A 42,157-nucleotide genomic window follows, 5' to 3' on the forward strand; every position below is an offset into this window, starting at 1 on the left:
GCCGCCGGCGCTGCCACGCTCACCGTCTCCTACACCATCGTCACCGACTACGGCCTCGGTGGAAACATCACCCCTCATGGCCGCCACGCTCATCACCAACCAGCCGCCGGTGCTCGCCCCGATCAGCAACCCAGCGCGTCGTCGCGGACACCCCGCTCAGCTTCGGCATCAGCGCCACCGACACGGACGGACCCGCGCCCCTGACCCTGTCCGCCGCGGACCTGCCAACCGGCGCGACGTTTACCGACCACCTCAATGGCACCGGCACCTTCAGCTGGACTCCGACCAGGCGGAGGTCGCCGGCAGTCCCTACGCGGTCACCTTCACCGCCGCCGCCGGCAACGGGCTCATCGCCAGCCAGACGGTCAGCCTCACCGTCACGGCCAATCAACCGCCGGTGCTCGCTCCGATCGGCAACCGGACGGTGCTTGCGAACACGTCCCTCGCCTTCGGCATCAGCGCCACCGACAGCGACGGACCGGCACCGCTGACGCTGGCCGCCGCCGGCCTGCCCGGCAGTGCGACCTTCACCGATCACCTCAACGGCACCGGCACCTTCAACTGGACCCCGAGCGAGGCGGACGTCGCCGGCAGTCCCTATACGGTCACCTTCACGGCCACCGGCGGCCGCGGGCTCGTGGGCAGTGAGACCATCGCCATTACGGTCACCGCCCGGCGATCAATCAGCCTCCGGTGCTCGCCCCGGTCAGCAACCAGAGCATCGTGGCGGACACGCTGCTCAGTTTCGCCATCAGCGCCACGGACAGCGACGGACCCGCCCCGCTGACGCTGTCCGCCTCCGGCCTGCCCGGCGGCGCCAGCTTCACCGACAATCTCAACGGCACCGGCACCTTCGGCTGGACGCCCACCAACGCCAGTGTCGGCGGCAGTCCGTATTCGGTCACCTTCACCGCAACGGATGGCGGCAATCTCACCGCCAGCCAGACGATCAGCCTCACCGTCACGGCCAATCAGCCTCCGGTGCTCGCTCCGATCAGCAACCAGAGCATCGTCGCAGGGACAGCGCTCAGCTTCGGCGTCAGCGCCACCGACAGCGACGGACCCGCCCCGCTGACGCTGTCCGCCTCCGGCCTGCCCGGCGGCGCCGGCTTCACCGATAACCTCAATGGCACCGGCACCTTCAACTGGACACCCACCGGCGCGGACGTCGCCGGCAGCCCTTACACCGTCACCTTTACCGCCACCGGCGGCAACGCCTCACCGCCAGCCAGGCCATCACCCTTACAGTGACACCGGCGGCGGGACATCTGCTGGGCACGAACAACACCTCGCCGGCGAGCGTAAACCTGAGCACCGAGGGCAGCGCGGACTGGGCGCACTGGGCCCTGACCAACGCCGCGAGCTTCAATCACAAGTCCGGCATCACCCAGCAGATCAGCAACTACACCCGTATCGGCCCGGTCAATCCCGGCCGCTTCGTCTCCGCCAACCAATTCACCTCCACCTGGACCGGCGGCACACCCACCGCCACTGCGACCAACACCGGCGCCGGCCTCTACATCACCGGCAACAACAACGGCTTCAGCGTCACCGTCCCGGCCAGTACCACCGCCAAGACCCTGCGCCTCTACCTCGGCGGCTGGAAGGCGCGCGGCCAGCTCCAGGCGACCCTGAGCGACGGCAGCGCCGCGCCCTACGTCACCACCATTGATAATCCGTCCGGATCGATCAACCGGGTCGTCACCCTCGACTTCAGTGCCGCCGGCGCTGCCACGCTCACCGTCTCCTACACCATCGTCACCGACTACGGCCTCGGTGGAAACATCACCCTCATGGCCGCCACGCTCATCACCAACCAGCCGCCGGTGCTCGCCCCGATCAGCAACCAGAGCGTCGTCGCGGACACCCCGCTCAGCTTCGGCGTCAGCGCCACCGACACGGACGGACCTGCGCCCCTGACCCTGTCCGCCGCGGACCTGCCAACCGGCGCGACGTTTACCGACCACCTCAACGGCACCGGCACCTTCAGCTGGACTCCGACCGGGGCGGAGGTCGCCGGCAGTCCCTACGCGGTCACCTTCACCGCCGCCGCCGGCAACGGGCTCATCGCCAGCCAGACGGTCAGCCTCACCGTCACGGCCAATCAACCGCCGGTGCTCGCTCCGATCGGCAACCGGACGGTGCTTGCGAACACGTCCCTCGCCTTCGGCATCAGCGCCACCGACAGCGACGGACCGGCACCGCTGACGCTGGCCGCCGCCGGCCTGCCCGGCAGTGCGACCTTCACCGATCACCTCAACGGCACCGGCACCTTCAACTGGACCCCGAGCGAGGCGGACGTCGCCGGCAGTCCCTATACGGTCACCTTCACGGCCACCGGCGGCAACGGGCTCGTGGGCAGTGAGACCATCGCCATTACGGTCACCGCCCCGGCGATCAATCAGCCTCCGGTGCTCGCCCCGGTCAGCAACCAGAGCATCGTGGCGGACACGCTGCTCAGTTTCGCCATCAGCGCCACGGACAGCGACGGACCCGCCCCGCTGACGCTGTCCGCCTCCGGCCTGCCCGGCGGCGCCAGCTTCACCGACAATCTCAACGGCACCGGCACCTTCGGCTGGACGCCCACCAACGCCAGTGTCGGCGGCAGTCCGTATTCGGTCACCTTCACCGCAACGGATGGCGGCAATCTCACCGCCAGCCAGACGATCAGCCTCACCGTCACGGCCAATCAGCCTCCGGTGCTCGCTCCGATCAGCAACCAGGCATCGTCGCAGGGACAGCGCTCAGCTTCGGCGTCAGCGCCACCGACAGCGACGGACCCGCCCCGCTGACGCTGTCCGCCTCCGGCCTGCCCGGCGGCGCCGGCTTCACCGATAACCTCAATGGCACCGGCACCTTCAACTGGACACCCACCGGCGCGGACGTCGCCGGCAGCCCCTACACCGTCACCTTTACCGCCACCGGCGGCAACGGGCTCACCGCCAGCCAGGCAATCACCCTTACAGTGACACCGGCGGCGGGACATCTGCTGGGCACGAACAACACCTCGCCGGCGAGCGTAAACCTGAGCACCGAGGGCAGCGCGGACTGGGCGCACTGGGCCCTGACCAACGCCGCGAGCTTCAATCACAAGTCCGGCATCACCCAGCAGATCAGCAACTACACCCGTATCGGCCCGGTCAATCCCGGCCGCTTCGTCTCCGCCAACCAATTCACCTCCACCTGGACCGGCGGCACCCACCGCCACTGCGACCAACACCGGCGCCGGCCTCTACATCACCGGCAACAACAACGGCTTCAGCGTCACCGTCCCGGCCAGTACCACCGCCAAGACCCTGCGCCTCTACCTCGGCGGCTGGAAGGCGCGCGGCCAGCTCCAGGCGACCCTGAGCGACGGCAGCGCCGCGCCCTACGTCACCACCATTGATAATCCGTCCGGATCGATCAACCGGGTCGTCACCCTCGACTTCAGTGCCGCCGGTGCTGCCACGCTCACTGTCTCCTACACCATCGTCACCGACTACGGCCTCGGCGGAAACATCACCCTCATGGCCGCCACGCTGGTGACGCACCCGGACCCCGGACCGCTCCCGCTGACGGAAAACTTCAATAACGGCGCCGGCAACTGGACGATCGTGGACGACAGCACGAAAACCTCCTCATGGGCGATCATCGGCGGCGCGCTGCAGGAACAAAACGGCGTCGAGACGCGTCCCGGCGCGTTCGACCAGAGTTATCACAAGGGCACCTACGCCTTCTATACGCCCGGGACGGGCCTCTACAACTATCGCTTCAGTGTCGATGCCCTCTATCTCTCAGCCGGGCAGGCCGACGATATCGGCATCATGTTCCGCTACCAGAACAACAACAATTACTATCGCCTGTCGATGAATTCACGCTATGGATTCACGCGCCTGGAGAAAAAGGTATCCGGGACGTTCAGTCCGCTCGCCGTAAACGCACGCGGTTATCTTTTCGGCGAGCTGTTGAGTTTTACCATCGAGGTCAACGGCAGCCAGATCCAGGTTTGGCTCAACAATGAACCGCTCTTCGCGGTCCAGGACACCAGCCTTGCCTCCGGTACCGTCGCACTCTATGCCCAGGATAAATCCTCGTTCGACAACATGAGCATCGGCTCGCCCTCCACAGTACCCGCGGTCGTGCTTAACACTCCGGCCACGGCGAGCGTCACGCCTACTGGAGTGCTTGTCACTTCCGCCATCGCCACCAGCGTGCCGGCGGGCGGCGGTGTCGAGTTCCTGCTGGACGGCACGAGCTCCATCCTGGATACAGCAGCGCCCTATCTCGCGACCTTCGCCGGCGTACCCCAAGGCGGCGAGCACACTGTCGAGGCAATCCTGCGCGACGCCGCCACTACAGAGCTGACGCGGGATACCAACACCCTGATCGGAACACAGGGTCGATATATCCTCGCCCTCGGCGACAGCATAACCAACGGCGAGGGTGACAAATACGATGCCGACAATGAAACTGCCCGGATCGTCGGTTTCCAGGGTTATGTAAGCGAGCTGGCCGAGATGCTGGAAAACTCGTTGCCGATGCCGGTTCTCATCTACAACGAGGGCATCGGCGGCGACGAATCCGCCGACACCGCCTTCACCCGCATCAACTCGATCCTGGCCCGGCACCCGGGCGCCAATCAGGTGCTGCTGCAGTTGGGCACCAACGACGCCCTTGCCAGCATCCCGAGCGGCCTCGGCTGCACGGGAACCGCATGCAACGGTACCTATAAGGGAAATATGCAATCCCTCATCGATACCCTGACCACGGCCGGTTACACGGTCTATGTCGCCCTGCCGCCACCGATCTTCGGTACCTCGGCCCCGTTTACCGACCCTGCCACGGCCAGCAGGAACACAAGCTACATTCTGCCGTATCATTCCGTGATCAACAGCGAACTGAGCAACCGCCAGCCCGGCCCCAACTTCTACAATTATTTCCTCGGCTCGGGCTCGAACCGCTTCAGTCTCTTCTATGACGTCTGGCACCCCAATTCCCTAGGACACAAGGTGATGAGCTACCTGTGGCACAACGCCTTGAATCCCGGCTCGGCGTTACCCTTGCCTTTCGTGCTCGACAACCTTTCCACATCGACCACGGCACCCTACTTAAAGCAGAATCTGCTGGAAAACGGTGACTTCTATTACGTCGACAAGGCCTATACCCTGACGAGCATCCCGTCGATCCTCAACAACGGCCGCTGGATCATGACTGCCGATGCCGATGTCGGTAACGCCTCGACCGGTTATCTCAGTTTCACCGTCGATCGCCCGGTCACGGTTTATATCGCATACGACGCAGGAGCGACAAGTCTTCCGAACTGGATGAGCGCCTATACGATGACCGGCCTGACAGTGGGCACCAGTGACTTGCTCGCGCCGACGCTGAACCTGTACAGCCGCGTTTATACAGCGGGCACAGTGACGCTCGGCGGCAACATGGCGACCGGGAGCAACGGCGCCTTGGCTAATTACGTAGTGATCGTGGTCGAAAACTAGGAGATAACGTCCATGCACCGCATCCGAACTATCATTCTTTCACTCACTGCATGCCTGTTTCTTCCGACCATATTGGCTGCCCCGGCTGCCAGCATGAGCGCAATAGAGTCCGAAGCCGGAACCGTGTTGCTCAGGTACTTCAGTGCCCTGACCCAAGGAGACACAGCGGCCTTGCGGTCTTTGATGGGCGGAGAGCTGCTCGCGAAGCGGTCCAGACTGCTGGACAACCCTGCCTACCCCGGGCACCTCATCCAAACCTACGGGCAGGCCCATTACACGATTACGAAATACAGCGCGCTGGATGACACTACGGTCTCGATTGACGCCATTATTACGATGTCACCGGAGGAATCGATCAACAAGCGCTTCCTGCTGAAAAGGAAGCCGGATCGGATATGATCTCTCCGCAGTTTCTGATCTACGACGAGACCGCCGAGCAATAAGTACCACCCAGCGAAGAGCCGAAGATAGACGCCCCGGCGCGGATCTATTCCGCGGCGCAGTGCACAGGAATGGACCTCCCGGCCGACATGACCAGCGCCACCACCTCCATCCACGCCCCTTCAATCCTCATTGTCGCCCACCCCGACGATGAAGCACTTTGGCTGAGTTCGGTCCTCGAGCGTGTTGACCGGATCGTCTTCTGCTTCCAGGACTGCGCGGCAGCGCCCCGGCTGGGTCCGGGCCGGGCCCTGCTGTTGAGGGAGTATCCGCTACGCAATGTCATCAATCTGGGCCTGGAGGAGGCGTTGTCGTTCAACACTGCAAACTGGGAGCGGCCACAGCTCGACCACCACGGCATTCACATCGCGCGGGACAGCGAGGTGCGCGCAAGATACGAAGACAACTTTCACAAACTGACGAAATTGCTGGCACCGATGCTGACGGGTTACCGCACCGTCTTCACCCACAATCCCTGGGGCGAGTACGGCCACGAGGATCATATCCAGGTTTATCGGGTCCTGAAGACGCTACAGGAACAGCTCGGCTTCGAGCTCTGGTTTTCCAATTATTGCAGCCAGAAATCCGTGCTCTTGATGCTTGAGCATGTTTCCGGATTTACCAGCGACTACACCACTCTGCCAACGAACGTCGAGCTGGCGCACACTTTGCGTGATCTCTACAAGAAGCACGGATGCTGGACCTGGTATAACGATTATCAATGGTTCAGTGAGGAATCTCTCATGCCTGATTCCGCACTCGGCACCGGCGGCCTCGCACACGGCCATATCTTTCCCGTCAACATGCTCAAGACGGATTTCCCCAATGCATACGCTGCAGGCGGTGGAATTGCACGCTCGTTGCGCAGGCTGCTTGCGCGACACTAATCTATTGCATCGGAGCATACAATGCTGCGCCGGATCACCCACAGGATAAAGACTGCCTTGGGCAGGCAGCCGCAGGCCGCCAACCGGGCCGTGGTTTCACTCCTCCCGGCCGGGAAACCGCTCGGCAACGTCCTGCTCTCCTATGTGATCGACCCGTTTCTGCGCGGGCCGGCGGTGCCGATCTCTGACAGCCACACCCATCACTGGGAATCATTCCAGATCGCGCAGACGTTTCTGAACCACGGCTACGCGGTCGATGTCGTCAGCTACATGAACTCCACGTTTGTCCCGCAGAAGCGCTACAACTACTTCATCGCCGCGCGCACCCAGCTCGAGCGGATCGCCCGCAGCCTGAACCGGGACTGCGTCATCGTCGCCCACCTGGACACGGCCCACTGGATCACCAGCAACTGTTCCGCCTATGCGCGCCTGCTGGATCTGAAAAACAGGCGCCACACGGGCCTGAAGAACAGCATCAAGCTGATCGAGGCCAATCTTGCCATCGAGCACGCCCATCTGGCAACCGTGCTGGGCAACGACTACACGATAGATACTTACCACTACGCCGGCACGCCGATTTTCCGCATCCCCATCTCCACCACCGCCGTCTACGACTGGGATCCTGCCAAGGATTTCGAACAATGCAGAAAGAACTATCTCTGGTTCGGCAGCAGCGGGTTCGTCCACAAGGGCCTGGATCTGGTGCTGGAGGCCTTCGCGCGCATGCCGGACCACCATCTGACGGTCTGCGGCCCGCTCGATGAGGAGAAGGAATTCGTCGCCATCTATCGCCGGGAGCTGTACGAGACCCGGAACATCCATGCCGAGGGATGGGTCGACGTAAACGGCCACCGGTTCCGCGAGATCACCGCGCAGTGCGCCGGGCTCGTCTACCCGAGCTGCGCGGAAGGCGGCGGCGGCAGCGCCATCACGTGCATGCACGCCGGCATCGTGCCTCTGCTCAGTCGCGAGGCGAGCGTGGACCTGGACGATGAGTGCGGTGTTCTGCTGCGAGATACCAGCGTGGCAGGCATCATGGATGCGGTCAAAGGATTCTCGAATCTACCCGCAGACAAACTGCAGCAGATGGCAAGAAACGCCTGGACGCGCGCGCGCGCGACGCACACCCGGGAGCGTTTTGCGGTGGATTACGACCGGTTTGTTTCCGAGGTATTACTGCCGAAATCGTTCGGCCGGCAACCTTGATAGTTATCAGGCCCGGCTAAGCAGGCCTTTCTCCTCCAGCAGCCTCGCCGTTTCAAGAATGCTGGCGAACGGGATATTTGCCCGTTCTGCAATGTCGAGCATTGAATGCGCGCCGTCGGACTGGTTCAGGATCCAGAGCATCGCCATCTGCTTGCGGGCGGCGTCCTTGTCGCCACCGATCGCGCTGTATAATCCCCGCTTGCCCAGCTGCGGCTCGCACTTCGGCAGGATATTGAGGAAAGATCCATCGTTCTCCAGGATCTCCAGCACCCCGGCCACCATACGATACGACTCCTCGAGGTACTCGGCGCGAACGAAGTCGAGATTGTCGGCCGAGTTGTGGTATTCGGGGAACTTGCCGTACTGACTGCGCTCGAACAGGCCGACCGGCAGGTCGAATGCCGGGGAACAGTACTGCCGCTCGTCGTAGCCGTAAGGGGAGAAATCCTCGATCACGGCCTGCCGTCCGCAGTGTTTCAGCACGTGCTCCACCGCACGATCAACCGCGGCGTTTCCACGCCTGCTGCGCTTGTAGGTCGGTCCGCCGGCGTCGCCGACGCAGGACAGGACCAGGCCATGTCTGATGTGATTGGCCCTGTCTTCGTTGTGCGCAAGCCAGGTAATGGAGCCGATCGTCCCCGGGATGAACAGGAAGCGGTAGGTGTATCGATGTTCCGTGGTGGCGAGGTGCCGGGCGAGGAATGTCGCCAGCGCGATGCCGGACAGGTTGTCGTTGGCGAGCGAGGGATGGCAGATGTGGCAGGAAATCAGGATCTCGTCGTCGCTCATGCCCGGAACAACGTACTCCCCGTACGTCAGATGACCCTGCGAGAAGCCGGAGTCGATGCACACCTTGTACTGCCCGTCGGGCAGTGCGTCGAGCTGTCGCTGACTCAGGCAGAACCCCCAGGTACGGTTGTAATAGGAGGTCCGGTAAGGCACCAGATCGGGCTGGTCGGGCAGCGTGATGAGGTGCGGGCGCAACTCGGCCAGCGACATCGTCCGCTGGACCGGTTCGCTGTAACTTACGACATGGAGATTACACGCCCTGAAGTCGACGAGGCGCTCGCCAGCTTCATTCTTGATGTACGCATCACGTATATTCCACTCCTCCGGTACCGTCCAGTCGAATACACGGGTTCCCGACGGCACTTCGCGCACCTCGAGGGCGATATGATCGCGCACCCGTGCGAGCGTCCGGCGCACGCCCTCTCCGGTGATGCTGCGGCAGATCGGATACAACTCGCGGACCAGCCCATGCATGAGCTCGCCCAGCCCGGGGCTCAGGAGATTCCCGCTTGTCACTCCGCCTGTCATCATCAACTCTTCATCTCGGTATGCCGGACGTGCAGAAGAACGACCTGTTGTCGGGTTCAATCCCTGTAATCCGGCCAGCTTCGGTCGCGTTCGGACAGTATGCGTTGTCCCACGGGCGGCCAGGTTATCCCGAATGCCGGATCGTCCCATCTGACGCCGCGCGCCGCCGCGGGATGGTAGAACTCTGACATCTGGTAGAACACCTCGCTGTCGTCTTCCAGGGTCTGGAATCCGTGGGCGAAGCCCTCCGGTACATACAGCAGATTGCCATCCTGTGCGGACAGCCTGACTGCAACATGATGCCTGTGTGTGGGCGAATCCGGCCGCAGATCGATCACCACATCGTGTATGGCGCCGCGCGTGCAACGAATCAGCTTGACCTCCTGATGCGGTTCCGCCTGATAATGCATCCCGCGCAGAGTACCTCTGTGCCGGTTGAAGGAGGTACCGCACTGGACGAGCGCAGGGCTCAGACCATGCGCCTCGAACTCCCGCCGGCACCAGGTGCGGGCGAAATACCCGCGCTCGTCCTCACTCCTTTCGGGCAGGATGACGAACACCCCGGCGAGTGCGGCCTCTCGGAACTTCACGGATAGACCCTGATCTCCGGGATCGGCACCAGAAACTGCCCGCCCCACATACGGATTTGCGCCATCTGATTCATGACCTCCTCACGGAGATTCCACGGCAGGATCAGCACATAATCGGGCCGCGTCTCGCTGATCTTGTCCGGGGCGAAGATCGGGATGCGGGTACCGGGCAGGTATAGCCCCTGCTTGTGCGGACTGATGTCCACCGTGTAGTCGAGAAAGTCAGTGCGGATGCCACAGTAATTCAACAGGGTGCTGCCCTGGGCCGGCGCGCCGTAGCCAACGATCCGTTTCCCGTCGCGTTTGGCGCGGATCAGGAATTCCAGCAGCTTGCGCTTGGTCTCGCGGACCTGTTCGCCGAAGGCGGTATAGGTCTCCATGCGATCCAGGCCGTACCCCTGCTCCTGCCGTCGCAGCGCCTCCACGGCGGCTGTCTGGGGCAGATTTCCATTCCCGGAATGGCAGGCGTAGATCCGCAGCGACCCGCCGTGGGTAGGCAGCTGCGCGACGTCGAAGATCCTCAGGCCGTGGTGCGCGAAGACCTTCTCGACAGTGAGCAGGGAGAGATAGGAAAAGTGTTCGTGATAAATGGTATCAAACTGGTTCTCGCTCATCAGGCGCATCAGGTGCGGAAACTCCATGGTAATGACGCCGCGTGCACTGAGGAGGGTCTTCATCCCGGCGACAAAATCATTCAGGGCGGGGACGTGCGCGAGGACATTGTTGCCTACCAGAAGGTCGGCCTGCACACCGTCCGCCACCAGGCCCATGGCCGTCTGGGCCCCGAAAAATTTGACCACCGTAGGGATGCCGGCCTGCTGCGCTACCTTGGCGACGTTCTCTGCCGGCTCGATTCCCAGCACCGGGATACCGGCCTGCTTGAAATCACGCAGCAGGTAACCGTCGTTGCTGGCGATCTCCACCACCTGCCAGGTCGCGTCCATCGCGAATCGATTGACCATCTCGCGGGCATACCGCCTCGCATGGTCGAGCCAGCTGGCCGAATACGAGGAAAAATATGCGTAGTCTGTGAAGATCTCGGAGGGGCTCTGGAACTCCTCCAGTTGCACCAGAAAACAGGACCCGCAGACATGGGCATGCAGGGGAAAGAACGGCTCCATCCTGCGCAGCTTGTCCGCAGTCAGGTAGGCATTCGACAGAGGCGACATACCCAGGTCGACAAACGTATGGATCAGTGCTGCATCACAGAACCGGCATGTCGGCACCGCATTGTTATTTTTTTTCATAGACCGCAATCTCGTTCATGGTGTAATCACGCATATCCTGCCCGTTCTGAAAGGCGCGGTACCAGTCAACAACCCGCGCCAGCCCCTCGGCCAGGGTCATCTTCGGCCGCCAGCCGAGCACGCTCTGTGCCTTGCTGCAATCCAGTTTCAGATGGCGTGCCTCGTGCGGTTGCTCCGATGGATCAAGCTTCCAAGTTGAATCCCCGCCCCACATCTGGGCCATCCTCTCCACAATCCAGGCGACCGGCTGCACATCGGCACTCTCCGGACCGAAGTTCCATCCTTCGCCCATGGCAACCCCACGCTCGTAACTCGCCTCCACCAGCGTCAGGTAGCCGTTGAGCGGTTCCAGCACGTGCTGCCACGGACGAATGGCGACGGGATTGCGGATGATTGCGGGCCGGCCCTGCATGAAGGCCTGCACGATATCGGGTATCAGTCGGTCCTTGGCCCAGTCGCCGCCACCGATGACGTTACCTGCACGCGCGCTCGCCAGCACGACCCGCTGATTGCTCGCGGAGAAATAGGAATTGCGGTAAGCGGCGGTAACCAGTTCAGCGCAGCCCTTGCTGCTCGAATACGGGTCGTAGCCACCCATCGGTTCGTTCTCGCGGTATCCCCAGTGCCACTCGCGGTTTTCGTAGCACTTGTCGCTGGTGATATTGAGTACCGTGCGGACGCCGGGCATCGCGCGCACCGCCTCGAACACGTTGACCGTGCCAATGACGTTCGTCATGTAGGTTTCCACGGGGTGCTCGTAGGAATAGCGCACCAGCGATTGTGCTGCCATATGAATGACAATCTCCGGCTCGTGCTGGCGCAGCACGGCGGCAAGATGCGGCAGGTCGCGGATATCTCCTTCCACGGAGGTCATGCCGCCCGCGACCCGGGCGACCTCGAACAGACTCGGAACTGTCGGGGCCGGCAAGGAATAGCCGACCAGCCGGGCACCGGCCTTCTGCAGCCAGAGCGACAGCCAGCTACCCTTGAAGCCGGTATGGCCCGTAAGCAGGACTCTTTTTCCCTCCCAGAATCCGGGGTTCATTTACCATACCTTCCACGGCGCTCGCCCCGAGGCCCACAGCGCCTCGAGGTCGTTCTTGTCCTTCAGTGAATCCATAGGATGCCAGTATCCCTCATGCAGGAAGGCCGCCAGCTGGCAGTCGCTGGCGAGCCGCTCCATCGGCTCCTTCTCCCAAAAGATATGGTCACCGTCGATATAATCGAGCACCTTGGGCGACAACACAAAATATCCGCCGTTGATCCAGCCGCGATCGCCCTTGGGTTTTTCCTCGAATTTGTGCACGCGCGGGCCGTCCAGGTTCAGCGCACCGAAGCGCCCCGGCATCTGCGTCGCCGTCAGGGTCGCGAGCCGGCCCTGCTGCCGATGGAACTGAATCAGGCTAGTGATATTGACACTACAGACACCGTCCCCGTAGGTGAAGCAGAAATCCTCATCGTCCAGATATGACCTGACACGCCGGAGCCGGCCCCCAGTGCCGGTATTCTCGCCCGTGTCGACCAGCGTGACCCGCCAGGGATCGGTACCGTTCTGGTGCATTTCCATCCGGTTGTTTTTTAGATCGAAAGTGACATCGGACATATGGAGGACATAGTTGGAGAAATACTCCTTGATCACGTATCCCTTGTACCCGCAGCATATAATGAAGTCATTGATCCCATATGCGGAATAAATCTTCATGATGTGCCAGAGAATGGGTTTGCCGCCGACCTCAACCATCGGTTTCGGCTTCAGCTGAGTCTCTTCGCTGATGCGCGTACCCAGACCTCCGGCCAGTATGACAACCTTCATAAACAAGACTCCATAACTACAAGTTGCTTCTAGTCACGATGATTTGGTCCGGGTGAGGCGTCTGGATGCGTCTGATTGCACGCACACAGTCTCACGAGACGCGGACAGTGCCCGAGGCGACAGGGCACGCGCCGACGTCGTAAGACTGCGGCTATTCAGCTCCGCTATGGCCGCTGTTCTTTACAGCGTGCATGTCGAGCACCTTCCCGTGATCGTCCGTTTCCGCGCCCCAGACCGGGAAGATGCCCCCGATGTTGCGGTCACGCACCACGTCATGGATCAGATCGGCGTCGATACGGGGTTTCTGGTCGGCAAAGCCGCATACCAGCGCCGTATCGCACAGCACATTGATCAGCCGGGGCACGCCGCGCGTGTAATAGAACACGGTGACGCATGCCGCCGCCTCGAACAGGTTGGGATCCCCCCCCGCGACCACAAGCCGATGGCGGATGTACTCGCACGTCGCCTGGAGATCAAGGGGCCGCAGGTGGAAATCCACCGCGATCCTCTGGGCAAACTGCTCCAGATGGGGGTGGCGCAGCATGTCGCGCAGGCCAGGCTGGCCGATCAGCATCAACTGGAGGATCTGGTCCTTGTTTGCGTTGATGTTGGACAGCATCCGCAGCTGTTCGAGAGATTCAATATCGAGATTCTGCGCCTCGTCGATGATCAGGATCGTGCGATGGCCCATTTCATGCTCGCGCATGAGGAATTCCGCCAGGGTCTGGTACAGCTCAACCTTTTCCTTGCCGCGAAATTCCAGCTTGAACGCGAGCAGGATCCATTGCAGCAATTCGCCGAAGGAACGATGGGTGTTGGAAACCAGGCCCACCGTGATATTTTCATCGCTTTCGATCTGGTTCAGCAGCTTGCGTATCAACGTCGTCTTGCCAGAACCGATCTCGCCGGTGATCACCGTGAATCCGGCCTGGTTCAACAGGCCGTACTCCAGCATGGCCAACGCCATTCGATGGTTCTTGCTGAGAAAGAGAAAACCCGGATCGGGCAGCAGGGAAAACGGTTTTTCTTTGAATTTATAATATGACTCGTACATGATCTCGACCTCTAATCCGCCGCGCGTAATCCGGGCTTATGTTCAGTAGCCATAGTACTGGCTGGTAGCTTCCGGCGTCTTGTTCAACACCGTCCCCAACAAATTCGCGTCCTTCAGCAGGTCGACCGATTTGCGGATATCCCGCGCATGGGTGCGACCCTCTTCGACGACCATGAGAAAGGCATTCATATGCGGCGCCAGCACCAGCACGTCATCCGTCACCAGCACTGGCGGAAGGTCGACGATGACGAGGCGCGACGGAAAGCATTTCTTGATCTCGTTCAGCAGATGCACGATCCTCGCGGAAGACAGGATCTCGGATGAATTCGCGAACGACGCGCACCCCGGCAGCACGGTGAGGCGTTCCACGCCGATATCGACCATGATCTTTTGCAGCGGCATGCCAGTCAGCAAGAAGTCACTGACGCCAAACTCCGGACGGAATCCCAGATACCGGTGGACCGAGGGGCGGCGCATGTCCAGATCAACCAGCACGACTGTCCGCCCGGTCTCCATCATGGCCAGTCCAATCGCCAGGTTGATGGCCGTCAGGGTCTTGCCTTCCCCTGGATTGGCGCTGGTTACCGCCAGGGATTGCCATCCGTTCGCCCGCATCTGGTGCCACACGCGCGTGCGCAGCACTTTGTAGGCCTGGCCATAGTCGCTGTTATCATCCCCGAGGATGACCCGGTTCTTTTTAAGAATTTCTTTTGATACCTGCGCCTTGCGAACATCAACAGATTCGTCAGCCGCCAGCGGGCGCTCTCCCTGGACAGCACCCGTCCGTTGCTGGTCCTGCAGCGTCTTTTCTACAGCCTTGGTAATCCGGTCTATGGACATCGCTTGTCACTAGCCCAATTATTCATCCGGCGGGAGCGCCCGCTCCGCCTAGTTATCGACCGTAGCTGAAAAATTTCCATCCTGTCCACCAGTTATGTCAGGCCGGCGCGGACCAGAAGAACTGCATCAACAGCAGACCCAGTACCAGCACAGTCAGCACAGCCAGACCAATCACCATGATCCTGTTCTGGGAAAGGGCGGCCGTACCCTCTCCATCGATATTGATATAAGGTATGGCCACGATCGGCGGCGACCCGAACAGCTGGGTGATTCCCCGGGTGCCGCGCACTGATTCATCCAGATATTCAGTACCCGCCGCGAACCCCAGCCCGGCCACCAGAGACAGAACTGTCCCCAGCAGAAGGATCCCGGGCCGGTTTGGCTTGTCCGGCGACGACGGAACATAGGCCGGCTCGATCAGGGAAAACCTTTCACCACGCTGCTCCTGTTCCAGCTGCTCGGATACCTGGGCCTCGAGCAGGTTCTGTTTCAGCTCATGATACTTGCGCACCGCGTTGTCGTATTCCCGCGAGATTGCAAGTCCTTCCTGCTCTACCTTCGGCGTCTGGACGATACGATTTTCATAATCGGCCAGCTTGGCCTTCAATCTGTCGCGTCGCTCCAGCGTCGAGCTGAGGCTGATCTTCAATGATTCGAGTTGTGTCTTGGTTGAAACATAGGCCGGGTTGTCCGGTTGAAACCCGCTGGTGACAACCCCGTTGCCGGTGTCGCGAGCAACCTCCAGTTCGTTACCGAGGGTCGCGAGGGATCTTTTCAACGCGACGACATCAGGATGGTCCTCGGAGTATTTCTCGCGTGCCGCCGCCAGATCTGCCTGCACCTTCAGGAACTGCTGTTCAAGGCTGCTTGTACTGTCGGTATGCCCGACCTGGGCCTTGAGCGTGTCGATCTCGCGACGCATGTTCTGGATGTCTGGATGATCGGGCGAATAGATGGAGGATGCGCGCAGATACGCCATTTGCAATGCACGCAAGCGGCCCTCCGGGCTATCTCCGGTGTTGGGCTCGAGCTGAGTCAACTGCGATTCCAGGTAAACCTTGCGCTCTTCCAGGTCGGAAATACTGCGTTGCACCTCCTCCAACTCCCGCTCCGTGCGCTCCATCAGGTTCATGTTCATCGCCATCAACTGGGGCAACTGTCCAACGTTCTTCTCCTTGTGCACCGCCAGCTGCGCCTCGAGATCGGCGATATGGATACTCAGGCGATTCGCCTCTTCCGCCAGGAATGCGGAGGTGTCCGCGGCCATTTGCGACCGCATCCTGGCATTCTCCTCGAGGTACAGCGACACCATCTCGTCGACGACCTGCTTTGCCGCCTCCGGATTGCTGCTCTCGAACGAAAGATCGAAGGCTATCGCCGCCTTGCCGGCCCTGCCACTCTTGGGATCCACCACCTCGGCACTCACCATGCGCACGCTGACGTTCGAGCGCATCATCGTGATGATCTCGCCGATGTCAGTGGATCGCTGTTCTTCGGGATAAAGATCGTACTTCTCGATGATCGTGCGCAGATTATCGCGCGTCATCACACGCTGGCTGATAACCTGGATGCGCTCGGTGGCATAGCTCGTCACCGTGGTTCTGACCAGATCCTGCGGAATATCCTGTTGCTCGATCAGGATCGTCGCGGTCGAGATGTACACTGGAGGGAGACCAAAGGCGATGCCAAGGGTAGCAACGAACACCAGCGCTGTCGGCACGATCAGCTGCAGCTTCCGGCGCTTCAATACCGCCAGATAATCGCTCAGATTCAAGCCATGTCTATCCATGTAACACCACCCAGATCATCTTCCGCAGCAGTCCAGGTTCATGCGCGATTCCGCCAACACGTTGATTTCCCGATATCATATACCTATCCGCCCCTCATCGTGACACCGCCAGGCGCGGCCAGGCATAGTTGATCGCGACGAATACCGCGTTGCTGTCTGCAGAATCCGCCCTATCTTCATACTCCTGCCATCGATATCGGTAGGAACCGTCGATACTCCACAAGCGGGTCAACAAATAACGAAACCCCGGCTCAATGTCGTAATAGAGCCGATCGACCGACCCGCTGAAGAAATCCGGTGAACTATTCTTCTGAACATTGGCGAACAGCGAGAAGGACAGCACGGGCGAGATCTGGTGTAAAACCCTCGCCTGCAGATGGTCGCTGAGCACAAGCGTCCCCGCGCCACTTGGATACAGATTGCGCCCCGCCTGGAAGCGGTACGTGGTCAATTCCGTGGATTTTTTCACTAGGCTGGCCGTGAGCGACCCACCGGTGGAATCGTCCTCGACATCGTTGAACGTCGTTGTCGATGATCGCACGCCTACGGTCACATTCCCGCGCAACAAGGGGGAGTAGTTATGGCTCAAGCCGACGCTCAGACTGTAATCATCAGTCTCAGAACCCCTGTCAGGCGACTTGTATGTCCCAGCGCCCACGTTCACGCTCAACTGGTCCCCCTGCGTCAATCGGTGCGTTATGGCTGCACTGATGCGGTAACGCCGATAGTCCTCCAACGAGGTGCCGGCATCGTCGGAATAGTTTGTGCTGTTAAGGGAATATGACAGCCTCAGCGAGGTCAGCCGTGCCAGGGAGTATGTCCAGGACGGGCGCAGAGACAGTCTGTTCCGCCTGACCTGGGTCTCCACCAGGCCGGCGTCCACATCAGGCGCGTCTACTGCCTGGCCGTCCTCTTCATCGTCATCTTCAGGCGCGGCGGAAACTGTCGCGATCGTCGTATCACGCCGGTACGATCCGGTCAGATTGTATCGACTGAGTTGCGTAGCACTGCGACCGCTGATGGTCAGCAACTGGATGTTGGTGTCTCTGATCTCGTCTGTGGCATAGCGATTGAAAATCAAACGCGCGCCGATACCCAGGAAGCCGGTTGTCGTGCGTTTTCGCAGATCAATCAGCGGGGAAAGGCTTCCACCCCATGTGGAAACAGGGTCATCCACGCTCAGGAAGATATTGTCATCATACTGATTTCGTAACTGCACCGATGGGGTAAGGGACCACTCATCCGCCCCCGATACACCGGTTTGCAATACGAGGATAAGGACTGCACACATCGCTGTCGTGGCAATCCGCACAAGATTCGCAGCGCAAATGCTGAATCTGCAACGACCGCATTGAACTAAATCGTCCTTCTCACCCATCGCACAACCATTCATTCCTAGGCGTTGTTTCTGCAAATTTCACGTACCAAAGTGCAGCAGGCCTCAATCAAGGCACGATCACGACGTCGCCGCGCTTCAGTATGATGTTCTGCTTGAGTTCGATTCCCGCCTCGACTTTCGCGTATTCGAACGGGATAACCGTTACCAAATTATTCTCCCGCCGCAGGATCTTTATCTTGTTTTCTGCGGCATACGGCGTAAGTCCTCCCGCCAGGGCCAGCGCCTGAACGACATCGAGGTAATGGCCCACCTGGTACTGGCCGGAATTCTTCACCTCCCCGATCACGTAGATCTTGTAGGCGGAAACCTTATCGATCACCACGGTAACAACAGGATCCGGGATATATTTCTTCAATCTTTGTGCGATCTCATTCTGAATCTCCTCAGCCGAATGCGATGCTGCCCGAATCTCACCGATCAATGGGAACGATATTTTGCCGTCCGGCCTCACCACTACCTTGCGCTGAAGCGTCTCTTCCTTCCAGACACTGATGTCCAGCACATCATCAGGGCCGATCATATAATCCAGTTCTGGCATGCCCTTGTCCTGGGCAAATACTGCGCCGGAACCGATGATCATGAGGAGGATCACGTAGCCGCGGCAAACGCCGAACAACCCCCGCGGTGAAGCGTGTGCCTGATCATTGAGCATAATCATTTACCTGTAATATGTCGGTGACCGCGTTTACAATGCAACCAATAAGCCAGCTAGACCGCCAGGATAGAGCAGATAGCGTTGGTAGCACTGCCGCCGGGATCAAACATCATTTGCGGATGATAGGTTGATAGGCAGGAATTTGCCACGGGATGGGGGATAAAGGTTGCGGATAATGCGCTAAAGCGGAGCAAACCACCCTACCAAAGCATCGTGACAACCCCCTCTGGAAGGATGGACAAGGCAATTTTCAAGCCTTGCAGACTATGCCGATGCTCCAGTAGCCACTGTCAATAGACATTCTTCCCCGAAAAGCCTTTGAACAGCGTCAAGAATATGATCTTCAGATCCAATAACAAGGACCAGTTCTTGATATAGTCCAAATCATATTCGATACGCTTTTGCATTTTATCCAAGGTATCCGTCTCGCCCCGCCAGCCATTGACCTGGGCCAGCCCGGTGATACCAGGTTTCACCTTGTGTCGCAGCATATATCCGTTGATCAGCTTGCGATATTCCTCGTTATGAACCACCGCATGGGGACGCGGCCCGACGATGGACATGCTGCCTTGGAGTACATTGATGAACTGCGGCAGCTCGTCAAGCGAGGTGCGGCGGAGAAAAGCGCCGAATGCGGTGACACGCGCGTCGGACACCTGAGCCTGCCTGACTTCGCCTTCATTTTCACAGACTGTCATGGTGCGAAATTTCCACACCTCGATCTTGTTGCCGCGCAGGCCGTATCGATTCTGCTTGTAGAGCGCCGGACCGGGCGACGACAGCTTGACGCCCAGGGCAATGAGCAGCATGGGGGCACTGATCACCAGCAGGATCAGACTCGTCAACACGATGTCTTCCAGACGCTTGATCCAACCATCCACACCGTTGAAAGGCGTATCGTGAATGCTGACGATGGGGAATTGTCCAATGTTGCTCACTCCGGCATTCATCAGGTTGTAGACAAAAAAATCAGGCACAAGATGCACTGAAACCGTCGTGTCCGAGAGCTGATCTAGCAGCTTTTTAATCCGTTCCTCCGCCCGCATGGGCAAGGTGATATAAATAGCGTCTATCTTCCCCTCGCGGGCGTGCTTGACCAATGTCTCGAGATTCCCGATCACCTTGATCGGCTCTGTAACGAGTGGCCGGCTACCCGCCGGTTTTCTGTCATCATAAAACCCGACCGGCATTAGCCCCATCCATTTAGAATCAAGCACCGTCCTGGCGAATTCCGCGCCAAGATCACGCGCGCCAACAATGGCGACCTTGCAGGTGTTAAAACCGTTCCTACGCAATACTCCCAAGGCATAATGTATAAAGCTTCGCCAGGCGATGAGTACAATCGGGGCCAAGATGATCCAGGATAGAATTACTCGCCGCGAATATGCTTCCGAACTTTTTGTGGCGTACCCGACAAGCAGAAGGACCAGCAACACACCCATCCACACCAGGCAGAGCTGCAGCATCTCATGGAACAGCGATGCACCGCGTCGGACGCGATAGATGTCCATGAATTGGCCGATGACAAAGAACAGACCCATCGAGAGGATGGCAATAAGAGTGTAACGGTAGTCTCCGATCTCGCCAGATAACCAGATCATCGCCCACAGTGTCGCGCCGACCAATACGGCGTCGATGAAGCGCAAAAGGGTGGAGATATCGTAATGATGACTGCGGATCACCCCCCTGAAGGATCGGACGTTTCCTTCCGATGCCTTTTTCAACACAGGAAACATTTCGGCCCTATTCATAACATGCTCCTAACACGTGATGAGGGCAAAATACAACGCGGGGATGTGATACAGATTAGAGCACATATGGTTTGGATATTCATTCGTTCTATATGTCTATATCGGGATGTTTGGCAACATCCGTTGCGATATTTACAACAACAGCATATCTGGACGAAGTTACATAATGATGGCATCCCTGATAATATAGCGTCAGTTCCTTGACTCGCGAATTATAGCAACAACTATTCCAGACTGCTAATTTATTATATCTATATGTTTAAAATGAATTATTCATAACTATAAATTTCTCCTACATGGTTGATCCGGGTGCGAAATTGATTTGCGCGATCCATTAATGTGCAAGATTACGAGTATTACTAGTTATTAACCATGCAATACTTCGTCGCCCAAGATAGGATGGGGTTTGGATTAACTGACTTATCTGCCACGTCGCCGAATAACGACATAGAAGATAAAACCACAAGTCACTGAAATCTTCAAGCGTGATGCCTTTGGAATAAAACAAAGAGTTTCCGGTGGTGGCAAGTAAGATAACCGGGTTCAGGCACGCTGCAGTATCGACTGGTGCCGCCGCTAAATCCTGGTCACTTCAAGATCCATGTCGGGTGGTACAGGCAAACATGTCAAGTTATCATAGCGCCCATCAATGAATTAACACCCATCGTTCTCAACACTCCAAGGTAGTCACTCATAATCACATGAAAATCACCATATTCGGTTCCGGTTACGTCGGCCTGGTTACCGGCGCCTGTCTTGCCGAGGTCGGCAACGAGGTGCTGTGTGTCGACATCGACCATGACAAGATCGCCAGGCTCAAACAAGGACAGATCCCCATCTTCGAACCCGGGCTTGAGGACCTTGTCGTCCACAACCTGAAGTCTGGCCGGATCAAATTCACGACCGATGTCGCAGAAGGCGTCGCGCACGGCCTGTTCCAGTTCATCGCGGTCGGCACGCCTCCCGGCGAAGACGGTTCGGCGGACCTGCAGTACGTCCTCGAGGTCGCCCGCAGCATCGGGCGGCACATATCCGACTACCGGATCATCGTCAATAAATCCACGGTGCCGGTGGGCACCGCGGACAAGGTGAAAAACGCGGTACAGCAGGAATTGACTGTACGCGGAACCGCCGTCGAGTTCGACGTCGTTTCCAATCCCGAATTCCTCAAGGAAGGGGCCGCCATCGACGACTTTATGCGGCCAGACCGCATCATCATCGGCACCGACAATCCCCGCACCACCGAACTGCTCCGTGCGCTGTACGCCCCCTTCAACCGCAATCATGAGCGCATCATACGCATGGACATACGGTCAGCCGAGCTCACCAAGTATGCTGCCAATGCCATGCTCGCGACCAAGATCAGTTTCATGAACGAGCTTTCGAACATGGCGGAACGGCTGGGGGCGGACATCGAGCAGGTGCGCATCGGTATCGGCTCCGACCCGCGCATCGGTTACCACTTCATCTATCCCGGCGTCGGCTACGGCGGCTCCTGCTTTCCCAAGGACGTCAAGGCGCTGGAGCACATTGCCCAGCAGATCGGATATACGGCCGAACTGTTGCACGCGGTCGAATCCGTGAACAACCGCCAGAAACAGACACTGTTCCACAAGATCGACAGGCACTTCAAGGGAAAGCTGGACGGCAAGGTCTTCGCAGTGTGGGGCCTGGCGTTCAAACCGAATACCGACGACATGCGAGAGGCGCCGAGCCGCGTCCTGCTGGAGGCCCTGTGGAACGCCGGCGCCCGCGTGCGCGCCTATGATCCCGAGGCGATGCAGGAAACCCGGCGCATCTACGGCGACGACGCAAGGCTGGTCCTGTGCGAATCTCCGGACGACGCACTCATCGGCGCCGATGCCCTGGCGATCGTCACCGAATGGAATGCATTCCGCAGCCCCGATTTCAATCGCATGAAAGACGCCCTCAAGTCCCCAGTCATCTTCGACGGACGAAATCTCTATAATCCGGACATCGTTGAGAAGGCGGGGCTGATCTATTACTCAATCGGCCGAGGCAAACAACCGTAGCACGGGGCATGGATATCATGGACAGTACAGCGTCGATCGGGAACTAGAAACTCCTGGATATCCGCGACTGATCGCACGCCGACTGTGCATTCAATGGGGCGCGCTGAAAGACCTGATCAATGCCATTACTTTAGGAATAGATATGCTGAATCTCAACGACATCCGCATCGGCGTCATCGGTCTCGGCTATGTAGGCCTCCCGCTGGCCGTGGCCCTGGGCGGACATTTCCCGACCACAGGGTTCGACATCAACCGCCGCCGCATCAACGAACTCCGCGAAGGACGCGACAGCACGCTCGAGGTGCCGGCGGCGGAGCTTGCAGAAGTAGCGAATCTGAAATTCAGCGACAGCACGGATGATCTGGCTCAGTGCAATTTCTTCATCATAACGGTCCCGACTCCGATCGATGCCTACAAACGCCCGGACCTGAGCCCATTGATCTCGGCAAGCAGCACGGTCGGGAATGCGCTCAAGAAAGGGGACATAGTCGTATATGAATCCACCGTGTACCCCGGTTGCACCGAAGAGATCTGCGTACCCATCCTGGAAAAGAATTCCGGCCTGGTATTCAACCGTGACTTCTTCGCCGGCTACAGCCCTGAACGTATCAATCCGGGCGACAAGCGGCATCGGCTCGCCACCATAGCCAAGGTTACATCGGGCTCAACGCCCGCGGCTGCCGATCTGATAAACGCCGTATACGCGCGCATCATCACGGCCGGTACGCACAAGGCTAGCAGCATCCGCGTCGCGGAAGCCGCCAAGGTGATCGAAAACACGCAGCGGGACGTCAATATCGCCCTGATCAACGAGCTTGCACTGATCTTCAACCGGCTCGGCATCGACACCATCGAAGTCCTGGAGGCCGCCGGCACCAAGTGGAACTTTCTTCCCTTCCGCCCCGGCCTGGTCGGCGGCCACTGCATCGGCGTCGACCCCTACTACCTGACGCACAAGGCCCAGGAGATCGGCTACCATCCCGAAGTCATCCTCGCCGGCCGCCGGATCAATGACAGCATGGGCGCCTATGTTGCCGAGCGCGTACTGAAGCTGATGACCCAGCGCCGAATCCCGGTGGCCGACTCGCGCATATTGATTCTTGGGCTTGCTTTCAAGGAAAACTGCCCCGATCTGCGCAACACCCGCGTGGTGGACATCGCCGCCGAACTCAAGGGTTACCATGCCAACGTCGACGTCTATGACCCATGGGTCAACCCCGAAGAGGCGGAACATGAATACCGTATCCGCCCCGTCGCCCACCCGGAACCGGCAGTCTACGATGCCGTGATCCTGGCCGTTGCTCACGATCAGTTCCGCGACCTCGGCATCGAGGGCGTACGGCGGCTGTGCAAACCCAATGCGGTCCTTTACGATGTGAAGTCATTGTTTCCGCCGGACGCAGTGGATGGCAGGCTCTGACGGTCAGGAGCAAGGTGTCAGGCGTGGCGCGTAAAAAACAGAAACGCCCGCGATTGCTTTCCGCCTCACGCCTTACGCTTCACCGAAGGCTATGCCATAGAGCATGCGTAGCCATGCCCCTATTACGGAATATCATCAGGACACTACAATCATGAAGGTACTCATCACCGGCACCGCCGGCTTCATCGGCTCCACCCTTGCCCACCGGCTCCTTGAGCGCGGCGACGAGGTCATTGGCGTCGACAACCTCAACGACTACTACGACGTGAATCTCAAGCAGGCGCGGCTGGCCCGCCTGAAACACTACGATCGATTCACCGACGTGCGCGCGAGCCTGGAAGACCCGGAAGCGATGGCACACACCTTCAGGACTCATGAACCTCAGCGCGTGGTCAACCTGGCCGCGCAGGCCGGTGTGCGCTATTCACTGGTGAATCCGCGCGCCTACATCGACAGCAATCTGGTCGGCTTCACGAACATCCTCGAGGGCTGTCGCCACCACCGCGTGGAGCATCTGGTGTACGCCTCCAGCAGCTCGGTGTACGGGGCGAACACCAAGATGCCGTTCTCGGTCCATGACAACGTGGACCATCCGGTCAGCCTCTATGCCGCCAGCAAGAAGGCGAACGAGCTGATGGCGCACACCTACAGCCATCTGTTCCGCATACCCACCACCGGGCTGCGCTTCTTCACCGTCTACGGCCCGTGGGGTCGGCCCGACATGGCGCTGTTCCTGTTTACCCGCAACATCCTCGCCGGCAAACCCATCGACGTGTACAACTACGGCAAATGCCAGCGCGACTTCACCTACATCGACGACATCGTCGAGGGCGTCGTCAGGACACTGGACAAAGTCCCCGAGGCCAATTCCGGCTGGAGCGGCAAAGATCCCGACCCGGGTACCAGTCTGGCCCCGTACCGGCTCTACAACATCGGCAACAACAATCCGGTCGAATTGATGGACTTCATCGAGACCATCGAACGCTGCCTGGGCCGCACGGCGGTGAAAAACCTGCTGCCGCTTCAGCCCGGGGATGTGCCGGCGACCTACGCCGACGTCGACGACCTGATGCGGGATGTCGGATTCAAGCCGGCGACACCGATCGGGCAGGGTATCGAGCGGTTTATCGAGTGGTACCGGGAGTACTACAAGAGCTAGGCGTGAGGCGTGAGGCGTGAGGCGTGAGGCGTGAGGCGTGAGGCGTGAGGCGTGAGGCGTGAGGCGTGAGGCGTGAGGCGTGAGGCGACAAGAGCATGACCGCCTTGGTTTTCATGTCAATGTCATTACGACAGTTATTTTGATCTTCCTCCTGACGCTTTACGCCTGACTCCTAACAGAAAGGGCGGGTTACCCCGCCCTTTTTCTTTTCGAGATTGGGGACAGATTTTAAATCTGTCCCCTGCCTCTCATGATTACTTCACCTGCGGTTCCAGCTCACCCTTGTCGTAACGCTTGACCATCGCCTCCAGCGAGAGCGGCTTGATCTTGGAGGCGTTGCCGGCGGTGCCGAAGGCCTCGTAACGCGCCTTGCAGATCTCCTTCATCGCCTTGATGGTTGCGGCGAAGAACTTGCGCGGATCGAATTCCTTGGGGTTCTCCGCCATGGTCTTGCGCATCGCACCGGTGGAGGCCATGCGCAGATCGGTGTCGATATTGACCTTGCGCACCCCGTGCTTGATGCCTTCCACGATTTCTTCGACCGGCACGCCGTAGGTCTCGCCCATGGCGCCGCCGTAGCTGTTGATGATCTTCAGCCACTCCTGCGGCACCGAGCTCGAACCGTGCATCACCAGATGCGTATTCGGGATACGCGCGTGGATCTCCTTGATGCGCTCGATGGCGAGGATATCGCCGGTGGGCGGGCGGCTGAATTTGTAGGCACCGTGCGAGGTGCCGATCGCAATCGCCAGGGCGTCCACCTTGGTTTTTTTGACAAAGTCGGCGGCCTCTTCGGGATCGGTCAGCAGCATGGAGTGATCCAGCTTCCCTTCCGCACCGATGCCGTCCTCTTCGCCGGCCATTCCGGTCTCCAGCGATCCCAGGCAGCCCAGTTCGCCCTCGACGGACACACCACAGGCATGGGACAGCTCCACCGTGCGGCGGGTCACATCTATGTTGTATTCATAGGAGGCCGGGGTCTTGCCGTCTTCCTTCAAGGAACCGTCCATCATCACCGAGGAGAAACCCAGCTGAATGGAACGCTGGCACACCGCCGGGCTGACGCCATGATCCTGGTGCATGACGACCGGAATATTGGGCCACTCCTCGATGGCGGCCAGGATCAGGTGGCGCAGGAAAGGCGCGCCCGCGTATTTACGCGCGCCTGCGGAGGCCTGCACGATCACCGGGCTGTCGGTCTCGGCAGCCGCCTCCATGATGGCGCGCATCTGTTCCAGGTTGTTGACGTTGAACGCCGGTACGCCGTAATTGCGTTCGGCGGCGTGATCCAGTAACTGACGAAGTGATATCAAGGCCATGGCTTTTCTCCTTACCTGTATAACCGTTAGTGTGTATCTATTCTAAATCCTTCCACGAAAAAATCATCGGACGAACCGTAGTGGAATCGCTCCCGCCTGCGTCAATAATCGCCCACCCGGATGATCTTCATGGTGTTGGTAGCCCCGTGCATGCCCATCAGGTCGCCCTTGGTGATGATCACCAGATCCCCTTCCTGCACGGTGCCGCGCTTCAGCAATTCGTCGATCACCTCGCGGTTGGCCTCGACGTGCTGCGTGGATGAGGCATCGAAGGCCACCGGGTAGACCCCGCGGAACAGGCTGACCTTGCGCCGCGTCGCCTCATGTTTGGTCAGGGCATAGATCGGTATCCCGGAGCTGATGCGCGACATCCACTGCACCGTCGAACCGGATTCGGTCAGGGCCGCGATCGCCCGCACGCGAAGGTGGTTGGCGGTATACATGGAGGCCATCGCGATCGCCTCGTCGATATGACGGAACTCCGAATCCACGCGGTGGCGCGACAGCACCGCCACCTTCTGGCTTTCCGCCCCGCGGCAGATCCGGTCCATGGCCTCGATCACCTTGAGCGGGTAACGCCCGGTGGCGGTTTCCTCTGACAGCATGACGGCGTCCGTGCCGTCGAGCACCGCATTGGCGACGTCGAACACCTCGGCCCGGGTCGGAATGGAGCTGTCCACCATGGATCGCATCATCTGCGTCGCGGTGATGACCACGCGATTCATGCTGCGCGCGAGCTGGATGAGGTGCTTCTGCACACCCGGCAGCTCGGCATCGCCGATCTCTACGCCGAGGTCTCCGCGCGCGATCATCACGACGTCGGTCGCGGCGATGATGTCCTCCACGCTGGCGAGCGATTCGGCGCGCTCGATCTTCGCCACGATGGCGCCGTGTCCGCCGGCGGCGCGCAGCAGTTCACGCGCCTCGTTGATATCCGCTGCATTGCGCGGGAACGATACCGCCACGTAATCCGCCGCAATGGACGCGGCCACCTTGATGTCGGCGCGGTCCTTGTCGGTGATCGCGGCGGCGGAGAGGCCGCCGCCCAGGCGGTTGATGCCCTTGTTATTGGACAGCTCGCCACCGACCAGTACGCGACAGACGATCTCGCCGGCGGCGATCTCCACCACCTCCAGCACGATCTTGCCGTCATCGAGCAGCAGGTTGTCGCCCACGACGACGTCGTTCGGCAGTTCCTTGTAAGTGATGCCGACGCGCTCCTGGTTACCGGCATTCGCCGGCCATGCCGCATCGAGCACGAAGCGAGCGCCTTCCTCCAGCACCACCTTGCCGTCGGCAAAGCGGTCGGTGCGGATCTTGGGCCCCTGCAGGTCGGCGAGCACCGCGACCTCGCGTCCGGCCTCGCGCGCCGCGTGGCGCACCGCCTCGACGCGGCGCACATGATCGGCGGCCTCACCGTGGGAGAAATTCACGCGCACCACGTCCATCCCGGCGCGCACCATGCGGTCAAGCACCCCCGGATTGTCCGTGGCCGGTCCCAGTGTGGCGACGATCTTCGTGCGCCTCAAACGATTTCTTTCTTGCGTCATAATAAGCTTCGGTTCAACTCCCTAAACGCCAGTTATACGCGCCGCGAACGGGCGCGTTCTTCCAGGATGGCGACGGCGGGCAGCGTCTTGCCCTCGAGGAACTCGAGGAACGCCCCGCCCGCCGTCGAAATATAAGAAACCTTGTCATAGATATCGTACTTCTGGATCGCCGCGATGGTGTCGCCGCCTCCCGCGAGCGTGAAGGCGGGGGTGTTGGCGATCGCCTCGGCGATCTTCCTGGTGCCGGCGCCGAACTGGTCGAACTCGAACACGCCCACCGGGCCGTTCCACACCACGGTGCCGGCCTTCATGATGATGTCGGCGAGCTGCTGCGCGCTTTTCGGGCCGATGTCGAAGATCATGTCGTCGTCGGCCGTCGCCGCGGCGTCCTTCAGCACGGCGGGTTCGTTGGCATCGAATTTTTTGCCGACGACGACATCGACCGCGATCGGGATCGAGGCGCCGCGCTTCTGCATCTTCTCCATCAGCGCCTTGGCGATCGGAATGAGGTCTGTCTCGGCCAACGACTTGCCGATCTTCTTGCCGGCCGCGGCCAGGAAGGTGTTGGCAATGCCGCCGCCGACCACGAGCTGGTCGACCTTGTCGGACAGCGATTCGAGCACCGTCAGCTTGGTCGAGACCTTGGAGCCGCCGACGATGGCGACCATCGGGCGCTTCGGGCTGAGCAATGCCTTGGTCAGCGCCTCCAGCTCCTCGGTCAGCAGGATGCCTGCCGCCGCCACCGGGGCGTAGCGGGCAACGCCGTGCGTCGAGGCCTCGGCGCGGTGCGCGGTGCCGAAGGCATCCATCACGAACACGTCGCACAGCGCGGCATACTTCTTCGCGGTTTCGTCGGCATTCTTCTTTTCGCCCTTGTTGATGCGGCAATTCTCCAGCACGACGAGCTCGCCCGCGGCAACGTCGAAGCCGCCGTCGACCCAATCCTTGATGAGGCGCACCGGCTTGCCGAGGCGCGCGCCGATGTTGTCGGCGACGGGCTTCAGCGAATTCTCCTCCGACCACTCGCCTTCGGTCGGGCGGCCAAGGTGGGAGGTCACCATCACCTTTGCGCCCTGCTTGAGGCAGTGGTTGATGGTGGCCATGGACGCCGTGATGCGCGCGTCCGAGGTCACCTTGCCGTCCTTCACCGGCACGTTCAGGTCGGCGCGGATCAACACGCGCTTGCCCTTGAGATCGAGATCGGTCAGCTTGATGACAGACATGCTTGCTCCTTGAGAACCACGGTGAGGAGTGAGGTGTTAGGCGTGAGGAATTGATCCCTCACGCTTCACGCCTCACGCCTCACCCGTATTTACTTGGCCACGTGCTGCACGAAGCGCAGCATGTTGCAGGTGTAGCCGTATTCATTGTCGTACCACGACACGACCTTGACGAAGGTCGGGTCGAGGGCGATGCCGGCCTCGGCGTCGAAGATCGACGGCAGCGAGCAACCGCGGAAATCGGTCGACACCACCTTCTCGTCGGTGTAACCGAGCACGCCCTTCAGCGAGCCTTGCGAGGCCTTCTTCATGGCCGCGCAGACCTGCTCGTAGCTGGCTTCCTTCGCGAGTTCAACGGTGAGATCCACCACGGACACGTCCGAGGTCGGCACGCGGAACGCCATGCCGGTGAGCTTCTTGTTGAGTTCGGGGATCACCTTGCCAACGGCCTTGGCGGCGCCGGTGGACGACGGGATGATGTTCTCCAGGATGCCGCGGCCGCCGCGCCAGTCCTTGCTGGACGGCCCGTCGACGGTCTTCTGGGTCGCCGTGGCGGCATGCACCGTGCTCATCAGCCCGCGCTTGATGCCGAAGCTGTCGTGCAGCACCTTGGCGACCGGCGCCAGGCAGTTGGTGGTGCAGGAGGCGGCGGAGACGATCTTCTCGCCGGCATACTTCGCGTGGTTCACGCCGTAGACGAACATCGGGGTGTCATCCTTGGAGGGCGCCGACTGCACGACCTTCCGGGCGCCCGCGGTGATGTGTTTCTGGCAGGTATCCAGCGTGAGGAACAGGCCGGTGGACTCCACCACGACGTCGGCGCCGACTTCGCCCCACTTGAGTTCCGCCGGATCCTTCACGGCGGTAAGACGGATCTTCCGCCCATTGACGATCAGCGTGTCGTTGTCCACCTTGATGTCGCCGCTGAAGCGGCCGTGCACCGAGTCGTACTGGAGCATGTAGGCCAGGTAGCTGGGCTCGAGCAGGTCGTTGATGCCGACGATCTCGATGTCCTTGAACTCCGCTTCCTTGACCGCCGCACGGAACACCATGCGGCCGATGCGGCCGAACCCGTTGATACCGACTTTGATTGTCATAGTCTCTCTCCTCGCAAGGCTGATTTGAAATCTGTCAGAGCACGGCCTCGACGGCCTTCACGACGTTCTCCACTGTGAAGCCGAACTCCTTGAAGAGCGCGCCGGCGGGGGCCGATTCACCGAAGCGGTCGAGACCGACGACGGCGCCGTCCAGGCCGACATATTTGCGCCAGTAATCGGTGACGCCGGCCTCGACCGCAACGCGCGCGCGGCAGGCACCGGGCAGCACGGACTCGCGATAGGCCTTGTCCTGCCTGTCGAAGGCGTCGGCGGACGGCATCGACACCACACGCACCCGGCGGCCCTTGGCGTTCAGCTGTTCGGCGGCCTTCACCGCCAGATCGATCTCGGAACCGGTGGCGATGATGATCGCCTCGGGGGCGCCCTTGCTGTCGCGCAGCACATAGCCGCCGCGGGCGACGTTGGCCAGCTGGGCGGCATCACGCGCCTGGTGCGGCAGGTTCTGGCGCGAGAAGATCAGGCTGGTCGGGCCCCGGGTGTTTTCCACCGCCGCCTTCCAGGCCACCGCGGTCTCGACCGTGTCGCACGGGCGCCAGACGCTCATATTGGGCATCATGCGCAGCGTCGCGGTCTGCTCCACAGGCTGGTGGGTCGGGCCGTCCTCGCCCAGACCGATCGAGTCGTGGGTATAGACGAAGATGGAGCGCTGCTTCATCAGCGCGGCCATGCGCAGGGCGTTACGCGCGTATTCGGAGAACATCAGGAAGGTGCCGCCGAACGGGAGCAGGCCGCCGTGCAGGGCGACGCCGTTCATGATGGCGGACATGCCGAACTCGCGCACACCGTAGGAGATGTAGTTGCCGTCGGCGACGGTATTGTTGATCGCCTTGCACTCCGGCCAGTTGGTCAGGTTGGAGCCGGTCAGGTCAGCGGAGCCGCCGAGGAACTCCGGCAGCACCTTGGCCAGCGCGGTAATCGCCATCTGCGAGGCCTTGCGCGTGGCCGGGCTCTCGCCCTTCTCGGCGCAGGCCTTGATGTAGGCCTGCGTGTGCTGTTCCCAGTTGGCGGGCAGCCTGCCGCTCATGCGGCGCTCGAATTCGGCGGCCAGCGCAGGATGGGCGGCCTTGTAGGCCTTGAATTTCTCGTTCCACGCCTGCTCGGCGGCGACCCCTTTCTCCTTGCCGTCCCAGCCGGCGTAGATTTCCTGCGGGATCTCGAACGGGGCATGCTTCCAGCCGAGGTTTTCACGCGTGGCCTTGATCTCGTCCTCACCCAGCGGCGCGCCGTGGCAGTCGTGGCTGCCGCACAGGTTGGGGGCGCCGTAGCCGATCACGGTCTTGCAGCAGATCATCGACGGCCGGTTGTTGACCGACTTCGCCTCGTGGATCGCCTTCTCCACCGCGGCGGCGTCATGCCCGTCGACGTCGCGCACCACGTGCCAGCCGTAGGCCTCGAAGCGCTTGGCGACGTCCTCGCTGAACCAGTTCTCGACATGGCCGTCGATGGAGATGCCGTTGTCGTCCCAGAACGCGACCAGCTTGCCCAGTCCGAGCGTTCCGGCGAGCGAGCAGGCCTCATGCGAGATGCCTTCCATCAGGCAGCCGTCGCCGAGGAACACCCAGGTATAGTGGTCCACGATGTGATGGCCGGACTGGTTGAACTGCGCGGCGAGCGTGCGCTCGGCCAGCGCCATGCCCACGGCGTTGGTGATGCCCTGTCCGAGCGGGCCGGTGGTGGTCTCGATGCCGGGCGCGTAGCCGTATTCCGGATGACCCGGGGTCTTCGAATGCAGCTGGCGGAAGTTCTTCAGCTCTTCCATCGGCAGGTCGTAGCCGCTCAGGTGCAGCAGGGAATACAGCAACATGGAGCCGTGTCCGTTGGACAACACGAAGCGGTCGCGGTCCCACCAGTTCGGGTTGGACGGATTGTGCTTGAGAAAGCCGTTCCACAGCACCTCGGCGATGTCCGCCATGCCCATGGGCGCGCCCGGGTGTCCTGATTTGGCCTTTTGCACGGCGTCCATGCTGAGCGCGCGGATCGCATTTGCTAATTCTCTGCGGGATGGCATTTCTGTCTCCTAAAATTTAGCTGTTTCAAACAATCAACGTTCCGAGTATGTAAACCGGTGTCTCGAAGCCCGCTGCGACAGACAGTACCCGGCCTCCCGCGTGGACGGTCCGGCCTCCCGAGGGAGTCCGCCCCCGAGGTCCGATCCAGTCCGGATAAACGCTGGGACCCTGCATCTGTGCCACTTACGCACCGTCGCGCCGTCGTGGCTGGGTGGCGCATGAGGGGCGGGCCGTCGGGGTTCACTCCGGCAGGCAACCGCGCCATTTCCTGGGTGATGCCTTGCAAGACCCGCCGGAGCGACCGAACGTTACCGCGGCCGTCCGCCACCACCCCTCCGCCCGTCCGCTGCCTGATCGCTCGACCAGACGGGTAATTTTTATGTGCCGACTATAGCAAGAACCGCATATTTTCGCCTAGGCTCATGATCCCATCAATAAAAATCTGGGCCCGTGGGCCAGAGTGTGGCATCCGCCTCCTGTAGTCAATATCCCGGCGCCGGCGATCAGGGCCCGTGCTTATACCGATCCACGCCATTTGATCGAGCAACCCATGCCCGGGATCTGTTCGCGCGGGCCCTGGCCGGTCAGCGCGACCTGCTTCATGGCCTCGAACAGGTCCCGGCGGGCGTCCGGGGCCGCGTCCTTGCGGCTGGCGTCCAGGCGGCCCCGGTACTGCAGCTCCAGGGCCGCGTTATAGCCGAAGAAATCGGGGGTACAGACCGCGCCGTAAGCGCGCGCGACCGCCTGGCTCTCGTCCCACAGGTAGGGAAACGGAAAATCGAACTCCCGTGCGATCTGACGCATATTGTCGAAGCTGTCCTCCGGGTACTCGGCGGGATCGTTCGACATGATGGCGACACTGCCGATGCCGTATTCCCGCAGCTCGCGGGCATCGCGCACGATGCGCTCGCGGATGGCCTTGACGTAGGGGCAGTGATTGCAGATAAACATCACCAGCAGGCCCTTGGGACCGCGGCAATCGGCCGGGGCCCACACCCGGCCGTCGACGCCGGGCAGGGAAAACGCCGGGGCGGGCAGGCCGAAATCACATACAGGGGTTTCCAGACGCACCATGGCTCCTCCATCAGCGGCCCGCACCATGACGGACCGCATCGTTGCATCCCGTTTCTTCGAGAAAAGAGCGCCATTATAGCGGGTCCGGCGCGGCTTGCGATGGGGGCGCCGCGCCGGGCCGCCGCGCCGCTTGACCTAAGGATTCTTGCGCGGGGAAACCGGGGAATTGCGGGGGATTTTCGCTAGCCATGGACAGGCAAGACGGCTAATATATGGCGAAATTTGACATGCAGTTAGGCACGAGATTCTGTCAGTTCCTACCCAGTGGACGGCGGGAAGTAAAGATACGTCTTGGCCGTACCAAATTCAGATCGCCTTAGCGAGGCTGTGCCAGTCAGCGTTTTTATTCACGAAGAAGAGGAACCCATGTCTAAATCATACCTGTTCACCTCCGAATCTGTCTCCGAGGGCCACCCCGACAAGGTGGCGGATCAGATCTCGGATGCGATCCTCGATGCAATCTTCGCGCAGGACCCGCGCTCGCGCGTGGCCGCCGAGACCCTGGTCAACACCGGGCTGGTGGTGCTGGCCGGCGAGATCACGACCAATGCCTACGTCGACTACATCGAGGTCACGCGCGACACCATCAAGCGCATCGGCTACGACAACACCGAGTACGGCATGGACTACAGGGGCTGCGCGGTGCTCGTCGCCTACGACAAGCAGAGCAACGACATCGCCCAGGGCGTGGACCAGGCGAGCGACGACTACCTCAACATGGGCGCCGGCGACCAGGGCCTGATGTTCGGTTATGCCTGCGACGAGACGCCCGAGCTGATGCCGGCGCCGATCTACTACGCGCACCGCCTGGTCGAGCGCCAGGCGCAGCTGCGCAAGAGCGGCAAGCTGCCCTTCCTGCGTCCGGACGCCAAGAGCCAGGTCACGCTGCGTTACGTCGACGGCAAGCCGCACAGCATTGATACCGTGGTGCTGTCGACCCAGCACAGCCCCGACCAGAGCGAGACACAGACGAAGATGAAAGCCAGCTTCGTCGAGGCGGTGATCGAGGAGATCATCAAGCCGGTGCTGCCGAAGGAGTGGCTGAAGGACACCAAATACCTGATCAACCCGACCGGCCGCTTCGTGGTCGGCGGTCCGCACGGCGACTGCGGCCTGACCGGGCGCAAGATCATCGTCGACACCTACGGCGGCGCCTGCCCGCACGGCGGCGGCGCCTTCTCGGGCAAGGACCCGAGCAAGGTCGACCGCTCGGCCGCCTATGCCGCGCGGTATGTGGCCAAGAACGTGGTCGCCGCGGGGCTGGCCAAGCAGTGCCAGATCCAGGTGGCCTACGCGATCGGCGTCGCCCGCCCGATGAACATCACGATCAACACCCACGGCACCGGCACCATCGCCGACGACAGGATCGCCGCCCTGGTCGCCGAACATTTCGACCTGCGACCCAAGGGCATCATCCAGATGCTGGACCTGCTGCGGCCGATCTACTGCAACAGCGCCGCCTACGGGCACTTCGGTCGTGAAGTGCCCGGGTTCAGCTGGGAAAAGACGGACAAGGCAGCCGCGCTGCGCGATGCCGCCGGCAAGCGCTAAGCGCGCGCGAACCGCCAATCAACCATCAAGGGATACCGAATGAGCACACAATCCGCCAAGAACCTCACGCCCGATTACAAAGTCGCCGACATGGCGCTCGCCGACTGGGGCCGCAAGGAGATCGCGATCGCCGAGACCGAGATGCCCGGCCTGATGTCGATCCGCAACAAATACCGCAAGGAGCAGCCGCTCAAGGGCGCGCGCATCGCCGGCAGCCTGCACATGACAATCCAGACCGCCGTGCTGATCGAGACGCTGGCCGATCTCGGCGCCGAGATCCGCTGGGCGTCCTGCAATATCTTCTCGACCCAGGACCACGCCGCCGCCGCGATCGCCGCGCGCGGCATCCCGGTATACGCCTACAAGGGCGAGAGCCTGGAGGAATATTGGGACTTCACCCACCGCATCATGATGTGGCATGACGGCGGCACGCCGAACATGATCCTCGACGACGGCGGTGACGCCACCCTGCTCGCGATCCTGGGCTCGAAGGCCGAGAAGGACGCCAGCGTGCTGAACAATCCCGGCAGCGAGGAGGAACAGGTGCTGTTCGCCTCCATCCGCGCCCAGATGGCCAAGACGCCCGGCTTCTACAGCCGCATCAAGGGCAACATCCGCGGCGTCACCGAGGAGACGACCACCGGTGTTCAGCGGCTCTACCAGATGGAGGCGAAGGGCGATCTGCCGTTCCCGGCCATCAACGTCAACAACTCGGTCACCAAGTCCAAGTTTGACAATCTGTACGGCTGCCGCGAGTCGCTCGTCGACGGCATCAAGCGCGCCACTGATGTCATGATCGCCGGCAAGATCTGCATGGTGCTCGGCTACGGCGACGTGGGCAAGGGCTGCGCGCAGTCGCTGCGCGGGCTCGGCGCCACCGTGTGGGTGACCGAGATCGATCCGATCTGCGCGCTGCAGGCGGCGATGGAAGGGTATCGCGTGGTCACCATGGACGAGGCCGCCTCCCAGGCCGACATCTTCGTCACCGCCACCGGCAATTTCCAGGTCATCACCCACGACCACATGAAGGCGATGAAGGACCAGGCCATCGTGTGCAACATCGGGCACTTCGACAACGAGATCGACGTTGCCGGGGTGAAGAAGTACACCTGGGAAAATATCAAGCCGCAGGTCGACCACATCATCTTCCCCGACGGCAAGCGCATCATCCTGCTCGCCGAGGGGCGCCTGGTGAACCTGGGCTGCGCGACCGGCCATCCGAGCTTCGTCATGTCCAACTCGTTCACCAACCAGGTGCTGGCGCAGATCGAGCTGTTCTGCCATGGCAAGAAGTACGACAAGAAGGTCTACGTGCTGCCGAAGAAACTCGACGAGGAAGTCGCCCGCCTGCACCTGCAGAAGATCGGCGCCCGGCTCACCACCCTGACCAAGCAGCAGGCCGAGTACATCAGCGTGCCGGTCGAAGGGCCGTACAAGCCGGAGATTTACAGATACTAGTGAGGCGATAGGCGTGAGGAGTGAGGCGTGAAAAAATCTGTAACCCGGGTTTCCGCCTCACGCCTAGCTCCTCACGCCTCACCTTTTCATTCTTCAGCGCACGGCTCGCATACTAGATGAAGTCCCAACTGACTTACCCCAAGGCCTACAGCTTCGAGTTCTTTCCGGCCAAGACGGCGGAGGGTGAGGAAAAGCTGCGCGCGGTCAGCCTGAAGCTGGCTGCGCTCGATCCCTGCTTCTTCTCCGTCACGTTCGGGGCCGGCGGCTCGACGCGCGATCGCACGCGCGATACGGTGGTGGACATCAAGCAGCGCACCGGCATCGACGTGGCGCCGCACCTGTCCTGCATCGGCTCCAGCCGCACCAGCATCCGCGAGATCCTGCAGAGCTACATCGACAGCGGCATCCGCCACCTGGTCGCGCTGCGCGGCGACATGCCGTCCGGCATGCGCGAGGCGGGCGAGTTCCGCTACGCCAACGAGCTGGTGGAGTTCGTGCGCGCCGAGACCGGCAGCCATTTCTTCATCGAGGTCGCCGCCTATCCGGAGGTGCATCCACAGGCCGCATCGGCGCGCACCGACCTGCTGAACTTCAAGCGCAAGGTGGAGGCCGGCGCGGATTCGGCCTTGACCCAGTATTTCTACAACGCCGACGCCTATTTCCGCTTCGTCGACGCCTGCGAGGCGGAGGGGCTCGACCTGCCGATCGTGCCTGGCATCATGCCGATTACCAACTACACCCAGCTGGCGCGCTTCTCCGATGCCTGCGGCGCGGAGATCCCGCGCTGGATCCGCAAGCGGCTGGAGGATTTCGGTGAGGACATGGCCTCATTGCGCAACTTCGGCCTCGACGTTACCACCAACCTGTGCCGCAAGCTGCTGGACGGCGGCGCCCCGGGCCTGCACTTCTACACCATGAACCAGGCACAGGCGACGCTCGCGGTCTGGAGCAACCTCGGCCTGGCGACCGGCAAGGCGGAACGCGCCGGAGGGTGAGGCGTGAGGCGTGAGGCGTGAGGCGTGAGGCGTGAGGCGTGAGGCGTGAGGCGTGAGGCGTGAGGCGTGAGGCGTGAGGCGTGAGGCGTGAGGCGTGAGGCGTGAGGCGACTAGAGCATGGCCACTTCATTTTTCATGTCAAGTACGTTGTGAAATGATTTTTTGGTATTTCTCCTCACTCCTAACCCCTAACGCCTCACCCTAATAAGGCACTTCCTTGCCATCGAAGGCGACGAATGCGCCCAGGGGATAGGACTCTATGGAGTCGATCACGCGGGCCATCCCGTCCACCGACTGCGCCACGTCGATCAGCCCGGAGTTATTGGTCATGTCCGTGCGCACCCACCCGGGGTGCAGCGTGATGACGCGCACGCCCCGCGGGGCGAGATCCACCGCCATGGACTTCGAGACGATGACCAGGGCGGCCTTGGCCGCGCGATAGGCATAGCACCCACCGCTGCTGTTGTCTCCCGAAGAACCCATCTTTGAACTCACGTTGGCGATGACGCCGCGCGCCTTGACCAGCCGCGGCAGGAGATACTGCACCACGCGCAGCGGGCCGATGCAGTCGACGTCGAACACCGCCTGCATATCCCGCGGCACGACCTCCTCCAGCGACTGGGCGCCATCCTTCGGGCCGTAGATCCCCGCATTGTTGATCAGCAGGTCGATGCGCTCGGGAAGCATGCCGCCGGTGCGCGGCGCCTCCTCGCGCATGTCCCACATCACACGGTGCAAGCGCTCGTCCTCCAGCGGTTCCAGAGCGCCCATCTCATAGCGATAACAGGCCCACACCTCGTCGCCGCGAGCGAGGTAATGCGTGACGAACCCGAAGCCCAGGCCGCGGTTCGCACCGGTGATGAAGACGTTCATAACCATTCTAATACGCCTTTTCATCCGCGGTGACAAGCGGCGCGGTCCCGGGACAGTACGTAGCACTGTCACCACCGCAGATGGTGTCAGCTACCGACCTCAGGGGTACCCGCAGGAAAACCAGGCGCCGGTGCGGAGCCTGAAAAGAGAAGACCCCTGCAGATCGTTGATCTGCAGGGGTCCTGGATAAAGACCTGGCAGTGTCCTACTTTCGCATGGAGGAACCCCACACTATCATCGGCGCTGAGCAGTTTCACTTCCGAGTTCGGAATGGGATCGGGTGGTTCCTACTCGCTATGGCCGCCAGGAAAACGGTCAGGAAAACCGGGGACGCAGCAATGGCTCAGTCCCCATTTTTCCAAATTCAGAAAGTTGTCATAGGTGCGGGTGTTGCAAGTTACGCCTTACCGACCATACAAACCGCTTGGGTGTTATATGGTCAAGCCTCACGGGCAATTAGTACTGGTTAGCTGCACGCGTCACCGCGCTTCCACACCCAGCCTATCAACGTCCTAGTCTCGGACGGCCCTTTAGGGATATCAAGTATCCAGTGAGACCTAATCTTGGGAGGGGCTTCCCGCTTAGATGCTTTCAGCGGTTATCCCGTCCGCACATAGCTACCCGGCAGTGCCACTGGCGTGACAACCGGAACACCAGAGGTGCGTCCACTCCGGTCCTCTCGTACTAGGAGCAGCTTCCCTCAAGTCTCAAACGCCCACGGCAGATAGGGACCGAACTGTCTCACGACGTTCTAAACCCAGCTCGCGTACCACTTTAAATGGCGAACAGCCATACCCTTGGGACCTGCTACAGCCCCAGGATGTGATGAGCCGACATCGAGGTGCCAAACACCCCCGTCGATATGAACTCTTGGGGGGTATAAGCCTGTTATCCCCGGAGTACCTTTTATCCGTTGAGCGATGGCCCTACCACTAAGAACCACCGGATCACTAAGACCTGCTTTCGCACCTGCTCGACCTGTCCGTCTCGCAGTTAAGCACCCTTATGCCTTTGCACGCATTGCGCGATTTCCGACCGCGCTGAGGGTACCATCGTGCTCCTCCGTTACTCTTTGGGAGGAGACCGCCCCAGTCAAACTACCCACCATACACTGTCTCCGATCCGGATAACGGATCTAGGTTAGAACTCCGAACAAACCAGGGTGGTATTTCAAGGTTGGCTCTGCGCAAACTAGCGTCCACGCTTCATAGCCTCCCACCTATCCTACACAAGGTTATTCAAAGTCCACTGTAAAGTTGTAGTAAAGGTTCACGGGGTCTTTCCGTCTTGCCGCGGGTACACTGCATCTTCACAGCGAATTCAATTTCGCTGAGTCTCGGGTGGAGACAGTGCCGCCATCGTTATGCCATTCGTGCAGGTCGGAACTTACCCGACAAGGAATTTCGCTACCTTAGGACCGTTATAGTTACGGCCGCCGTTTACCGGGGCTTCGATCAAGAGCTTCGCCTTGCGGCTGACCCCATCAATTAACCTTCCGGCACCGGGCAGGCATCACACCCTATACGTCCACTTTCGTGTTTGCAGAGTGCTGTGTTTTAATAAACAGTCGCAGCGGCCTGATTACTGCAACCTCCTTCCGCTCCATGAGCAAGTCACTTCACGTACCGGAGGCACACCTTCTCCCGAAGTTACGGTGCTATTTTGCCTAGTTCCTTCACCCGAGTTCTCTCAAGCGCCTTAGGATTCTCTCCTCACCCACCTGTGTCGGTTTGGGGTACGGTCTTGCATGACCTGAAGCTTAGAGGATTTTCTTGGAAGCATGGCATCAGTCACTTCGCCCCGTAAGGGGCTCGTCATCACGCCTTGGAATTGCACCCCCGGATTTTCCTAGGGGCACTCCCTACACGCTTAAACCGGGACGTCCAACACCCGGCTGACCTAGCCTTCTCCGTCCCCCCATCGCAGTCATGCGAGGTACAGGAATATTAACCTGTTTCCCATCGACTACGCCTTTCGGCCTCGCCTTAGGAGCCGACTCACCCTGCGCCGACGAACGTTGCGCAGGAAACCTTGGGTTTTCGGCGTGCGGGTTTTTCACCCGCATTATCGCTACTCATGTCAGCATTCGCACTTCCGATACCTCCAGCATGCCTTACAGCACACCTTCGCAGGCTTACGGAACGCTCCTCTACCACGCGTATTGCTACGCATCCGCAGCTTCGGTACACAGCTTAGCCCCGTTCAATCTTCCGCGCAGGCCGACTTGACCAGTGAGCTATTACGCTTTCTTTAAAGGATGGCTGCTTCTAAGCCAACCTCCTGGCTGTTTTCGCCTTCCCACATCGTTTCCCACTTAGCTGTTACTTGGGGACCTTAGCTGGCGGTCTGGGTTGTTTCCCTCTTCACGACGGATGTTAGCACCCGCCGTGTGTCTCCCGTGATTGCACTTCCCGGTATTCGAAGTTTGCAATGGTTTGGTACTGCGCGATGCAGCCCTAGCCATAACAGAGCTCTACCCCCGAGAGTGATACACGAGGCGCTACCTCAATAGCTTTCGAGGAGAACCAGCTATCTCCGAGCTTGATTAGCCTTTCACTCCTATCCACAACTCATCCGAATCTTTTTCAACAGATCCCGGTTCGGTCCTCCAGTGGGTGTTACCCCACCTTCAACCTGGCCATGGATAGATCGCCCGGTTTCGGGTCTACTCCCAGCGACTGAACGCCCTATTCAGACTCGCTTTCGCTACGCCTCCCCTATTCGGTTAAGCTTGCCACTGAGAAGTAAGTCGCTGACCCATTATACAAAAGGTACGCCATCACCCCTTGCGGGGCTCTGACAGCTTGTACGCATACGGTTTCAGGTTCTATTTCACTCCCCTCTCCGGGGTTCTTTTCGCCTTTCCCTCACGGTACTGGTTCACTATCGGTCGGCAACGAGTATTTAGCCTTGGAGGGTGGGCCCCCCATATTCAAACAGGATAACACGTGTCCCGTTCTACTCGATTTCATCTGATCACCCGTTTAATGTACGAGGCTATCACTCTCTATGGCGTGACTTTCCAGACACTTCCACTACAGATGACCAGACTTAAGGGCTGCTCCCCGTTCGCTCGCCGCTACTAGGGGAATCTCGGTTGATTTCTTTTCCTCCAGGTACTTAGATGTTTCAGTTCCCTGGGTTAGCTTCAGCACCCTATGGATTCAGGTGCAGATACCGCCGAAGCGGTGGGTTTCCCCATTCGGACATCCCCGGATCAAAGCTTGTTTGCCAGCTCCCCGAGGCTTATCGCAGGCTACTACGTCCTTCATCGCCTGTTGCCGCCAAGGCATCCACCGTATGCGCTTATTCGCTTGACCATATAACCCCAAGCAGTCTGGGATCATAGGCCGGTAAAGCATGTGCATGTGCAACATACCCTTGAACAGGCCATACAGCCTGTTCAGCGCCTTTGACAACTTTCCGAATTGTTAAAGAGCACCGCGCAAACGAACCGCGTGCGCGGAGTAATCCAAAGCGTAAAGTTGAAAGCAAAAGGCGCCGGTCCTGCATCACCCTTAACTTTAAACTTTGCGCTCACACTGGTGGAGCCAGGCGGGATCGAACCGCCGACCTCCTGCTTGCAAAGCAGGCGCTCTCCCAGCTGAGCTATGGCCCCCTGATAACCAAGTGAGGCGTGAGGAGCCAGGTGTGAGGCTGGTAGCACCCCCTCACTCCCTACGCCCAACACCTCGCTGACTATTGGTGGGTCTGGGTGGACTCGAACCACCGACCTCACCCTTATCAGGGGTGCGCTCTAACCACCTGAGCTACAGACCCGTAGCGACAACCCCTCTTGTTCTAACCCGGAAATCAAGCAATTTGTGCGAGCGCTCGCGCAGTGATTCTAACACTTGGATGAAAGGAGGTGATCCAGCCGCACCTTCCGATACGGCTACCTTGTTACGA

The 42,157-nt window shown here is 60.4% G+C and carries 32 protein-coding genes, 2 tRNA genes and 3 rRNA genes (1 of these 37 running past the window's edge); 14 read left to right on the top strand and 23 right to left on the bottom strand.

Features of this window, described 5'->3' with window-relative positions; translation table 11 throughout:
- The first annotated feature begins 76 nt into the window (after window positions 1-76).
- From IPK65_00470 to IPK65_00505, 8 genes are all read left to right on the top strand, one after another.
- Window positions 77-787 (top strand): hypothetical protein, encoded by a 711-nt coding sequence (locus IPK65_00470; GenBank protein MBK8161661.1) that lies wholly within the window; start codon window positions 77-79, stop codon window positions 785-787.
- Entirely contained in the window at window positions 694-1,251 is a 558-nt protein-coding gene (locus IPK65_00475) for a hypothetical protein (GenBank protein MBK8161662.1), read from the top strand. Before IPK65_00470 ends, IPK65_00475 begins: the two co-directional genes overlap by 94 nt.
- A complete protein-coding gene (locus IPK65_00480; GenBank protein MBK8161663.1) occupies window positions 1,248-2,792 on the top strand; it encodes a hypothetical protein in 1,545 nt (514 codons plus the stop codon). The genes IPK65_00475 and IPK65_00480 overlap by 4 nt, the downstream gene beginning before the upstream one ends.
- Before the next feature lie 173 nt (window positions 2,793-2,965).
- Complete coding sequence (locus IPK65_00485; GenBank protein ID MBK8161664.1) at window positions 2,966-3,388, top strand: hypothetical protein; 423 nt, start codon at window positions 2,966-2,968, stop codon at window positions 3,386-3,388.
- Window positions 3,389-3,509: 121 nt separating this feature from the next.
- Complete coding sequence (locus IPK65_00490) at window positions 3,510-5,480, top strand: SGNH/GDSL hydrolase family protein (GenBank protein ID MBK8161665.1); 1,971 nt, start codon at window positions 3,510-3,512, stop codon at window positions 5,478-5,480.
- Window positions 5,481-5,492: 12 nt separating this feature from the next.
- Entirely contained in the window at window positions 5,493-5,879 is a 387-nt protein-coding gene (locus tag IPK65_00495; protein ID MBK8161666.1) for a hypothetical protein, read from the top strand.
- Between the two features lie 131 nt (window positions 5,880-6,010).
- Window positions 6,011-6,808, top strand: a complete 798-nt coding sequence (locus IPK65_00500) for a PIG-L family deacetylase (GenBank protein ID MBK8161667.1) — start codon at window positions 6,011-6,013, stop codon at window positions 6,806-6,808.
- A gap of 21 nt (window positions 6,809-6,829) precedes the next feature.
- On the top strand, window positions 6,830-8,014 hold the full coding sequence (locus tag IPK65_00505; protein MBK8161668.1) for a glycosyltransferase: 1,185 nt from the start codon (window positions 6,830-6,832) through the stop codon (window positions 8,012-8,014).
- Between the two features lie 6 nt (window positions 8,015-8,020).
- Here IPK65_00505 and IPK65_00510 read toward each other — a convergent pair whose 3' ends face one another.
- From IPK65_00510 to IPK65_00560, 11 genes are all read right to left on the bottom strand, one after another.
- Window positions 8,021-9,331: a DUF4910 domain-containing protein gene (locus IPK65_00510; protein ID MBK8161669.1), complete on the bottom strand. Its 1,311-nt coding sequence runs from the start codon at window positions 9,329-9,331 to the stop codon at window positions 8,021-8,023.
- 56 nt (window positions 9,332-9,387) lie between these two features.
- A complete protein-coding gene (rfbC, locus tag IPK65_00515) occupies window positions 9,388-9,921 on the bottom strand; it encodes a dTDP-4-dehydrorhamnose 3,5-epimerase (GenBank protein ID MBK8161670.1) in 534 nt (177 codons plus the stop codon).
- On the bottom strand, window positions 9,918-11,168 hold the full coding sequence (locus IPK65_00520; protein MBK8161671.1) for a methyltransferase domain-containing protein: 1,251 nt from the start codon (window positions 11,166-11,168) through the stop codon (window positions 9,918-9,920). Before IPK65_00520 ends, rfbC begins: the two co-directional genes overlap by 4 nt.
- Complete coding sequence (gene rfbG, locus IPK65_00525) at window positions 11,155-12,213, bottom strand: CDP-glucose 4,6-dehydratase (protein MBK8161672.1); 1,059 nt, start codon at window positions 12,211-12,213, stop codon at window positions 11,155-11,157. Before rfbG ends, IPK65_00520 begins: the two co-directional genes overlap by 14 nt.
- Window positions 12,214-12,981 (bottom strand): glucose-1-phosphate cytidylyltransferase, encoded by a 768-nt coding sequence (rfbF, locus tag IPK65_00530; protein ID MBK8161673.1) that lies wholly within the window; start codon window positions 12,979-12,981, stop codon window positions 12,214-12,216.
- 151 nt (window positions 12,982-13,132) lie between these two features.
- Entirely contained in the window at window positions 13,133-14,035 is a 903-nt protein-coding gene (locus IPK65_00535) for an AAA family ATPase (protein MBK8161674.1), read from the bottom strand.
- A gap of 42 nt (window positions 14,036-14,077) precedes the next feature.
- The gene (locus IPK65_00540; protein MBK8161675.1) at window positions 14,078-14,875 is read right to left on the bottom strand and encodes a CpsD/CapB family tyrosine-protein kinase; all 798 of its coding nucleotides are present in this window, start codon (window positions 14,873-14,875) and stop codon (window positions 14,078-14,080) included.
- A 97-nt stretch (window positions 14,876-14,972) separates the two neighbouring features.
- Window positions 14,973-16,649 carry a lipopolysaccharide biosynthesis protein gene (locus IPK65_00545; GenBank protein ID MBK8161676.1) on the bottom strand — a complete coding sequence of 559 codons (1,677 nt, stop codon included), beginning with the start codon at window positions 16,647-16,649 and terminating at the stop codon, window positions 14,973-14,975.
- 109 nt (window positions 16,650-16,758) lie between these two features.
- Window positions 16,759-18,042 (bottom strand): outer membrane beta-barrel protein, encoded by a 1,284-nt coding sequence (locus IPK65_00550; GenBank protein MBK8161677.1) that lies wholly within the window; start codon window positions 18,040-18,042, stop codon window positions 16,759-16,761.
- 67 nt (window positions 18,043-18,109) lie between these two features.
- The gene (locus IPK65_00555; GenBank protein MBK8161678.1) at window positions 18,110-18,721 is read right to left on the bottom strand and encodes a polysaccharide biosynthesis/export family protein; all 612 of its coding nucleotides are present in this window, start codon (window positions 18,719-18,721) and stop codon (window positions 18,110-18,112) included.
- Between the two features lie 287 nt (window positions 18,722-19,008).
- Window positions 19,009-20,454, bottom strand: coding sequence for an undecaprenyl-phosphate glucose phosphotransferase (locus IPK65_00560; GenBank protein ID MBK8161679.1), 1,446 nt, complete (start codon window positions 20,452-20,454; stop codon window positions 19,009-19,011).
- A 716-nt stretch (window positions 20,455-21,170) separates the two neighbouring features.
- On the opposite strand from IPK65_00560, the gene IPK65_00565 reads away from it, so the two are divergent.
- The 3 genes from IPK65_00565 to IPK65_00575 all read left to right on the top strand — a co-directional run bounded on the left by IPK65_00565 (window position 21,171) and on the right by IPK65_00575 (window position 25,081).
- The gene (locus IPK65_00565; protein ID MBK8161680.1) at window positions 21,171-22,502 is read left to right on the top strand and encodes a UDP-glucose/GDP-mannose dehydrogenase family protein; all 1,332 of its coding nucleotides are present in this window, start codon (window positions 21,171-21,173) and stop codon (window positions 22,500-22,502) included.
- A 142-nt stretch (window positions 22,503-22,644) separates the two neighbouring features.
- The gene (gene tviB, locus IPK65_00570) at window positions 22,645-23,922 is read left to right on the top strand and encodes a Vi polysaccharide biosynthesis UDP-N-acetylglucosamine C-6 dehydrogenase TviB (protein ID MBK8161681.1); all 1,278 of its coding nucleotides are present in this window, start codon (window positions 22,645-22,647) and stop codon (window positions 23,920-23,922) included.
- Window positions 23,923-24,073: 151 nt separating this feature from the next.
- On the top strand, window positions 24,074-25,081 hold the full coding sequence (locus tag IPK65_00575) for an NAD-dependent epimerase (GenBank protein MBK8161682.1): 1,008 nt from the start codon (window positions 24,074-24,076) through the stop codon (window positions 25,079-25,081).
- Window positions 25,082-25,335: 254 nt separating this feature from the next.
- Here the strand turns inward: IPK65_00575 and IPK65_00580 are convergent, their stop codons facing one another.
- The 6 genes from IPK65_00580 to IPK65_00605 form a co-directional block, all read right to left on the bottom strand.
- Window positions 25,336-26,400, bottom strand: a complete 1,065-nt coding sequence (locus IPK65_00580) for a fructose-bisphosphate aldolase class II (GenBank protein MBK8161683.1) — start codon at window positions 26,398-26,400, stop codon at window positions 25,336-25,338.
- 101 nt (window positions 26,401-26,501) lie between these two features.
- On the bottom strand, window positions 26,502-27,929 hold the full coding sequence (pyk, locus tag IPK65_00585; GenBank protein ID MBK8161684.1) for a pyruvate kinase: 1,428 nt from the start codon (window positions 27,927-27,929) through the stop codon (window positions 26,502-26,504).
- 53 nt (window positions 27,930-27,982) lie between these two features.
- A complete protein-coding gene (locus tag IPK65_00590) occupies window positions 27,983-29,173 on the bottom strand; it encodes a phosphoglycerate kinase (protein MBK8161685.1) in 1,191 nt (396 codons plus the stop codon).
- 89 nt (window positions 29,174-29,262) lie between these two features.
- Entirely contained in the window at window positions 29,263-30,267 is a 1,005-nt protein-coding gene (gene gap / locus IPK65_00595) for a type I glyceraldehyde-3-phosphate dehydrogenase (GenBank protein MBK8161686.1), read from the bottom strand.
- A gap of 34 nt (window positions 30,268-30,301) precedes the next feature.
- Window positions 30,302-32,296: a transketolase gene (gene tkt / locus IPK65_00600; protein ID MBK8161687.1), complete on the bottom strand. Its 1,995-nt coding sequence runs from the start codon at window positions 32,294-32,296 to the stop codon at window positions 30,302-30,304.
- 517 nt (window positions 32,297-32,813) lie between these two features.
- The gene (locus tag IPK65_00605) at window positions 32,814-33,371 is read right to left on the bottom strand and encodes a thioredoxin family protein (protein MBK8161688.1); all 558 of its coding nucleotides are present in this window, start codon (window positions 33,369-33,371) and stop codon (window positions 32,814-32,816) included.
- A gap of 366 nt (window positions 33,372-33,737) precedes the next feature.
- Here IPK65_00605 and IPK65_00610 point away from each other — a divergent pair, with 366 nt between their 5' ends.
- From IPK65_00610 to metF, 3 genes are all read left to right on the top strand, one after another.
- The gene (locus IPK65_00610) at window positions 33,738-34,922 is read left to right on the top strand and encodes a methionine adenosyltransferase (protein MBK8161689.1); all 1,185 of its coding nucleotides are present in this window, start codon (window positions 33,738-33,740) and stop codon (window positions 34,920-34,922) included.
- A 39-nt stretch (window positions 34,923-34,961) separates the two neighbouring features.
- Window positions 34,962-36,380 (top strand): adenosylhomocysteinase, encoded by a 1,419-nt coding sequence (locus IPK65_00615; GenBank protein MBK8161690.1) that lies wholly within the window; start codon window positions 34,962-34,964, stop codon window positions 36,378-36,380.
- Between the two features lie 116 nt (window positions 36,381-36,496).
- Window positions 36,497-37,375 carry a methylenetetrahydrofolate reductase [NAD(P)H] gene (metF, locus tag IPK65_00620; protein ID MBK8161691.1) on the top strand — a complete coding sequence of 293 codons (879 nt, stop codon included), beginning with the start codon at window positions 36,497-36,499 and terminating at the stop codon, window positions 37,373-37,375.
- Between the two features lie 201 nt (window positions 37,376-37,576).
- Here metF and IPK65_00625 read toward each other — a convergent pair whose 3' ends face one another.
- From IPK65_00625 to IPK65_00650, 6 genes are all read right to left on the bottom strand, one after another.
- Window positions 37,577-38,248 (bottom strand): SDR family oxidoreductase, encoded by a 672-nt coding sequence (locus tag IPK65_00625; GenBank protein ID MBK8161692.1) that lies wholly within the window; start codon window positions 38,246-38,248, stop codon window positions 37,577-37,579.
- Between the two features lie 192 nt (window positions 38,249-38,440).
- Window positions 38,441-38,556: ribosomal RNA gene (rrf, locus tag IPK65_00630) — 5S ribosomal RNA — on the bottom strand.
- 127 nt (window positions 38,557-38,683) lie between these two features.
- A 23S ribosomal RNA gene (locus tag IPK65_00635) occupies window positions 38,684-41,568 on the bottom strand.
- A gap of 223 nt (window positions 41,569-41,791) precedes the next feature.
- A tRNA-Ala gene (locus IPK65_00640) sits at window positions 41,792-41,867 on the bottom strand.
- An 84-nt stretch (window positions 41,868-41,951) separates the two neighbouring features.
- Window positions 41,952-42,028: transfer RNA gene (locus tag IPK65_00645), tRNA-Ile, on the bottom strand.
- Between the two features lie 81 nt (window positions 42,029-42,109).
- Window positions 42,110-42,157, bottom strand: a 16S ribosomal RNA gene (locus IPK65_00650) (it continues 1,499 nt past the right edge of the window).
- Together the 16S, 23S and 5S rRNA genes with 2 tRNA genes alongside form the textbook arrangement of a ribosomal RNA operon.

It is taken from the genome of Gammaproteobacteria bacterium (genome assembly GCA_016712635.1).
In the GTDB taxonomy this organism is placed as follows: Bacteria; Pseudomonadota; Gammaproteobacteria; order SZUA-140; family SZUA-140; genus JADJWH01.

Bases quoted from the DNA above. Each gene is read 5' to 3' on its own strand.
- gap (MBK8161686.1), bottom strand. From the start codon at position 30,267: ATGACAATCAAAGTCGGTATCAACGGGTTCGGCCGCATCGGCCGCATG.
- IPK65_00580 (MBK8161683.1), bottom strand. From the start codon at position 26,400: ATGGCCTTGATATCACTTCGTCAGTTACTGGATCACGCCGCCGAACGC.
- IPK65_00500 (MBK8161667.1), top strand. From the start codon at position 6,011: ATGACCAGCGCCACCACCTCCATCCACGCCCCTTCAATCCTCATTGTC.
- IPK65_00505 (MBK8161668.1), top strand. From the start codon at position 6,830: ATGCTGCGCCGGATCACCCACAGGATAAAGACTGCCTTGGGCAGGCAG.
- tviB (MBK8161681.1), top strand. From the start codon at position 22,645: ATGCTGAATCTCAACGACATCCGCATCGGCGTCATCGGTCTCGGCTAT.
- tkt (MBK8161687.1), bottom strand. From the start codon at position 32,296: ATGCCATCCCGCAGAGAATTAGCAAATGCGATCCGCGCGCTCAGCATG.
- IPK65_00495 (MBK8161666.1), top strand. From the start codon at position 5,493: ATGCACCGCATCCGAACTATCATTCTTTCACTCACTGCATGCCTGTTT.
- IPK65_00470 (MBK8161661.1), top strand. From the start codon at position 77: ATGGCCGCCACGCTCATCACCAACCAGCCGCCGGTGCTCGCCCCGATC.
- IPK65_00520 (MBK8161671.1), bottom strand. From the start codon at position 11,168: ATGAAAAAAAATAACAATGCGGTGCCGACATGCCGGTTCTGTGATGCA.
- IPK65_00575 (MBK8161682.1), top strand. From the start codon at position 24,074: ATGAAGGTACTCATCACCGGCACCGCCGGCTTCATCGGCTCCACCCTT.
- IPK65_00560 (MBK8161679.1), bottom strand. From the start codon at position 20,454: ATGTTTCCTGTGTTGAAAAAGGCATCGGAAGGAAACGTCCGATCCTTC.
- rfbG (MBK8161672.1), bottom strand. From the start codon at position 12,213: ATGAACCCCGGATTCTGGGAGGGAAAAAGAGTCCTGCTTACGGGCCAT.
- IPK65_00540 (MBK8161675.1), bottom strand. From the start codon at position 14,875: ATGTCCATAGACCGGATTACCAAGGCTGTAGAAAAGACGCTGCAGGAC.
- IPK65_00605 (MBK8161688.1), bottom strand. From the start codon at position 33,371: ATGGTGCGTCTGGAAACCCCTGTATGTGATTTCGGCCTGCCCGCCCCG.
- rfbF (MBK8161673.1), bottom strand. From the start codon at position 12,981: ATGAAGGTTGTCATACTGGCCGGAGGTCTGGGTACGCGCATCAGCGAA.
- metF (MBK8161691.1), top strand. From the start codon at position 36,497: ATGAAGTCCCAACTGACTTACCCCAAGGCCTACAGCTTCGAGTTCTTT.
- IPK65_00610 (MBK8161689.1), top strand. From the start codon at position 33,738: ATGTCTAAATCATACCTGTTCACCTCCGAATCTGTCTCCGAGGGCCAC.
- IPK65_00490 (MBK8161665.1), top strand. From the start codon at position 3,510: ATGGCCGCCACGCTGGTGACGCACCCGGACCCCGGACCGCTCCCGCTG.
- IPK65_00615 (MBK8161690.1), top strand. From the start codon at position 34,962: ATGAGCACACAATCCGCCAAGAACCTCACGCCCGATTACAAAGTCGCC.
- IPK65_00535 (MBK8161674.1), bottom strand. From the start codon at position 14,035: ATGTACGAGTCATATTATAAATTCAAAGAAAAACCGTTTTCCCTGCTG.
- IPK65_00565 (MBK8161680.1), top strand. From the start codon at position 21,171: ATGAAAATCACCATATTCGGTTCCGGTTACGTCGGCCTGGTTACCGGC.
- IPK65_00550 (MBK8161677.1), bottom strand. From the start codon at position 18,042: ATGGGTGAGAAGGACGATTTAGTTCAATGCGGTCGTTGCAGATTCAGC.
- IPK65_00625 (MBK8161692.1), bottom strand. From the start codon at position 38,248: ATGAACGTCTTCATCACCGGTGCGAACCGCGGCCTGGGCTTCGGGTTC.
- IPK65_00555 (MBK8161678.1), bottom strand. From the start codon at position 18,721: ATGATTATGCTCAATGATCAGGCACACGCTTCACCGCGGGGGTTGTTC.
- IPK65_00590 (MBK8161685.1), bottom strand. From the start codon at position 29,173: ATGTCTGTCATCAAGCTGACCGATCTCGATCTCAAGGGCAAGCGCGTG.
- IPK65_00510 (MBK8161669.1), bottom strand. From the start codon at position 9,331: ATGACAGGCGGAGTGACAAGCGGGAATCTCCTGAGCCCCGGGCTGGGC.